Annotated in this window: 47 protein-coding genes, 1 tRNA gene and 2 pseudogenes (1 of these 50 running past the window's edge); 33 read left to right on the top strand and 17 right to left on the bottom strand. The window is 55.5% G+C overall.

All coding sequences use genetic code 11. The features are described from left to right. Positions 1-475, bottom strand: a 475-nt coding sequence (locus CWM57_RS13455) for a carbohydrate porin (protein WP_165784202.1), incomplete at its 3' end; no start/stop codon positions are given. Positions 476-744: 269 nt separating this feature from the next. Continuing rightward, a complete protein-coding gene (xylA, locus tag CWM57_RS13460) occupies positions 745-2,064 on the bottom strand; it encodes a xylose isomerase (RefSeq protein WP_061155930.1) in 1,320 nt (439 codons plus the stop codon). 426 nt (positions 2,065-2,490) lie between these two features. Between xylA and CWM57_RS13465 the strand changes: the two genes are divergently transcribed. The 3 genes and pseudogenes from CWM57_RS13465 to CWM57_RS13475 all read left to right on the top strand — a co-directional run. Then, on the top strand, positions 2,491-3,930 hold the full coding sequence (locus tag CWM57_RS13465; RefSeq protein ID WP_165784210.1) for an MFS transporter: 1,440 nt from the start codon (positions 2,491-2,493) through the stop codon (positions 3,928-3,930). A 58-nt stretch (positions 3,931-3,988) separates the two neighbouring features. Next, positions 3,989-5,668 (top strand): glycoside hydrolase family 43 protein, encoded by a 1,680-nt coding sequence (locus tag CWM57_RS13470; RefSeq protein ID WP_100676165.1) that lies wholly within the window; start codon positions 3,989-3,991, stop codon positions 5,666-5,668. Between the two features lie 243 nt (positions 5,669-5,911). Next, positions 5,912-6,763: pseudogene (locus CWM57_RS13475) on the top strand (phosphorothioated DNA-binding restriction endonuclease); the annotation flags it as partial. Between the two features lie 94 nt (positions 6,764-6,857). Here the strand turns inward: CWM57_RS13475 and CWM57_RS13480 are convergent. Beyond that, positions 6,858-7,841 carry a toll/interleukin-1 receptor domain-containing protein gene (locus CWM57_RS13480; RefSeq protein WP_100676164.1) on the bottom strand — a complete coding sequence of 328 codons (984 nt, stop codon included), beginning with the start codon at positions 7,839-7,841 and terminating at the stop codon, positions 6,858-6,860. Positions 7,842-8,054: 213 nt separating this feature from the next. Between CWM57_RS13480 and CWM57_RS13485 the strand changes: the two genes are divergently transcribed. From CWM57_RS13485 to CWM57_RS13515, 7 genes are all read left to right on the top strand, one after another. Continuing rightward, entirely contained in the window at positions 8,055-9,761 is a 1,707-nt protein-coding gene (locus tag CWM57_RS13485; RefSeq protein ID WP_100676163.1) for a type I restriction-modification system subunit M, read from the top strand. Beyond that, positions 9,751-11,088 carry a restriction endonuclease subunit S gene (locus tag CWM57_RS13490; RefSeq protein WP_100676162.1) on the top strand — a complete coding sequence of 446 codons (1,338 nt, stop codon included), beginning with the start codon at positions 9,751-9,753 and terminating at the stop codon, positions 11,086-11,088. The genes CWM57_RS13485 and CWM57_RS13490 overlap by 11 nt, the downstream gene beginning before the upstream one ends. Continuing rightward, positions 11,081-12,277: a DUF4268 domain-containing protein gene (locus tag CWM57_RS13495; RefSeq protein WP_100676161.1), complete on the top strand. Its 1,197-nt coding sequence runs from the start codon at positions 11,081-11,083 to the stop codon at positions 12,275-12,277. The genes CWM57_RS13490 and CWM57_RS13495 overlap by 8 nt, the downstream gene beginning before the upstream one ends. A gap of 15 nt (positions 12,278-12,292) precedes the next feature. Then, on the top strand, positions 12,293-15,436 hold the full coding sequence (locus CWM57_RS13500) for a type I restriction endonuclease subunit R (protein ID WP_100676160.1): 3,144 nt from the start codon (positions 12,293-12,295) through the stop codon (positions 15,434-15,436). Positions 15,437-15,497: 61 nt separating this feature from the next. Further along, positions 15,498-16,358, top strand: coding sequence for a hypothetical protein (locus tag CWM57_RS13505; RefSeq protein WP_133122279.1), 861 nt, complete (start codon positions 15,498-15,500; stop codon positions 16,356-16,358). Between the two features lie 2 nt (positions 16,359-16,360). After that, on the top strand, positions 16,361-16,720 hold the full coding sequence (locus CWM57_RS13510) for a hypothetical protein (protein ID WP_100676158.1): 360 nt from the start codon (positions 16,361-16,363) through the stop codon (positions 16,718-16,720). A 203-nt stretch (positions 16,721-16,923) separates the two neighbouring features. Next, a complete protein-coding gene (locus CWM57_RS13515; RefSeq protein WP_100676157.1) occupies positions 16,924-17,952 on the top strand; it encodes a reverse transcriptase domain-containing protein in 1,029 nt (342 codons plus the stop codon). Positions 17,953-18,056: 104 nt separating this feature from the next. Here the strand turns inward: CWM57_RS13515 and CWM57_RS28210 are convergent. Together CWM57_RS28210 and CWM57_RS13530 are read right to left on the bottom strand one after the other, a co-directional pair. Then, positions 18,057-19,309 (bottom strand): annotated as a pseudogene (locus tag CWM57_RS28210) (tyrosine-type recombinase/integrase). A 200-nt stretch (positions 19,310-19,509) separates the two neighbouring features. Further along, positions 19,510-19,594: transfer RNA gene (locus CWM57_RS13530), tRNA-Leu, on the bottom strand. Positions 19,595-20,187: 593 nt separating this feature from the next. Here CWM57_RS13530 and CWM57_RS13540 point away from each other — a divergent pair. The 8 genes from CWM57_RS13540 (at position 20,188) to CWM57_RS13575 (ending at position 28,568) form a co-directional block, all read left to right on the top strand. Then, positions 20,188-20,862, top strand: a complete 675-nt coding sequence (locus CWM57_RS13540; protein WP_100676155.1) for a carbonic anhydrase — start codon at positions 20,188-20,190, stop codon at positions 20,860-20,862. Next, positions 20,859-22,328 carry a SulP family inorganic anion transporter gene (locus tag CWM57_RS13545; protein WP_100676154.1) on the top strand — a complete coding sequence of 490 codons (1,470 nt, stop codon included), beginning with the start codon at positions 20,859-20,861 and terminating at the stop codon, positions 22,326-22,328. The genes CWM57_RS13540 and CWM57_RS13545 overlap by 4 nt, the downstream gene beginning before the upstream one ends. A 111-nt stretch (positions 22,329-22,439) precedes the next feature. Beyond that, on the top strand, positions 22,440-23,459 hold the full coding sequence (gene ahr / locus CWM57_RS13550) for an NADPH-dependent aldehyde reductase Ahr (protein ID WP_004178400.1): 1,020 nt from the start codon (positions 22,440-22,442) through the stop codon (positions 23,457-23,459). Between the two features lie 130 nt (positions 23,460-23,589). Next, positions 23,590-24,474: a carbohydrate ABC transporter permease gene (locus CWM57_RS13555; protein ID WP_004146807.1), complete on the top strand. Its 885-nt coding sequence runs from the start codon at positions 23,590-23,592 to the stop codon at positions 24,472-24,474. Continuing rightward, positions 24,464-25,351, top strand: a complete 888-nt coding sequence (locus tag CWM57_RS13560; RefSeq protein ID WP_008807110.1) for a carbohydrate ABC transporter permease — start codon at positions 24,464-24,466, stop codon at positions 25,349-25,351. Before CWM57_RS13555 ends, CWM57_RS13560 begins: the two co-directional genes overlap by 11 nt. A 10-nt stretch (positions 25,352-25,361) precedes the next feature. After that, on the top strand, positions 25,362-26,186 hold the full coding sequence (locus CWM57_RS13565) for a phosphodiesterase (RefSeq protein WP_074387227.1): 825 nt from the start codon (positions 25,362-25,364) through the stop codon (positions 26,184-26,186). Between the two features lie 5 nt (positions 26,187-26,191). Continuing rightward, positions 26,192-27,265, top strand: coding sequence for an ABC transporter ATP-binding protein (locus CWM57_RS13570; RefSeq protein WP_074387228.1), 1,074 nt, complete (start codon positions 26,192-26,194; stop codon positions 27,263-27,265). Beyond that, on the top strand, positions 27,258-28,568 hold the full coding sequence (locus CWM57_RS13575; protein ID WP_100676153.1) for an ABC transporter substrate-binding protein: 1,311 nt from the start codon (positions 27,258-27,260) through the stop codon (positions 28,566-28,568). Before CWM57_RS13570 ends, CWM57_RS13575 begins: the two co-directional genes overlap by 8 nt. Before the next feature lie 144 nt (positions 28,569-28,712). Here CWM57_RS13575 and iolE read toward each other — a convergent pair whose 3' ends face one another. Genes iolE through iolD form a run of 4 tightly spaced genes read right to left on the bottom strand, consistent with a single transcriptional unit; the run spans position 28,713 to position 33,562 of the window. Then, the gene (gene iolE, locus CWM57_RS13580; RefSeq protein WP_002886970.1) at positions 28,713-29,612 is read right to left on the bottom strand and encodes a myo-inosose-2 dehydratase; all 900 of its coding nucleotides are present in this window, start codon (positions 29,610-29,612) and stop codon (positions 28,713-28,715) included. A gap of 23 nt (positions 29,613-29,635) precedes the next feature. Further along, positions 29,636-30,520 (bottom strand): sugar phosphate isomerase/epimerase family protein, encoded by an 885-nt coding sequence (locus CWM57_RS13585; RefSeq protein WP_004152193.1) that lies wholly within the window; start codon positions 30,518-30,520, stop codon positions 29,636-29,638. A 41-nt stretch (positions 30,521-30,561) separates the two neighbouring features. Further along, positions 30,562-31,575 carry a Gfo/Idh/MocA family protein gene (locus CWM57_RS13590; protein WP_004152192.1) on the bottom strand — a complete coding sequence of 338 codons (1,014 nt, stop codon included), beginning with the start codon at positions 31,573-31,575 and terminating at the stop codon, positions 30,562-30,564. A gap of 46 nt (positions 31,576-31,621) precedes the next feature. Beyond that, complete coding sequence (gene iolD, locus CWM57_RS13595; protein WP_074387229.1) at positions 31,622-33,562, bottom strand: 3D-(3,5/4)-trihydroxycyclohexane-1,2-dione acylhydrolase (decyclizing); 1,941 nt, start codon at positions 33,560-33,562, stop codon at positions 31,622-31,624. 505 nt (positions 33,563-34,067) lie between these two features. Between iolD and CWM57_RS13600 the strand changes: the two genes are divergently transcribed. Together CWM57_RS13600 and CWM57_RS13605 are read left to right on the top strand one after the other, a co-directional pair. Next, positions 34,068-35,981 carry a bifunctional 5-dehydro-2-deoxygluconokinase/5-dehydro-2-deoxyphosphogluconate aldolase gene (locus CWM57_RS13600; RefSeq protein WP_074387230.1) on the top strand — a complete coding sequence of 638 codons (1,914 nt, stop codon included), beginning with the start codon at positions 34,068-34,070 and terminating at the stop codon, positions 35,979-35,981. 151 nt (positions 35,982-36,132) lie between these two features. Then, complete coding sequence (locus CWM57_RS13605; protein WP_004152190.1) at positions 36,133-36,990, top strand: MurR/RpiR family transcriptional regulator; 858 nt, start codon at positions 36,133-36,135, stop codon at positions 36,988-36,990. Between the two features lie 614 nt (positions 36,991-37,604). Here the strand turns inward: CWM57_RS13605 and iolB are convergent. Continuing rightward, positions 37,605-38,414, bottom strand: coding sequence for a 5-deoxy-glucuronate isomerase (gene iolB / locus CWM57_RS13610; RefSeq protein WP_074387234.1), 810 nt, complete (start codon positions 38,412-38,414; stop codon positions 37,605-37,607). Positions 38,415-38,432: 18 nt separating this feature from the next. After that, complete coding sequence (locus tag CWM57_RS13615; protein WP_061155952.1) at positions 38,433-39,938, bottom strand: CoA-acylating methylmalonate-semialdehyde dehydrogenase; 1,506 nt, start codon at positions 39,936-39,938, stop codon at positions 38,433-38,435. 351 nt (positions 39,939-40,289) lie between these two features. Between CWM57_RS13615 and CWM57_RS13620 the strand changes: the two genes are divergently transcribed. Beyond that, complete coding sequence (locus CWM57_RS13620) at positions 40,290-41,111, top strand: TIM barrel protein (protein WP_032731813.1); 822 nt, start codon at positions 40,290-40,292, stop codon at positions 41,109-41,111. 98 nt (positions 41,112-41,209) lie between these two features. Continuing rightward, a complete protein-coding gene (locus CWM57_RS13625; RefSeq protein ID WP_061155954.1) occupies positions 41,210-42,712 on the top strand; it encodes a helicase HerA-like C-terminal domain-containing protein in 1,503 nt (500 codons plus the stop codon). 51 nt (positions 42,713-42,763) lie between these two features. On the opposite strand, the gene lptG is transcribed toward CWM57_RS13625, so the two are convergent. Both lptG and lptF read right to left on the bottom strand, forming a co-directional pair. Continuing rightward, positions 42,764-43,846: an LPS export ABC transporter permease LptG gene (lptG, locus tag CWM57_RS13630; protein WP_008807120.1), complete on the bottom strand. Its 1,083-nt coding sequence runs from the start codon at positions 43,844-43,846 to the stop codon at positions 42,764-42,766. Further along, a complete protein-coding gene (gene lptF, locus CWM57_RS13635; protein ID WP_061155955.1) occupies positions 43,846-44,943 on the bottom strand; it encodes an LPS export ABC transporter permease LptF in 1,098 nt (365 codons plus the stop codon). Before lptF ends, lptG begins: the two co-directional genes overlap by 1 nt. A gap of 389 nt (positions 44,944-45,332) precedes the next feature. Between lptF and pepA the strand changes: the two genes are divergently transcribed. The 3 genes from pepA to CWM57_RS13655 all read left to right on the top strand — a co-directional run bounded on the left by pepA (position 45,333) and on the right by CWM57_RS13655 (position 50,264). Then, positions 45,333-46,844, top strand: coding sequence for a leucyl aminopeptidase (pepA, locus tag CWM57_RS13645; RefSeq protein WP_008807121.1), 1,512 nt, complete (start codon positions 45,333-45,335; stop codon positions 46,842-46,844). A 121-nt stretch (positions 46,845-46,965) separates the two neighbouring features. Next, the gene (gene holC / locus CWM57_RS13650) at positions 46,966-47,409 is read left to right on the top strand and encodes a DNA polymerase III subunit chi (RefSeq protein WP_008807122.1); all 444 of its coding nucleotides are present in this window, start codon (positions 46,966-46,968) and stop codon (positions 47,407-47,409) included. Then, a complete protein-coding gene (locus CWM57_RS13655; RefSeq protein ID WP_074387236.1) occupies positions 47,409-50,264 on the top strand; it encodes a valine--tRNA ligase in 2,856 nt (951 codons plus the stop codon). Before holC ends, CWM57_RS13655 begins: the two co-directional genes overlap by 1 nt. 62 nt (positions 50,265-50,326) lie before the next feature. Here CWM57_RS13655 and CWM57_RS13660 read toward each other — a convergent pair whose 3' ends face one another. Continuing rightward, positions 50,327-51,520, bottom strand: coding sequence for a YjgN family protein (locus tag CWM57_RS13660; protein ID WP_100676152.1), 1,194 nt, complete (start codon positions 51,518-51,520; stop codon positions 50,327-50,329). Between the two features lie 185 nt (positions 51,521-51,705). Here CWM57_RS13660 and CWM57_RS13665 point away from each other — a divergent pair, with 185 nt between their 5' ends. Further along, on the top strand, positions 51,706-52,209 hold the full coding sequence (locus tag CWM57_RS13665) for a GNAT family N-acetyltransferase (protein ID WP_061155958.1): 504 nt from the start codon (positions 51,706-51,708) through the stop codon (positions 52,207-52,209). A 258-nt stretch (positions 52,210-52,467) separates the two neighbouring features. On the opposite strand, the gene miaE is transcribed toward CWM57_RS13665, so the two are convergent. Then, a complete protein-coding gene (gene miaE, locus CWM57_RS13670; protein WP_100676151.1) occupies positions 52,468-53,232 on the bottom strand; it encodes a tRNA isopentenyl-2-thiomethyl-A-37 hydroxylase MiaE in 765 nt (254 codons plus the stop codon). A 49-nt stretch (positions 53,233-53,281) separates the two neighbouring features. Next, positions 53,282-53,704: a ribonuclease E inhibitor RraB gene (gene rraB, locus CWM57_RS13675; protein WP_008807126.1), complete on the bottom strand. Its 423-nt coding sequence runs from the start codon at positions 53,702-53,704 to the stop codon at positions 53,282-53,284. A 98-nt stretch (positions 53,705-53,802) separates the two neighbouring features. On the opposite strand from rraB, the gene argL reads away from it, so the two are divergent. Next, on the top strand, positions 53,803-53,898 hold the full coding sequence (gene argL, locus CWM57_RS28430; RefSeq protein ID WP_370736902.1) for a putative translational regulatory protein ArgL: 96 nt from the start codon (positions 53,803-53,805) through the stop codon (positions 53,896-53,898). Beyond that, entirely contained in the window at positions 53,868-54,872 is a 1,005-nt protein-coding gene (gene argF / locus CWM57_RS13680; protein WP_100676150.1) for an ornithine carbamoyltransferase, read from the top strand. The genes argL and argF overlap by 31 nt, the downstream gene beginning before the upstream one ends. A gap of 61 nt (positions 54,873-54,933) precedes the next feature. Here argF and CWM57_RS13685 read toward each other — a convergent pair whose 3' ends face one another. Continuing rightward, a complete protein-coding gene (locus tag CWM57_RS13685) occupies positions 54,934-55,386 on the bottom strand; it encodes a YhcH/YjgK/YiaL family protein (protein WP_061155962.1) in 453 nt (150 codons plus the stop codon). A 194-nt stretch (positions 55,387-55,580) separates the two neighbouring features. Here CWM57_RS13685 and CWM57_RS13690 point away from each other — a divergent pair, with 194 nt between their 5' ends. The 5 genes from CWM57_RS13690 to ridA all read left to right on the top strand — a co-directional run. Further along, entirely contained in the window at positions 55,581-55,685 is a 105-nt protein-coding gene (locus CWM57_RS13690; RefSeq protein WP_012969080.1) for a pyrBI operon leader peptide, read from the top strand. After that, positions 55,660-55,719: a pyrBI operon leader peptide gene (locus CWM57_RS28325; protein WP_227650304.1), complete on the top strand. Its 60-nt coding sequence runs from the start codon at positions 55,660-55,662 to the stop codon at positions 55,717-55,719. The genes CWM57_RS13690 and CWM57_RS28325 overlap by 26 nt, the downstream gene beginning before the upstream one ends. Before the next feature lie 2 nt (positions 55,720-55,721). Next, positions 55,722-56,657, top strand: a complete 936-nt coding sequence (gene pyrB / locus CWM57_RS13695; protein ID WP_100631254.1) for an aspartate carbamoyltransferase — start codon at positions 55,722-55,724, stop codon at positions 56,655-56,657. A gap of 14 nt (positions 56,658-56,671) precedes the next feature. Beyond that, on the top strand, positions 56,672-57,133 hold the full coding sequence (pyrI, locus tag CWM57_RS13700) for an aspartate carbamoyltransferase regulatory subunit (RefSeq protein ID WP_100676149.1): 462 nt from the start codon (positions 56,672-56,674) through the stop codon (positions 57,131-57,133). Positions 57,134-57,285: 152 nt separating this feature from the next. After that, a protein-coding gene (gene ridA / locus CWM57_RS13705) for a 2-iminobutanoate/2-iminopropanoate deaminase (protein ID WP_061155965.1) crosses the window boundary here: on the top strand, positions 57,286-57,671 show its 5' portion. The gene runs 1 nt beyond the window's last position; only the first 386 of its 387 coding nucleotides appear in the window; the start codon lies at positions 57,286-57,288; only part of the stop codon is in view: it crosses the right edge, with 2 bases visible at positions 57,670-57,671.

Genomic DNA, 57,671 nt, shown 5'->3' on the forward strand with positions numbered 1-57,671 from the left:
CGTAGGCCTTCTTCAGGTTAACCTCGTCGCTCCAGTGGTCGAACATCACGTTGAGATCCCAGATAGCCCCCTGCGCGCTTTTGAAGGCCTTGCTGATCTGGAATTCGCCGCCGTTGCTTTCGTTGCCCAGACGGCCGATCGCCGAGGCGCCGTTATAGGAGCCGTCGACGCCGACATATTTCTGGTCGCCGGTCTGGAAGTGGGCGCCATAGCGGGCATAGCCGCTGAACTTGAGGCCGAACGGAATGGCCATATCCGGCGAGGCGGCGGTGGTCTGCGGGTTAGTGATCACGTCGACCTTTTTGTTGGCCGCGGCGTCGATTTTCGCCTGGCGGTCGGCCAGCGCTTTATCAACGGCTTTGGCAACGATAGCGTCGATCTGTTCCTGAGTAAATTCTTGCGCCATTACAGAGGTAAGCGGAAAAAACGCGGCGATAACCGCCATGGTTAATGGAAGCTTTTTTATCATTGTCATGAGTTTCTCAATATAGGTTAATTTTATTCAGACAATAACCAGCCTATTCTGAGCTGACAGAATATGTCGCTATCATCAGAACAAGTTATTTTTTATTTTGTACGGTCACAGAGGTATTACACAATTATCGCTACTTTCCCTCCTTCGCTGGTATTAAACAGGTGGTCTTTCGCCACTGACAAAAAACACAGCACGAACAAATAAACACTATTTTTCGGCTGCAGGCAGACGGCGTAATACATGCCCCCGCAGGGGCATGTCAGAAAAAATTAACCAAAGATATAGGTATTGACGAGATTTTCGAGTAATTCCTGACGCCCGCTCTGAGGCTGCGGATTCAGATTATGCTGCTCAGCGTATCGGGCAATATTATCCAGCGACATCTGCCCGGTCATAATTTTCTGCCCCAGCTCGCCCTGCCAGCCGGCATAGCGTTTTGCCAGACCCTGATCGAGCTTACCATCCTCAATCATGCGCGCGGCCAGCTTAAGGGACAGCGCCATCACGTCCATGGCGCCAATATGGCCATAGAACATGTCGTATTTGTCGGTGCTCTGCCGACGAACTTTGGCGTCAAAGTTCAGGCCGCCGGTGGTGAATCCCCCGGCTTTGAGGATCTCGTACATCACCAGGGTATTTTCTTCCACGCTGTTCGGGAACTGGTCCGTATCCCAGCCGAGCTGCGCATCGCCGCGGTTGGCATCAACGGAGCCAAAGATCCCCAGCGCGATGGCGCTGGCGATTTCATGGTGGAAAGAGTGCCCCGCCAGGGTGGCGTGGTTGGCTTCAATGTTCACCTTGATCTCATTTTCCAGACCAAACTGCTTCAGGAAGCCATACACCGTCGCGACATCGTAATCGTACTGATGCTTGGTGGGTTCCTGCGGTTTCGGTTCAATAAGCAGCGTGCCGCCAAAGCCAATCTTATGCTTGTGCTCCACCACCATCTGCAGGAAGCGGCCAATCTGCTCGCGCTCCTGGCGCAGGTCGGTATTCAGCAGGGACTCGTAACCTTCGCGGCCGCCCCACAGCACATAGTTTTCGCCGCCGAGCTGGTGAGTGGCGTTCATGGCGGTCACCACCTGCGTGGCCGCCCAGGCAAACACCTCCGGATCGGGGTTGGTCGCCGCCCCAGCGCCGTAACGCGGGTGGGTAAAGCAGTTGGCGGTGCCCCACAGTAGTTTCACGCCGGTTTGCTGCTGTTTCTCCGCCAGCACTTCGGTCATCACGGCGAAATTGTGCAGATATTCTTTCAGCGACGCGCCTTCTGGCGAGACGTCGACATCGTGGAAGCAGTAATACGGCACGTTGAGCTTGTAGAAAAATTCAAACGCCACGTCCGCTTTGCGTTTGGCCATTTCCAGCGCATCGCCCGCGGCCTGCCAGGGACGCTCAAACGAGCCGGCGCCAAACATATCCGCGCCATTCCAGCAGAAGTTATGCCAATAACAGGCGGCAAAACGCAGATGCTCTGCCATACGTTTTCCCAGCACGATTTCATCCGGATTATAGTGGCGAAACGCCAGCGGATTATCGGTTTTGGGTCCGGCAAAGCGAACGCGATCAACCTGGTCGAAATAGGTTTGCATGATGAACTCCGAAATTGAGAAACAGGAAAATTAACAACTGTGACACATCGTGTATTCTCATCGTCGGTTGCTCAATTACGTTATTTCACTCAGCGATTGAGAAAATGCTCAAATGTGAGCCATCTCGCAAATAAAACTATTTTAAATATCTCGCTTCGCGCGCGTATAGAGTACACTTCCTGGGGAATTCAGGTGTCCATGCCAAATTAAAATGCCGGTTTTGTCACAATGCCTGCCTGCCAAAAAATTAGCGGCGGATAGCGGTTCAACGCAGGCGATACAGGCCTTTGCTTCGAGGATCACAGAAGTAAAAAAACATAATTACGTAATTTAAAAACGTAATAGATTCTTCCAGGTCAACTGTGTCAGAAAGTGTTTCACCTACACAAAACAAACCGGAGTCTGCTTAGAATGAGTAAAAACATAATGCACAGTCGGCATGAGGAATATCATAAATTAACCCGTGGAGAACGAATTGGTTATGGCATGGGCGACTTTGCACAAAACCTGGTTTTCGGCACAATTGGGGGTTTTCTGGCTTTGCATATGCTGACGGTAAATACCATCAGCACGGCAACGGCAGGCTTTATTTTTCTTTTTGTCCGTATCATTAATGTGTTTTGGGATCCGATGGTCGGAACCTATGTGGATAAACGAACCTCGAAAGCGGGGAAATATCGCCCCTGGCTGTTACGAGCCGGCGTTCCGCTGGTGATCCTGTCGGCATTATTGTTCGCGCCAATCCCTGGGGTTAAAGGTTCGGTGGCTTTCGCCTTTATTATTTATCTGGCGCTGGACCTGGTTTATTCCTTAGTCAATATTCCCTATGGCTCGCTGAATGCGTCGCTGACCCGCGACCCGGAATCGATCGATAAACTGACCAGTACCCGCATGATGTTGGCCAACAGCGCCAACCTGCTGGTCTATACCCTGTTCCCGATGTTTGTGCAGATGGCGGCGCCGAAAGATCGCAGCCTGAAAGACACCGGCTTTTTCGGCCTTGAGCTGAATCTGGGCAACTATACCGATCCGTCGGCGAACTACGCCTGGTTTGGCGTGTACGCTATCTATATGATCATTGGCGCGGTGGCCCTGTTTATTTGTTATAAATTCACCAAAGAACGCGTTGTCGCGACCGCCGAGCAGACCGCCAACGTCAAAACCACCGACCTTTTCCACGAGCTCAGACATAACCGCCCGCTGGTTATTCTCGGCATGTTCTTTATGCTGGCCTTTACCTTCATGTTCTTCATGAACACCGTTAACGGCTTCTTCAACCAGTTCGTCGTCGGCCATTCCGAATGGATGGGCGCCGTGGGTCTCGTTGCGTCTATTCCCGGCATCGCCTTCCCGGTGTTCTGGCCGAGACTGAAAAAAATCTTTGGTAAAAAAGGCTTCTTCCATCTGTTCCTCGCCATGTTCATCGTCGGCGAACTGCTGACCTACGTCTGGTCCCGCGAAGGGATGCACGACGCCCTGTGGCTGGCCTACATCGCCACCTTTATTAAACAGTGGGGCTTAACTTCCGCCACCGGCTTTATGTGGGCGCTGGTACCGGAAGTCATCGCGTACGGCGAATTAAAATCTGGCAAACGCAATGCCGCCATTATCAATGCCATTATGGGACTCTTCTTCAAGATCGGCTTCACCATTGGCGGCGCTATCCCGCTGTGGCTGCTGGCGGTGTATGGATTTAATGAAAGCGGCGCCATGCAGAGCGCCAGCGCCATCGACGGGATCATTATGACCGCCGTGTGGATCCCGATCGCGCTGGCCGCTATTTCGATGGTGATTATCCAGGCTTATCCGATCTCCGATAAACATGTTACCGACATTAACCGTCAGCTGGATGAGATCCGCGTGTAGTTAAAAAAATTATAAATCAGACCGATCCGTAACTTTCCATTTTAAAAGGTGTAATGAAATGTCACTTATTCAAAACCCGATATTACGCGGCTTTAATGCCGACCCCAGTATTATTCGCGTCGAGGATACGTACTATATTGCTAACTCGACGTTTGAGTGGTTCCCGGGCGTGCGTTTACATGAGTCGAAAGACCTGAAAAACTGGAACCTGCTGCCTTCACCGCTCTCCACCACCACCCTGCTGGACATGAAGGGCAACCCCTCCTCCGGCGGCATTTGGGCGCCGGCGCTCTCCTGGGCCGATGGGCAATTCTGGTTGGTGTATACCGATGTGAAGGTCACCGAAGGCGCCTTTAAAGACATGACCAACTACCTGACCACCGCGAAGGATATTCGGGGCCCGTGGAGCGACCCGATCAAGCTGAACGGCGTCGGGTTTGACGCCTCGCTGTTCCATGACGACGATGGCCGGAAATATATCGTCCAGCAAACCTGGGATCACCGGGAGTACCATCATCCCTTCGATGGCATTACCTTAACGGAGCTGGATACCAACACGCTGAAGTTAATGCCGGAAACCGCGCGTACCATCTACCGCGGCACCGCCGTGGCGCTGGTCGAGGGGCCGCACCTCTATAAACTGAACGGCCACTACTATCTGTTTGCCGCCCAGGGCGGCACCGTGTTTACCCACCAGGAGGTGGTGGCGCGGTCGAAAACCCTCGAGGCCGACAGCTTCGAAACCGAACCGGGCGACGTGTTCTTAACCAACGTCGATACCCCGGACAGCTACATCCAGAAACAGGGCCATGGCGCGCTGGTCTCCACTCCGGAAGGCGAATGGTATTACGCTTCGCTCTGCGCCCGGCCGTGGAATCGCCCGGGGGAATCCATCTACGACCCGCGCGGCTGGTCAACCCTCGGTCGGGAAACCGCGATCCAGAAAGTGTACTGGGACGACGAGGGCTGGCCGCGTATTGAAGGCGGTCACGGCGGGAAAACCTTCGTCGAAGGGCCGAAAGACGCCATCTTCACCGAAAGCGCCAGCGATAATAGCCAGCAGGATGACTTTACCTCGCCAGCGCTCGACCCGAACTGGAATACCCTGCGGGTGCCGTTTACGGCCAAAATGGGCACCACCGGCAACGGCAAATTAACCTTAATCGGCCAGGGTTCGTTAGCCAATACGCATGACCTGTCGCTGATTGCCCGCCGCTGGCAGGCCTTCTATTTTGACGCCGCGGTGAAGGTGAAATTCGAGCCCTTCAGCTACCAGCAGATGGCCGGGTTAACGAATTACTATAACGACCGCCACTGGAGCTTCGTCTTCCTGACCTGGAATGAAATTAACGGCAAGGTCATCGAAGTTGGCGAAAATAACCGCGGGAAATACACGTCGTACCTGAAAGATAACGCCATCAAGGTGCCGGACGGCGTGGAATACGTCTGGTTCCGGACTAAGGTCCGTAAGCAGACCTACAGCTATGAATACAGCTTCGATGGCGTGTCGTTCACCGAGATCCCGGTCCAGCTGGATGCCGCGGTACTGTCCGATGACTATGTGTTGCAGAGCTACGGCGGGTTCTTTACCGGGGCGTTCGTTGGTCTGGCGGCGGTAGACTACGCCGGGTACGGTACCCAGGCTGAGTTTTATCAGTTCGAGTATCAGGAACTGGGCGATGCGTTAGCGGCCGATGGCAGTTACAGCTGGGAGGCTGGCGAGACGCGGGATAAGTAAGAGAAAGCAGGCCCACGCTACCGGTGAGGTAGCGTAGGGTTTGTGGTGTGCGGGAACGCAACGGTTATGCGCTTCCGATTTTTTCAGGCTTGCGTAGCAGGAGGCGAACGCGGTCTCCACTCCCACAGCAAGATCCGTCGTAATACTTAAAAAGCGATCCACCTGGAATCGCCGCATCTGGTGGGTTGATCGGCAAGGATTTTGCGAGCATCATCGCATTTATTTAGCTGCCAATGTAACGCTATGCCCTCCAGCACGACCCTGCAACACGCGATCGAGAACATCACCATCTGGCGCAAAGGCGAACAGCGTGCGCCGCATAAGCCACTGTTGCTGCTGTATGTCCTCTCTCAGTACCAGCGCGGCCATGCGCGGATGTTCGATTACGCCTCGGAGATACGCGATGAGCTGCATAGCCTGCTGGAACGCTTTGGCCCGCAGCGCCGCCAGTACCGGCCGGACATGCCCTTCTGGCGCCTGAAAGGCGACGGCTTCTGGGAGCTGCACAACAGCGAACAGTGCTCAACCCAAGGCAGCCGACAGCCGCCCGGCAAAGAGCTGGAGCTCTGCCACGTCGCCGGCGGCTTTGATGAGCCGCATTTTGCGCTACTCAACAGAAATAAGAAGCTGATCAATACCCTCGCCCATCAGATCCTCGAGGCGCACTTCCCGGAGAGTATTCAGGAAGACCTGGCTGAAGAGATGGGGTTTGATCTGCTGCAGATCCGCAAAGAGCGCGACCCGCATTTTCGCCAGCAGGTGCTGCGCGCCTATAACTATGAGTGCGCGATCTGCGGCTTCAATATGCGCCATGATAATACCTCCGTCGCCCTGGAAGCGGCTCATATCAAATGGAAGCAGCACGGCGGCCCCTGCGAAATCCCTAACGGCCTGGCGCTCTGCGCGATTCACCATAAGGCCTTTGATAAAGGATCCATTGGTCTGGATGAAGATATGCGCATCCAGGTTTCGCCGGCGGTGAACGGCGGGGGCATCGTTGGCAGGCTGTTCTGGGATTTTGATGGTAAGCCGATTACCTTACCGCAGGTGAAAGAATGCTATCCGCAGGAGGGGTTTGTGGCGTCAGTCCGGAGACCTTCGAACAGGCCTCGTCGTGAGGACAGAAACTGTCTACCGGGGTGGGGTCAGTCCAGGGCGTTACGAACCATGGAATAACGCCCCGGCTATGTTAACGTGCCCGCTGTTTTATCGGCTCAAAAAACATATCCCATAGATGCTCCGCCATCCCTTCGTTAGTGAGCAAGGTATCCCTTGAGTAGCCAGCACTATAGACTCCCATTGATGGGCGGAAACCGAGGATCTGACCGTTGTTGTCAATAGTTAAGATTTCATTGTAGGCATTTCCAATTACGCCATCCTGGTTATAACCGATATCGCCCATACCCATATTGCGCCCGCTATTACGCCAGATTGCGCATTGACCGACTTTGCTCCCGCCCATGTAGACCGCACAAGTGAAGGCGTCTGCATCACGCTGGTGAAAATCGACCTCTAACCCAGCATGGCGTTTTTTGAGTTCAGTCAGCGATCCTTCAAAGTAACGGGCGACATATTCAAAACCATCACGGCAGGCACGATCCTTATCAAGGTCGGTAAAACGCTTTGGCAGCGAAAGATTGCTGGAGCGTGGTGTAAAAACGTTATCCGTTGCCTGAAGCATTGGGTTTACTGACGCAGTAGAAGAAACATAAGCACTCTGCTGTGGTTTCTTCGCTTCCATATTAGCAATGGCGCGGGAGACTGCATTGACGACCTGAACGTAGCCTTCATCATGGCTGGCAAACTTGGTTATGGGTTTACCATCAACGGTCGCCGCCATAATGCTGCCGAACGGTAGCTGATGCCAGGCACATTCTCTTAAGATCACCGGAATGACCACCGCCTCGCCCCGTTTATGCCGCTCCAGAGCGTTGGTCATTTCTACCTGATAGCAATAATCAGAAGCGATGAAATCACTGCTAATTAACAACAGGATGATATCTGCCTGCGAAAAGTAGTGGTCTATTTGGTTCTCGAACTCTTGCCCTGGAACGATGCGGCGATCGTGCCATGTGCTGATCTTTCCCATGCGCTTCAGGGGGGAAAGATGCTTCTCAAGCTCATTGCGTAGGGCTTCATCTGCATGGGAGTATGAAAAAACGAGAGTGGTCATAGCGCGTAAGATGCTCCAGAAGGAAATGAAAAATACCGTTATTTTGCGCCTATAAGTGTAAAAGAGTCATCCCCCCTTGCCACAAGGTATTGATGCGGAAATCAGTCCTTCATCTTGGTATCGCTCTGACGTCAGGGTATGATCATTGGCAATTTCCCCGATTTTACACAACCTGGACATCCAACCAGGCATAAATGATTTTTTGAGGTTTTGATGGACAACGCTGAACAGCAATTTCTGAACGATCTGGATACTAAATTCTGGAAAGCCGCAGACAAGCTACGCGCCAATATGGACGCGGCCAACTACAAGCATGTGGTTCTGGGGCTTATCTTTCTGAAGTATGTTTCAGATGCCTTTGACACTCGTCAGAAGGAACTGAGAGGGCTGTTTGAAGACAAGTCCAACCCGGACAACATTTACGCGCTTTCTCGTGATGATTACGACACGGAAGAGGCTTACCAGCAGGCGATCGAAGAAGAACTGGAAGTTCAGGACTATTACACCGAGAAAAACGTTTTCTGGGTGCCAAAGCTAGCTCGCTGGGAAACGCTCAAAACCAACGCTGCTCTGCCTGTAGGGACGGTTCTGGGGAAAGACGATAGCGGCAAAGATATCGTCATGACGTCAGTATCGAAGCTGATTGATATCGCTCTGGATACTATCGAAAACAGCAACCCGAAACTGAAAAACATCCTTAACCGTATCGGGCACTATCAGCTTGGCAATGACCTGTTAATCAGCCTGATTAACGTCTTCTCCGATACCAGTTTCAGCGAACCTAAATACAATGGCGTGAAGCTCAATTTGAAGAGCAAAGATATTCTCGGTCACGTTTACGAATACTTCCTTGGTCAGTTTGCGCTGGCGGAAGGCAAACAGGGCGGCCAGTATTACACGCCGAAAAGCATCGTTACGCTGATTGTTGAAATGCTCCAGCCCTACAATGGCCGTGTTTATGATCCAGCGATGGGTTCCGGTGGCTTCTTCGTTTCCAGCGATCGCTTTATCGAAGCACACGCAGATGAAAAGCATTACAACGCCGCCGAGCAAAAGCGCAATATCTCCGTTTACGGGCAGGAATCCAACCCGACTACCTGGCGTCTGGCTGCGATGAATATGGTGATTCGCGGTATCGATTTTAACTTCGGTAAACAGAACGCCGATACGTTCCTGAACGATCAGCATCCGGATTTACGTGCCGATTTTGTTATGGCGAATCCGCCATTCAACATGAAGGAGTGGTGGAGCAAAACACTGGAAGAGGATGTTCGCTGGAAATATGGCACCCCGCCGCAAGGTAACGCCAACTTTGCCTGGATGCAGCATATGCTCCACCATCTGGCCCCGAAAGGTTCAATGGCGCTGCTGCTGGCGAACGGTTCGATGAGTTCCAATACCAACAGTGAAGGTGAAATTCGTCGGGCGATTATTGAGGCGGATCTGGTGGAATGTATGGTAGCGCTGCCGGGTCAACTATTTACCAATACGCAAATCCCGGCCTGTATCTGGCTGCTGACTAAAGACAAATCTGGTGGTAACGGCAAAGCGCACCGTAAAGGTGAAGTGTTGTTTATCGACGCTCGCCAGATTGGTTTTATGAAAGACCGAGCACTGCGTGATTTTTCTACAGATGATACTAAAAAAATTGCAGATACTTTCCACGCATGGCAGATGGATAAAGATTATAAAGATGAAGCCGGTTTCTGCTTTGCCGCTACGTTGGAGGATATCAAGAAGCACGATTTTATCTTAACTCCAGGGCGCTATGTTGGATCGGTTGAAAAGGATGAAGGTGATGAACCATTTTCCGAGAAGATGACGCGATTGACGGCTCAGCTCAAAGTGCAACTGGCGGAAAGTGCAGAGCTAGAAAAGCAGATCAAGACGAATCTTGAGGGGTTGGGATATGAATTTTAGTACGGAACGTCTTGAGGAACTGTGTGAACTAATAGTTGATTGCCCCCACTCAACACCTACCTGGACTGACTCAGGTTTTGTTGTATTACGAAACCAAAATATTCGCGATGGCGTACTTGATTTGTCATCGCCAAGTTTTACTGATGAGGAAGGGTTCAAAAGCAGAATTAAACGTGCCACACCTAAAGAGAATGATATAGTATTTACTCGGGAAGCACCGATGGGGGAAGTTTGCTTAATACCTGAAGGATTAACATGCTGTTTAGGGCAGAGACAGGTATTATTAAGGGCCAGGGAAAATATAAATCCTCATTTTTTATTCTGGGCTTTACAGTCACCTTATGTTCAGCATCAAATATTTTGGAATGAGGGAACAGGTACAACTGTTAGTAATGTAAGAATTCCATTCATCAAGGATCTAAAAATACCTCGTCTTGTTGGCATGGAGGACACTATCGCGTTCACTCTTAATTCATTAGCACAAAAATTATCAAACAATAATAAAATTAATCGAACTCTCGAACAAATGGCGCAAGCCCTGTTCAAAAGCTGGTTTGTTGATTTTGAACCAGTTAAAGCCAAAATTGCGGTACTGGAAGCGGGCGGTTCACAGGAAGATGCAACACTTGCTGCCATGACAGCAATTTCTGGAAAGGATGCTGATTCTTTGACCGTATTTGAGCAAGAGCATCCTGAAAAATATGCTGAACTCAAGGCTACGGCAGAGTTGTTCCCGTCGACTATGCAGGAAAGTGAATTAGGGGACATTCCGGCTGGATGGAGTTCGCAACGAATGTCAAATATAGCAACTCTTCACTACGGAAAAGCATTAAAAAAAACAGAACGCATTGATGGGCCATATCCTGTCTATGGATCGGGTGGGATTACCGGCTCTCACAACGGCTACCTTGTTGAAGGGCCTAGTATTATAGTTGGCAGAAAAGGCTCAATTGGTACAATTTATTGGGAAGATGGGAAATTCCATCCAATTGATACTGTCTATTACGTAGCCACCAAAGAAGAAATTCCATTAAGTTATTTATATTATTTAATGAAAACATTGAATCTGCCCAGCATGAACACTGACGCTGCTGTTCCTGGGTTAAATAGAGATAATGTTTATCGTCTTGAAGTATTGAAACCAACTCAATCTATCTTGAATAAATTCGACAATCACATAGCAACCATCAGAAACGGGATTCAAAAAAATAATAATACAATAGTATCATTAGTAGGTTTACGCGGCACCCTACTCCCCAAACTTCTCTCCGGTGAAATCACCTTGCCGGAGGCTGAGGAAATAACAAAGGAAGCTGACTATGTTTAAGGTTGATCAGCCCAGCAATAGCTTGCAACCCCTTCAGGAAACCACCTTCACCAACGCGGGTTTCACCGAACGTTACCACTTACAGGAATGGCTGGCGAAGCATCCGCAAGCATTAACCCGCAACAGCGATGATGAACTACTTATCATCCAGAAAGAGTTTGCTGGGTTTGATGATACCAAAGAGCGGCTTGATCTACTGGCGATCGACAAGGACGGTAATCTGGTGATCATCGAGAATAAGCTCGATGATTCCGGGCGTGATGTCGTCTGGCAGGCGCTGAAATATGCGGGTTACTGTGCGAACCTGCGCAAAGAACATATTGTTGAGATCTTTCAGCGTTACCTTGATCAGAACGAACCAGAAGAAACGCGTCCTGCGGCTGACGTGCTGGCTGAATTTCTTGAGCACGATAGCCTGGAAGAGGTGCAAATTAACCAGAATCGTTCACAACGCATTATGATGGTCGCAGCAAATTTCCGCAAAGAAGCAACCAATACCGCACTCTGGTTAATGCAGTTCAATATTCGCGTACAGTGCTTTAAGGTCACACCTTACCGTTATGGTAACGATGTGTTTATTGATATCAAGCAGGTTATCCCAACGCCGGAAGCGGAATCTTACATGATCGGTATGGCGCAGAAAGAGGCTGAGGAGCAGTCCACGACTGGAGAATCCAAAGCTCGCCACCATTTACGTAAGGCGTTCTGGACCCAAGCTCTGGAGAAATTCCGCGTTAGCTCATGTTCACTGTACAATAATATCAGCCCGTCAACCGACCACTGGTTAAGCGCAGGTTCTGGCATCAGTGGCGTTTCGTACAATCTTATCTTCAGCAAAAAAGAAATTAGGGTTGAGCTTTGGATTGCCAAACCGTCAGCGCAAACCAATACATTCGCGTTTGACTGGCTTCATGAACGCAAATCCGCTATCGAAAATCGCTTTGGGCATGAAATTGTTTGGCAGGCCTTACCGGATAAGAAATCCTGTCGTATTACTTACAGAAAACCCATCAATGGCATCGCAGATCAGGAAAAGTGGCCGGAGATGGTTGACTGGTTGGTGGAACATATGACGGCATTTGAAAAAGCCTTTTCAACATGTCTACCGGAACTTAATCTATTGATTAAGCGAACCTTTAACGGGCATGATGAAGCTGAAATTATCACTGAAGAAGCCGAACACGTTTAACACAGGACGTTACCGATGCTGACCGAAGACGACTTAGAACAGCTTTGCCTGGGGTGGTTTGCCGAACAAGGTTGGGAAATTCATCACGGGCCGGATATTGCCCCCGATGGCAGTAACCCGCAACGCGCCAATTATCATGATGTTTTCCTGACGCCCGTGTTGACCTCCTGCCTGCAAAAAATCAACCCGCACCTGTCCACTGACGTCTTCGAACAGGTCATCTCCCGTATTACTCGCGCTGAAAGCCCGGATCTGATTGCCAGTAACAAAGCCTTTCATCACTGGTTGCTGGAAGGGGTTCCGGTACAGTACCGTCGCGACGAAGAACTTATCCACGACCACGCCCTGCTCGTAGATTTTAACCAGCCGCAAAACAACCGTTTTATGGTGGTCAATCAAATGACCATCAGCGGAACGAAACAACCCCGTCGCCCGGATATCATCTGCTTTATTAATGGACTGCCGCTGGCGGTTGTGGAACTGAAAAGCCCCATCGACGACAAAGTAGATATCTGGGATGCGTACCACCAGTTACAGACCTATAAAGATGAAATTCGCGATCTGTTTATCAGCAATGAAGCGCTGATTGTCAGCGATGGTTATCTGGCGCGAGTGGGTTCTCTGACGGCCACGGAAGAACGTTTTATGCCGTGGAAGACCATCAGCAATGAAAATGATAAGCCGTTGCTGGAATGGCAACTGGAAACTATGGTACGGGGGTTCTTTAACCGGGAACAACTGCTCGACTATATCCGTTACTTCGTTTTGTTCGAGAACAACGATGAAAGGCTGATAAAAAAAATAGCCGGTTATCACCAGTTCCACGCAGTGCGCGAGGCCGTGCAGGCGACAATTGTCGCTGCTACCGGTAAGCAACTGGCCCTGCACAGCAACATTCAGCCTGGCAGTAAGAAAGCAGGTGTGGTCTGGCATACACAGGGCTCCGGTAAAAGCATCTCCATGTGTTGTTATGTCGGCAAACTGCTACAACAGCCGGAGATGGGCAACCCAACGATTGTGGTCGTCACCGATCGTAACGCTCTGGACGGTCAGCTTTACGGCACATTCTGTCAGGCGCAGGATCTGCTCAAGCAAATGCCGGTACAGGCAGATGACCGCGAAGCACTGCGTGAACTGCTTGCGACGCGTGATGCTGGTGGCATTATCTTTACCACTGTGCAGAAGTTCTCCCCAGAGGAAGGAGAAAACGCCCATCCGGTTCTCAATGGGCGCAGCAATATCGTTGTTATTTCCGATGAAGCGCACCGCAGCCAGTACGGCATGAAAGCCAATCTGGACCGGGAAACGGGTATCTATAAATACGGTTACGCTAAACATATGCGCGACGCGCTGCCCAACGCCTCGTTTCTGGGATTCACCGGAACACCGGTTTCGGCAGAGGATCGCGATACCCGCGCTGTATTTGGTGATTACGTCTCAATTTACGATATTCAGGATGCGGTGGACGATGGAGCGACGGTGCCTATTCACTACGAATCCCGGCTGGCGAAACTCGATCTCAACCATGAAGAACTGGCGGCGCTCTCCGATCAAGTTGATGAGCTGATTGAAGATGATGAGCTGGACTTGCGTGAAAAAACCAAAGGTGAATGGAGCCGTCTGGAGAAACTGGTTGGTGCAAAACCACGGCTTCAACAGGTTGCCGCCGATCTGATTTCCCACTTTGAGAAGCGCAATACCGTAATGGACGGCAAGGCGATGATTGTCGCGATGAGCCGAGAAATCTGCGCCCATCTTTACGATGAAATTATCGCGCTACGCCCGGAGTGGCACAATGACGATCCTGAAAAAGGGCAAATCAAAATCGTGATGACCGGTACAGCGTCCGATAAGGCAATGCTGCAACCGCATATCTACAACAAGCGAACTAAAAAACGGCTGGAGTCCCGCTTCAAGAATGTGAACGATTCGCTGAAGCTGGTGATTGTGCGCGATATGTGGCTGACCGGCTTCGACGCTCCCTGCTGTCACACTATGTATATCGACAAGCCAATGCGCGGCCATAACCTGATGCAGGCCATTGCCCGCGTCAACCGGGTATTCAAAGATAAACCCGGCGGGCTGGTGGTTGATTACATCGGAATCGCCAATGAACTGAAACTGGCACTGAAAACCTATACCGATGCAAACGGTAAAGGCGATGCAACCATTAATGCCGAAGAAGCGCTGGCAATCATGCTGGAAAAGCTGGACATCATCCACGGTATGTTTGCCAAAACAGCAACGTCAGTGGGTTTGGACTACACCGGCTTTGAAGCTCACGCACAAAAGCTGCTGGTGCCCGTTGCAAACTACGTGCTCGGCCTTGAAGACGGTAAGAAGCGTTTTCTTGATAACGTATTGGCAATTACTAAAGCCTGGTCGCTTTGCTGTACGCTGGATGCGGCACAGCCTTATAAACTAGAGATTGCTTTCTTGTCTGCGGTGAAGGCCGCTATCAGCAAATTTACCAGTGTGGACAAAAAAATAAGCCAGGCCGAGAAGAACTCCGCGCTGAAACAGATTCTGGATAATGCCGTAATTGCTAATGGCGTGGATGATATTTTTACGCTGGCCGGGCTGGATAAGCCCAATATTGGCTTACTTTCTGATGAGTTTTTGCAGGAAGTCCACGATATGCCATATCGCAACCTGGCGGTAGAGTTGCTGGAAAAGCTGATTAATGATGGTATCCAGTCCCGCACTAAAAATAACGTAGTGCAGGAGAAGAAGTATTCTGAACGTCTTCAGGCGGTGTTGATTAAATACAACAACCGGGCTATTGAGACGGCGCAGGTGATTGAAGAGCTGATCCAGATGGCGAAGGATTTTCAGTCCGCAATGGCGCGTGATGATGCGCTTGGCCTGAATCCTGACGAGATCGCCTTCTACGACGCACTTGCAGAAAATGAAAGCGCCGTCCGGGAGTTAGGAGATGAAGTACTTAAGAAACTGGCGATAGAAGTGACGCTGAAGCTGCGCCAATCCACAACCGTGGATTGGCAGGTGCGTGAAAGTGTACGTGCAAGGTTGCGTATCCTGGTTCGCCAAACTCTGCGTCGGTATAAGTATCCGCCCGATAAAACACCGGGAACAGTAGAGCTGATTCTCAAGCAAGCTGAAGTGATGTCAAACTACTGGACAATCCGGCATTCATGATTTAGATTAATTAATAATTATTTATCAGCTCTCACAATTTAACAAAAAATTAGGATTGAGGATGTCTATAGCAGCAGCTAAAATTCCACCAGAAGCATTTAGTGATTTGATGGAATTGCTCGAAGGCTCTTCTTGGTTAAAGTATTATTATAATCCACTTGTTGAATTATGGAATTTTTGTGATCTGCGTGACCAACAGCAATTATTAAAAGAATTGTTTCTTCGTTTTTCTTTCATCGATAGCTTTCAACTTGATGAAATAGGAAAAAAAATCGCCAACCACATCTGTCAAGATTTAGACCTTAAGCCCATTAATACAAAAATTGCTGCAATTGCAGACAATAATAAGCCAGATGGTTCAGTTGCAGGTATACAATTTTTGAAAAATAAATTTTCAGTTCATAAGAATTGGAAAGAAAAAAATTTTATATCTTCAATTACGTCTGCTGCTTACGATGCAAAAAATAATGATAACATAATCTTATTTGATGATTTCATTGGTTCAGGCAAGACAATAAATGATAAATTAGTATACTTTCGGAAAACTTTAAAAGAAAGAGAAATAACAATTAACTCTTTAAGTGTAGTCAGTTTTGCCGCTATGAACTTTGGTTTAATAAAGATTAAAGAAGATTCAGGCCTAGATGTTTTCACTGCTATAGAGCTGAAAAAAGGCATAACAGAATTCAACACACTAGAAGAATCTGAAAAAAAAATAAAATTAATGACGGACCTTGAGCACAAGCTTAAGCCAACTATGAAAGGATTAAGAATCCGAGATCATCATCTAGGCTATGGACGTTCTGAAGCTCTATTCCAAATTAGTGGGTATAATTGTCCAAATAATTTATTCCCGATTTTTTGGTGGCCATTAGATAAAGATTCAATCCAAAGAAACACATTATTCAATCGGGCGAGATAACGATGCTTAGAGAAGATGATGATTTTAAATTTACGATCCTTTCAGAAATCATAAGATTTTTAGCAGATAGAAAATACCACGAGCTTTTTGAATTAAATGGAACATTTCGACTTTCTCCTTTAGATATAATCGTTCATGTAAATTATTTAACACAAGAGAATATTATTTTAAGGAATGAATCAAAAATAATATTAAATAGCAACTTATCAACCTTGCAAATTAAAAAAATTAGAAGATGGTTTTTGTTTAGAAGCTTCGACATTAATAACATAGACAACTACTTTCATTCAAAAATATCGAATAAAGATGAGTTATATATACCTAAATTAAATTTGCTAGATAAAAAATTGCTTGCAAAATAATTAATCTTCTCTAATATAAGGAGTTGGCTGCATACGCTAGATTATGAAGGTGAATTCGCCTTTTATGCTTAGGCTACCTTTAACCTGTTAATGGTTAAAGGCCACTACAACGTTCTTCGAACGTTGTAGTGAACATTAATCATTAACATGATTAATGTTGAGCAGAAACAAAACCGTTAGTAGCGTATGCAGTCTTTCAAACGATGACTGAAATAATTAAGAGCTCATGGGATCACCTTGTCGGTACAAAATCTCCCGATGGAAGGCAAAAAGAAATATTCAAAAAATACATACAGGACTTAGAAAAAAATGGTCTTCCTGTTATATTTGAATTTGAACATTTTGCTTATTTATTAGGTATGACGACTTCAACTCTTGCACAAACAATAATCAACCCTGAAAAATCATATCGCAGTTTTCATATTAAGAAAAAACGTGGAGGAAGCAGATTAATTAACGCTCCCTATCCTTTGATTTCTTATATTCAAAAATGGATAAACACTAATATTTTAAGTAAAATAAAAAATCATGAGTCTTCTTTTGCATACAAAAAAAACAGTAATGCTTATCTACACGCACTGCAGCATATTGACACTAATGAAACATTAAAAGTTGACATTGTGGATTTTTTTGGTTCAATTAAAAAGATAGATATTGTGAGATTGTTCCGGGAGCTGGGATATGCCGACAATGTAAGTTTATATCTTGCATCGGCTTGCACCTATGCAAACTCATTACCACAAGGTGCGGTTACAAGCCCTAATCTGAGCAATATTATTTTTTATAGTTTAGATAACAGATTTTACCACCTAGCTATAAAACTAAATCTTACCTATAGCCGCTATGCTGATGATCTCTTTTTTTCTGGAGAGAAAATACCATCTAATCTATACAAAAGCATCAAATCAATATTACAATCATCCGGTTTTTCAATAAACAAGGAAAAAACAAGACATATTACAAACGGAAAGCAAAAAATAATAACTGGTTTAGCCGTGAAAGAAAACTCGGTAAGAATCCCCAAAAGCTACCGCAGAAAATTCTGTCAAGAAGCGTACATCTTCATTAAAAATGAAAAATCCAATAGTTCAATGGCAAATATAAACTTCGATCCTATATTGATAGACAGACTAATTGGAAAGGCCAACTATATATTAAAAGTAGAGAAAAACAACGAGCGAATAATGAAGTTACTAAAGCAATTAAATGAAATAAAATCAAACACATTTTAAAATAAAAAGCCCAAAGAAATCTCACTGGGCTCTTTTTAGAGCTATTTAACATTCACCCAAAATTACAATCAATTATTAAACTTATAATTTTTATGGTGAAATGGTTATTTACCATAATCATAAGGGCTAACACCTTTCACTCGATTCGCATCCAGAAAATTAGCCCACCACTGCAACATCAGCTTGCGTTCATCCAGATGTTCCGCTTTATGGATATATGCTGCGCGTACCGAGTTACGTTCCATATGGCTCATCTGGCGCTCCACCGCATCCTTCGACCATAGCCCTGACTCAATTAACGAACTACAAGCCATTGTGCGGAAGCCGTGGCCGCAAACCTCAACTTTAGTGTCATAGCCCATCACCCGTAGCGCACTGTTTACCGTGTTCTCACTCATGGGCTTACGCGGATCGTGATCTCCAATAAAAATGAGTTCATGTTCACCGCAGAACTGTTTTATCTGCTTCAGAATCGCCAGCGCCTGCTTTGAAAGCGGCACCAGATGAGGTGTACGCATCTTTGATCCTCGCTTAGAATGTTTCACGCCGGGAATAGGCTCTCGCTCAGGCGGGATACTCCACATTGACGTTTCAAAATCGATCTCGGACCAGCGAGCAAAACGCAGCTCACTGGAGCGAATAAAGATAAGCAGAGTGAGCTCAGTTGCCCAGCGGGTTAGCGTGTAAGCATCCCGGTATAGCCGTCTATTTTCTCAAGTAACTCAGGGATACGCTTTAATTCCAGCGCCGGGCGATGTTGTCGATTGCCAGAGGCGACGGCTCCAGCCATCTCCTGCGCTGGGTTGTAATCAATCAGCCCGCTTTGCACTGCATAACGCATGATGGCCGTGGTACGCTGCTGGAGACGAGAAGCCACCTCAAGACGTCCAGACAGTTCCACCACTTTAATGGGTGCCAGTAAGTCACGAGTGCCCAATTCAGCAATATTGCGAGTACCAATTGCCGGGAAGATATTGTCCTCCAGGCTCTTTTTTACGCGATTAGCATGATCTTCCGACCATTTTTGGTTAGTCGCAAGCCACTCTCTGGCAACCTTCTCGAAAGTAATAATCTCTTTCGCCTGCTCTTCTTTCACAGCACGTTTATGCTCACGAGGATCGATACCACCAGCTACCAACCTTCTGGCCTCTTCCCTTTTCTTCCTGGCATCCGCCAGTGAAATTTCAGGATAGACACCGAACGCCATCAAATGCTGTTTACCGCCAAAACGGAAACGAAATCGCCAATACTTTGAGCCGTTAGGTTTTACAAGTAAGGACATGCCGTCGCCGTCAACAAGTGAATACTCTTTCTCCTCAGGTTTCGCAGAACGAACTTTAGTATCCGTTAGGGCCATAATGGTCCTCCTTCCATTGGTATATCGTGAGTATACAAGCAATATCGAATCGACAAATATACTCATTAGTATACTCACAAGCTTGTTGATGTGGGTTGAGTTAGGTTGACTTCAGTTGAGGGAAAAAGCGGGTAAAGCCTTGTGTGGCGCGGATTTCTGACATAAAAAAAGACGTCCGTTGACGTCTATTGATGTTCCGATGGTGCCGAAGGCCGGACTCGAACCGGCACGTATTTCTACGGTTGATTTTGAATCAACTGCGTCTACCGATTTCGCCACTTCGGCACTGAAGGGGATGCGGAAACGTTCTGGATTATACCTGTCGGCGGCGGTCATGCAAGCGACAGCGTGTCGTCATCGCGCTAAGTGTTGAAAAAAACAGCGCTATCCTGCGCGGCGTCACCTTTTACCGCCGTTCCATAGCGCGACGGCCACCAGCGCCCCTCCTCTCACAACCCCCACAACCCCAGCTCCACCTGCCAGCCACTCCCCTTTCCCCCTTTATCCCCCAAACCCCACTCAAAATCATCTCAAATTGTTCTCACATCACTCTCACCCGCATACCTCAACACAACCCAACGCTCCCCACTCATCCCCAATATCCACTCCTCAAATATTCCCCCCAACCCCACCCACCATCATTCCCATATATTCCAGAAAGTTTTAGCCAATGCTTTTTTGTTATTCACCCACTCCGCAGCCAAATATTAATTTCATCAATATTTTTATAACTTTACATTAATGAAAAGTTTTCTTTTTGCCGTTTATTCCAGGATTTTCCTCAGGCGTGAAGGGTTCCGGTAAACACTATTTTTACTAGCCGCTGTACGAGTCTTGATGGACATATTCACTCGATGAATTAACTCAGGAGAATACTTGTGACGACGTTAAAACCTTTGCTGGCCCGCAACCGCAGCTGGGCGCTGCAGAAATGTCAGCATGATCCGGACTATTTCGAAAAATGGATCGACGGGCAGCGGCCCCACTCGCTGTGGATCGGCTGCTCCGACAGCCGCGTGCCCGCCGAGGTGCTCACCGGCAGCCAGCCCGGCGAGCTCTTTGTCCACCGCAATATCGCCAACATGCTCGACCCCGCCGACGATAACGTCATGAGCGTCCTGCAGTATGCCCTCCACTACCTTGAGGTGGAGCGGGTGGTGCTCTGCGGCCACTACGGCTGCGGCGGCGTGCAGGCGGCGCTCTCCCTGCCCACCCTGCCGCTGGCGCAGGAATCCTCGGCGCTGGCTCGCCGCATCGGCCAGCTGCGCCGCACCCTGCATCACGAAATTGCGCAGATCGCCGATGACTGTTGTGTTGCGGCCTCCCCCGGCGCCAGCGCCAGCACCGACGCGGAGCGCTCTCGCCGTGCCCTTGATGCCCTGGTGGAAGCCAACGTTCGCGCCCAGTTCGCCCGTCTGCTGGAGAGTGAACCGGTGCAGACGGTGCTCGCCAGCGGGCGACCGCTCAGCCTGCACGGCTGCGTCTACGATCTGGCTTCCGGCCATTTAACCACCCTCGTCGAACACCTCTCACCGCAGGAGCACGCCCCATGAACACGCTTCGTCAGGACTCTCTCGCCGGCATCGTCGTCTTCCTTGTCGCCCTGCCGCTGTGCCTCGGCATCGCCCAGGCCAGCGGCTTACCGCCCTTCGTCGGCCTGCTGACCGGCATCATCGGCGGCCTGGTCGTCACCGCCCTCAGCCCCTCCCGCTTCGCCGTCAGCGGCCCCGCCGCCGGACTGGTCACCATCGTCGTCGCCGCTATTGAATCCCTGGGTTCCTTCTCCGTCTTCCTGATGGCGCTGGTGCTGGCCGGCGTGCTGCAGCTGCTGTTCGGCATCCTGCGCGCCGGGCGCTTTATCTCGCTGGTTCCCGCCAGCGTCATCAAAGGCATGTTGGCGGCGATCGGCATCCTGCTGATTATGCAGCAGATCCCCGTCGCGCTCGGCACGGCGGAAGAGACCGGGCTTGCCGATGTGCTGCAGGGCAATGCCGCTTTCTCCGTCACTGCGATTGCCGTCGCCGCGGGCGGCCTGCTGGTGCTCTGGCTGTGGGGCTCGCCGCTTATCCGCCGGGTGAAGAGCCTGCGCTGGATCCCCGGGCCGCTGATCGCCGTCCTGTTCGGCTGCGTGACCACTCTGCTGCTGACCCATTTTGCGCCGCAGCAGCTGGCCGCTCTGCCGCGTATTACCCTGCCGGCGTTCGGCAGCCTCGGCGATCTGCTGGGCGAGCTGGAGTCTCCCGCATGGAGCGCGTGGCGCAATCCGTCGGTGTGGGTGGTGGCGGTGACCCTGGCGCTGGTCGCCAGCCTCGAAACCCTGCTCAGCCAGGAGGCGCTGAAAAAGCTGCGCCCGCAAAATCCGCCGCCTTCGCCGAACCGCGAAATGGTCGCCCAGGGCGTCGGCAACCTGCTCTCCGGTGTGCTGGGGGCGATGCCGATCACCGCGGTGATCGTCCGCAGCTCGGTGAACGTCAGCAATGGCGCGCAGAGCAAACTGTCGATCTTTATCCACGGCGTGCTGCTGCTGATCTGCGGACTGTGGTTTAGCGGCCTGCTGACCTTAATCCCACTCGCCAGCCTCGCCGCCGTGCTGCTGTATACCGGCTATAAGCTGGCGACGCCGCGGCTGTTCATCGAGCAGTTCCGCCAGGGGGCGGCGCAGTACGTCCCGTTCCTCGCCACCATCGGCGGGATTATCGCCTTCGGCATGCTGGCGGGGATCGGGATTGGTCTTGCCACCCAGATGGCGTTCAGCCTCTGGCGAAGCCATCGCCACTCGCTGCAGCTGGCGCGCTACGATGACCACTACGTGCTGCGCATCCAGCAAAATCTGACCTTTATGCACAATCCGCATCTGCTGGCCCTGCTGGCGAAAATTCCGGAAAAGAGCGTGGTAATTGTTGAGCACGACAGCGTCGGCTATCTCGACCCGGACGTGCAGGCGGTGCTGGATGATTTTGCCGAGAACGCCCCGCAGCGCGGCATCCGCCTTAATCAGTGGCCGCTGGCCAGCCGCTGACCTTAACGGGTGGCTGGTCCGCCCGCTTATCCACCCCTCCGATTGCCAAGCGCCGTGGAATGCCATGCTCTACACTTTCTGGGTTATTACGCCAACCCCAAGGAAATGAACATGAGCATCATTAAAAGCTACGCCGCCAAAGAAGCGGGCGCCGATCTGTCGCTGTGGGAATACGATGCCGGCGAGCTGCAGCCGGAAGATGTCGAAGTTGAGGTGGAATACTGCGGGATCTGCCATTCGGACCTGTCGATGATCGACAACGAATGGGGGATGTCGAGCTACCCGCTGGTGGCCGGTCACGAGGTGATTGGCCGGGTGGCGGCGCTGGGCAGCGCGGCGCAGGATAAAGGGCTGAAGATTGGCCAGAAGGTCGGCATCGGCTGGACGGCGCGCAGCTGCGGCCATTGCGACGCCTGCATCAGCGGCAATCAGATCAACTGTCTGGAAGGCTCGGTACCGACCATTCTTAACCGCGGCGGCTTCGCCAATAAGCTGCGCGCTGACTGGCAGTGGGTGATCCCCCTGCCGGAGAGCATCGATCTGGCGTCCGCCGGCCCGATGCTGTGCGGCGGCATCACCGTCTTTAAACCACTGCTGACCCACCACGTCACCGCCACCAGCCGCGTCGGGGTGATCGGCATCGGCGGCCTCGGCCATATCGCCATTAAGCTGCTGCGGGCGATGGGCGCGGAAGTAACCGCCTTCAGCTCCAACCCGGCCAAAGAGCAGGAAGTGCTGGCGATGGGTGCCGATCGCGTGGTCAACAGCCGCGATCCGGAAGCCTTAAAAGCGCTGGCCGGTCAGTTTGACCTGATCATCAACACCGTGGCGGTGGATCTCGACTGGCAGCCGTACTTCGAAGCCCTGGCTTACGGCGGCAACTTCCATACCGTCGGCGCGGTGATGAAGCCGTTCCCGGTGCCGGCCTTTACCCTTATCGGCGGCGACCGCAGCATCTCCGGCTCGGCGACCGGTAACCCGTCCGAACTGCGCACGCTGATGAAGTTTGCCGGGCGCAGCAAAGTGGCCCCGACCACCGAGCTGTTCCCGATGTCGCAGATTAACGAAGCGCTGAAGCACGTTCGCGAAGGAAAAGCCCGCTATCGTGCGGTGCTGAAAGCCGACTTCTGATCGTTCTCTCCCGCCGGGCGGCCCGCTCGCCCGGCGTTTTCCCCGTCGCTTCATCAAACCGTCATCTCCCCGCCATGCCTCTGTAGTCATTGCTTCCCACAATCCGGGCTTCGATAAATGGCTGAACGAGATGCGCGTCACCATGAGAAAGACCTGGCTTCCCTGGCTGATCCTGTCGCCTTCCCTGCTGTTTTTACTGCTGTTTACCTGGTTCCCGCTGGGGCGTTCGGTGTATGACAGCCTGTTTGATACCCGCATGGCCAGCGACGGCGCGCAGTACGTCGGACTGGATAACTTCGCCCGCCTGTTTGCCGATAACGTCTTCTGGCAGTCGCTGGGCAATAACCTGCTCTATATCCTGCTGACGGTAGTGCCCGGGGTGACCCTCGCCCTGCTGTTGGCGGTCGCCCTGAGCGAGAACCATCGCGTCAACCGCTGGCTGCGCACCGCCTTCTTCTTCCCGATGATTATCCCGATGGTCAGCGCCGCCGCGCTGTGGCTGTTTATCTTTATGCCCGGCCTCGGCCTGCTCGACCACTATCTGGCGAAGCTGTTCGGCCCGATGAACAACAACTGGCTGGGGCGCAGCAACAGCGCGCTGCTGGCCCTGGCGCTGATCGGCGTGTGGAAGTTCGCCGGCTATTACATGCTGTTTTTCCTCGCCGGGCTGCAGAGCATTCCGGCCTCGACGCGGGAAGCGGCGCTGATGGAGGGGGCTACTCGCACGCAGGTCTTTTTTAAGGTCACGCTACCGCTGCTGCGCCCGACGCTGAGCTTTGTGATCACCACCGCGCTGATCTACTCCATCACCCAGATTGACCATGTGGCGGTGATGACCCGCGGCGGGCCGGACAACGCCACCACCGTGCTGCTCTATTACATCCAGAATCTCGCCTGGGATACCCACGACCTTGGCAAAGCCTCCGCCGCCACCTTCCTGACCCTGGCCGGGCTGTTCGCCTTCTCGCTGATTAACCTGAAACTGCTGGAGAAAGGAGCCCACTATGAGCGCTGAAATCTCGCCGCTGCTGGTCCGCACGCCCGCCGCTGCCCGTCCGCTGTGGCTGCGCCTGCGCCGCTCGTCGCCCTTTACGCTCACAGTATTAATGTGCTGCCTGGCGCTGCTGTGGGTCAGCCCGTTTATCTGGATGCTGGCGACCTCGTTCAGCGCCACCACCTTCGGCGACGATATGGCGTCGCTGCTGCCCCGCCTGCCGCTGACCCTCGATAACTTCCGCGACGCCTGGAACAGCGCCGACTGGCTGAGCCTGTATGCCAACACCATTATCTTCACCTTCGGCACCTTCTTCGTGCAGCTGTTGACCATCACCACCGCCGGGTACGTCTTCGCCTGCCACGAGTTTCGCGGCAAGCAGACGCTGTTTCTCCTGTTCCTGGTGCAGCTGATGATCATGCCGGTAGTGATGATGGTGCCGAACATGCTGACTCTGAAAACCTTCGGCCTGCTCAACACCCTCACCGGGGTGATGATGCCCTACTTCACCTCGGCGTTCGGCGTGTTCCTGATGCGTCAGGCGTTCCTCGCCATCCCGAAAGAGCTGGAGGAGGCGGCGCTGATGGAGGGCTGCCGCTGGTGGCAGGTGCTGTTCCGCGTGCTGCTGCCGATGTCCTGGCCGTCGGTGCTGGCCTTCGCCACCGTCAGCATTACCTACCACTGGAACGAGTACCTGTGGCCGCTGATGATGCTCAACGATCCCGATAAGCAGGTGCTGACCGTCGGGCTGGTCTCTTTCGCCATGGGCGCCGAATCCGGCGGCCAGTGGGGCACCATCGGCGCCGGGACGCTGATGGTCTGCCTACCGCTGATGCTGGCGTTCATCCTTTTTCAGAAACAGTTCCTGCGGAGCTTCGGCTTCTCCGGGATCAAATAAGGAGTGATTCATGCTGTTAGCGCACATTTCCGATACCCATTTCCGCAGCCGCGGCGAGAAGCTGTACGGCTTTATCGACGTCAATGCCGCCAACGCCGACGTGGTCTCCCAGCTTAACGCGCTGCGCGAGCGCCCGGACGCGGTGGTGGTGAGCGGGGATATCGTCAACTGCGGCCGCCCGGAGGAGTATCAGGTCGCCCGCCAGATCCTCGGCAGCCTGAACTATCCGCTGTATCTGATCCCCGGCAACCACGACGACAAAGCCCATTTTCTCGAGCATCTTCACCCGCTGTGCCCGCAGCTGGGCAACGATCCGCAAAATATGCGCTATGCCGTGGATGACTTCGCCACCCGCCTGCTGTTTATCGATTCCAGCCGCGCCGGCACCTCAAAGGGCTGGCTGACCGACGAGACCATCAGCTGGCTGGAGGCGCAGCTGTTCGAGGGCGGCGACAAACCGGCAACGGTGTTTATGCACCACCCGCCGCTGCCGCTGGGCAATGCGCAGATGGACCCGATTGCCTGCGAAAACGGCCACCGTTTGCTGGCGCTGGTGGAGCGTTTCCCGTCGCTGACGCGCATCTTCTGCGGCCACAACCACAGCCTGACCATGACCCAGTATCGCCAGGCGCTGATCTCCACCCTTCCCGGCACCGTCCATCAGGTGCCGTACTGCCACGAAGACACCCGGCCCTATTACGACCTCTCCCCGGCTTCGTGCCTGATGCACCGTCAGGTCGGCGAGCAGTGGGTGAGCTATCAGCACTCGCTGGCCCACTACGCCGGACCGTGGCTGTACGACGAAAACATCAGTTGCCCAACGGAAGAGCGCTAACCGCCATGCTCAGTCTGCAAAACATCAGTAAACGTTTCGACGGCAAACCGGCGCTCAGCGCCCTGTCGCTGGATATTCACGAAGGCGAATTCGTGGTGCTGGTCGGCCCGTCGGGCTGCGGGAAAAGCACCCTGCTGCGCCTGCTCGCCGGGCTGGAGCCGGTCAGCGAAGGCCAGATCTGGCTGCATGATGAGAACATCACCGCCACCACGCCGCGCGAGCGCAACTTCGCGATGATCTTCCAGAACTATGCCCTGTTTCCGCATCTGTCGGTGCGCGACAACATCACCTTCGGCATGAAGGTGCGCAAGGAAGAGAAAAGCAGCTGGCAGCCGCGGGTGGATAAGGTGGCGCAGATGCTGCAGCTGGAGGCGCTGCTTGACCGCAAACCGGCGAAGCTCTCCGGCGGCCAGCGCCAGCGGGTGGCGATGGCCCGGGCGATCGTGCGCAATCCGCGGCTGTTCCTGATGGACGAGCCGCTCTCCAACCTCGACGCCCGCCTGCGCAGCGAAGTGCGCGACAGCATTATGGCCCTCCACCAGCAGCTGAAAACCAGCACCATCTATGTGACCCACGATCAGACCGAGGCGATGTCGATGGCCGACCGCATCGTGGTGATGAACGGCGGCCACGTACAGCAGGTCGGGCGCCCGGAGTATCTGTATGCCAACCCGGCCAACCTGTTCGTCGCCGGATTTATCGGTTCGCCGGCGATGAACCTCCTGTCGCTGCCCTGCGCCAACGGTGAAGTAGTGTTGGGCGAACAGCGCTATCCGCTGCCGCCGCGCCACCGGGATCAGACCCGCGTCTGGCTGGGCGTTCGCCCGGAACATATTACCGACCGCGTGGAGGAGGGCCATCTGCGCCTGCCGGCCACCGTTCTGCAACGAGAACTGATGGGGGCCGATTACCTGCTCCACGTCAGCACCCCGATCGGCACCCTGCGCTTTAGCCGCCGCCACCGCGGCACGGTGCCGGAGAAAGGCGAGTCGCTACTGGTCGGCTTCTCGCCCGCCGATGTGCATCTTTTTCATGCTGAGACCCAGCATAATTTACTGATGGAGACAGATCATGTTTAAACCCCTTACCGCCCTGACGGTTGGGCTCAGTCTTGCCCTGAGCGGCGCGGCGCTGGCAAAAGAGAAAATAGACTTCATGTTCCCGGCGCCGGTGGACGGCAAGCTGACCATGGAGATGACCCGCGTCATTAAGCAATTCAACGACTCGCAGCAGGATGTCGAAGTGCGCGGGATCTTCACCGGCAACTACGACACCACCAAGATCAAAGCCGAATCGGCGCAGAAGGCCGGCCAGCCGCCGGCGCTGGTGATCATGTCCGCCAACTTCACCACCGATCTGGCGCTGAAGGATGAGATCCTGCCGATGGATGAGCTGTTTAAATATGGCGATCAAAAGGCCGGCGATTTTCTGCAAAAGGAATTCTGGCCCGCGATGCATAAGAACGCCCAGGTGATGGGCACCACTTATGCGATCCCGTTCCATAATTCGACGCCGATCCTCTACTACAACAAGACGATGTTCGATCAGGCCGGGATCAAACAGCCGCCGCAGACCTGGGCCGAGCTGCTGGCCGATGCCAAAAAGCTGACCGACGAGAGCAAAGGCCAGTGGGGGATCATGCTGCCGTCGACCAATGACGACTACGGCGGCTGGATCTTCTCGGCGCTGGTGCGCGCCAACGGCGGGAAATACTTTAACGAAGACTATCCGGGCGAGGTCTATTACAACTCGCCGACCGCCATCGGTGCTCTGCGCTTCTGGCAGGATCTGATTTACAAGGACAAGGTGATGCCGTCCGGGGTGCTGAACTCGAAGCAGATCAGCGCCGCATTCTTCTCCGGCAAGCTCGGGATGGCGATGCTCAGCACCGGCGCGCTGGGCTTTATGCGCGAGAACAGCAAAGACTTTGAGCTTGGGGTGGCGATGCTGCCGGCCAAAGAGCAGCGCGCGGTGCCGATCGGCGGCGCCAGCCTGGTGAGCTTTAAAGGCATCAACGAGGCGCAGAAGAAAGCGGCGTATCAGTTCCTGACCTATCTGGTGAGCCCCGACGTGAACGGCGTATGGAGCCGCTTCACCGGCTACTTCTCGCCGCGCAAGGCGTCATATGATACGCCGGAGATGAAGGCCTATCTGCAGCAGGATCCGCGGGCGGCGATCGCGCTCGAGCAGCTGAAGTACGCCCATCCGTGGTACTCCACCTGGGAGACCGTGGCGGTACGTAAGGCGATGGAGAACCAACTGGCGGCGGTGGTCAATGATGCCAAAGTGACGCCGGAAGCGGCGGTGCAGGCGGCACAGAAGGAAGCCGACGCGCTGATGAAACCTTATGTGGATAAGACCGCGCTGGCGGAAGTGAAGTGACGCTTTGCCCGTCATCGTCACCCTCACCCTGGCCCTCTCCCTGAGGGAGAGGGGACGGTACGGCGCCGTGGTTAAGCCCTGAGTCCGGTTGAGGAAGGAAAAAAAGCAGGCCATACCCGGTATGGCCTGAAAATGTCACAACGATTAGATCCCTGCCGTTTCGCGGATATATTTGCGCGCTTTGACGGCGTATTCGAAAGGATTGGCCAGGGCAGGATCCTGCTCGGCTTCCACCACCATCCAGCCTTTATAGCCAAAATCGTCCAGCAGCTTGAACACCGGACGGAAATCGATCACCCCGTCGCCCGGGACGGTGAAGGTGCCTTTTTTCACGCCGTCGAGGAATGACAGGCCGTCGCGGCGCACCTGGTCGATCACCGGCGGACGCACGTCTTTCAGGTGAACGTGGTTGATGCGCGGCAGATACTTTTTGAGGATCGCCAGCATCGGCGCTTCGCCGCCTTCGGAATACCAGGCGTGACCGGTGTCGAACAGCAGGAAGACGCGCTCGTCCACCAGCGACATAAACTTGTCGATTTCCGCGGTGGTCTGAATGCCGGTGCCCATGTGGTGATGCAGACAGACCTGCATCCCCTTCTCCGCCGCCAGGCGACCGAGGGTGTTGTAGCCTTCCGCCACCCGCTGCCACTCTTCGTCGCTGAAGCACGGCTTCGCATCGCCGAGGATCGGTTTATCCAGCCCCTGGATGCTGCCGCTCTGCTCGGAGCAGCCAATCACTTTCGCGCCCATCGCATGAAGGAAGTTCATGTGATTGACGAATTCATCAATGGTTTTTTCCCGCTGGCCGTTGGCGAAAAAGGTGCTGAACCAGGCGTTGCAGATCTGAATGCCGCGGATGTCCAGCATCGGCTTGAGGACCGCCGGGTCGCGCGGATATTTGCTGCCGACTTCGCTGCCGGTAAAGCCGGCCAGCGCCATTTCGCTGACGATCTGCTGGAAGGTGTTTTCGCTGCCAAGCTCCGGCATATCATCGTTAGTCCAGCCGATCGGGGCGATAGCCAGTTTGACGTTATCTTTGTTCATAGTAGGGCTCCTGCCGCTGCGCCTTACCGGCGCAGCAATTCACGTTCAATGAGTTCACGGGTTTCCACTGCCTGGTATTTCATTTTTTCCGGGTAGCCAAACAGCGAGGTGGCGACAATCGGCTCCCCGCCGACCTTGAAGGTCTGCTCGGCGAATTTCATTTCGCGCAGGGTGCGGAACAGCGCGTCGAAATCCACATCCCCTTCCCCGACGCCTACGTGCTGGTGCACCACGGCATCCACGCCCGGCGGGTTAACGATATAGCGGCAATGTTTCGTATGATTGCGGGTGTCCGCAATCAGGACATGGGAGAGATCGCTCCCGGCGTAGCGCAGCATGCTCGCCACGTCGCCGACGCCTTTGTCGTAGAAAAAGGTGTGCGGCACGCTGTAGACGTACTTCACGTTATCGCTGCGGAACGACTTCACGATATCGACGGTTTCATTGTTCTCTTCGCAGAAATCCCAGGGATGCGCCTGGATCTCCACGCGGATGCCTTCCCGCTCAAAAATCGGCAACAGCTCTTCCATGGAGCGATAGAACATTTCATCGCAGATTTCGGGCTGATTCGGATCGCCGGAGAACTCGGTGTTGATCACCTGAACGCCCATCTCCACCGCAATTTCCACCAGCCGTTTCCAGTTTTTCACCGCCGCCTGACGGCGCAGTTCGTCCGGGCCGGACCAGCGGTAGACGCAGATAAACGACGACAGCTCAAGGCCAGTATCGCGCAGCGCCTGCTTGTACTCCGCCATGATCTCCCGGCTGGCGCGCGGGTGCTTGTAGAACGGGTTAATCTGCGGGTGCGGCGACTGTTCAATGTACTTGTAGCCCCACTCCGCTACCTGATGGACCATGCGGGTGATCCCGAGGTCCTTAATGACATCCACATCAAAGGCAATTTTCATCGTCGTTACCTGTGCAAAGAAGTTCCGTCAGCAAAACGCGCTTAACGTTTGTAGAATGCCGGGCACTCAGGCAGCGTCACCTCAACCGGCTCGCTGGTTCCCTGCGCTTTAATGCAGGCGTCCGCCGCCACCGACGCCGCGTAGCCGTCCCAGGCCGACGGGCCGTGCAGCTGGCCGGCTTTGACGTCGTTGATAAAGGCCTGCAGCTCGACGTCGTAGGCTTTAATAAAGCGGTCTTTCCAGTCGGTCAGAATGGCGGTCGACAGGCTGGCGGACTTGCGCATCTGGACGGCAGACGGCTCCGGCAGACGGGCAATCCCGGTTTCGCCGACCACTTCGCACTGGATGTCATACCCGTACTGGCAGTTCACGAACACTTCGACGTCGATCAGGGTGCCTTTTTTGGTTTCAAAGGAGACGATCTGCGGATCTTTCAGGCGCGCATGGGTGTGCGAGGTGGAGCGCGGGAAGCGCACCTGTACGGAACGGTAGTCATCGTTCAGCAGCCAGCGCAGTACGTCCAGCTCGTGGATCAGGGTGTTGGTGATCGCCATATCGGTGGTGTAGTTCTCGCCGACCGACTGGTTGCGGTGGGCGCAGCGCAGCATCAGCGGCGCGCCGATATCACCATCGTCGATCACTTTTTTCAGCGCCAGATAGCCTTCGTCGTACGGGCGCATAAAGCCAACCTGCACCAGACGACGGCCGGCCTTCATTTCAGCATCAACGATGCGGCGGCAGCCTTCCGCAGACATCGCCAGCGGTTTTTCGCAGAACACCGGCTTACCAGCGGCGATGGCGGCCAGGGTGTACTCTTCGTGGGTCGGGTCCCAAGAGGTGACAAGGATGGCATCGACATCGCTGGCGTTAATCACGTCGTGGCCGTCGGCGTAGACTTCCGCCTGCACGCCCGGCAGCGCGACCGCCGCACGGGCGTTGTCGGCATTGATATCAGACACCGCCACAACGGTGGCGCCCTGCAGAACCTGGGTGCAGCGACGGATGTGTTCTTTACCGATAGCGCCAGCGCCGATGACACCTAATTTGAGCGACATAATGGTTTTCTCCGTAAGTCTGTAGGATTCAGGGTAGAGGTTCGTTTTAGTAATCACGCGCCTGGGCGCGCTTTTCATTAATCATTTGCGCCACCTTGCGGATCCGCTCAGAGAGCGCCGTCTGGGCGACCCCAACGTTCCACCAGCTGCCGTATTTGTGCACCATGGTCTTCGGCAGCACTTTAATATCAATCAGGGTGCTGACCGTTTCGCGACGGGCGGCGTCCAGCGCGTGGCGCAGTTCGTCCAGGGTGGTGACGCGCCAGGTTTTGCAGCCGTAGCCGGCGGCGATGGTGGCGAAGTCCACCGGCACCAGGCCGCCCTGCAGCTGGCCGGTTTCCGGCTGGCGGTAGCGGAACTCGGTGCCGAAGCTGTCCATCCCGTGTTCCATCTGCAGGTTGTTGATGCAGCCGTTGGCCATGTTGTCGAACAGCACGACGTTGATCTTCGCCCGCTCCTGCAGGGAGGTGACCAGCTCAGAGTGCAGCATCATGAAGGAGCCATCGCCGACCAGGGAGTAGACTTCGCTCTGCGGCTGCGCCAGCTTCACGCCCAGCGCCGCGTTGACTTCGTATCCCATGCAGGAGTAGCCGTACTCCACGTGGTAGGTGTTTTCCGCGCGGTTGCGCCAGACGCGCTGCAGATCGCCGGGCAGGCTGCCCGCCGCCGCGACGATCACCGCCTCGGCCGGCAGCGTTTCATTCAGTACCCCAAGGACGCTGCTCTGGGTCAGGGTGGAGTCGGTGATCTGGCGGAACTCGCGATACACCGATTCACGATCGAGGTGATCGTCGATCTCCGGCACAAAGGATTTTTCCTGCCACACCGCCTGGTAGACGCGCTGGGTCTCTTTTAACTGACGGCTCTGCACGCTCTCGATCTGCGCGCCCCAGCCGGCCTGCCAGCCGCTGTCCGCCAGCCCCGCGTCGAGGGCGGTCATCGCTTCCCGGGCATCTGCCAGCATGGCAATGCCGTCCAGCTTCCAGGCGTCGAAGTTGCTGACGTTAATATTCAGGAAACGCACCTCCGGGTGCTGGAAAATCCATTTCGAGGCGGTGGTAAAATCGCTGAAGCGGGTGCCGACGCCGATCACCAGGTCGGCCTCTTTCGCCAGCAGGTTCGCCGCCAGGCAGCCCGTCTCGCCGACGCCGCCGACGTTCAGGGGGTGAGACGAGACCACCGTCCCCTTCCCGGCCTGGGTTTCGGCGAAGGGCACCCCGTAGCGCTCGGCGAAACGGGACAGCGCTTCGCCCGCGCCGGAGTATTTCACCCCACCGCCGCAGACGATCAGCGGTTTACGGCTGGCTTTGATGGCCGCCACGGCGTCCGCCAGCTGCGCGGCGCTGGCCGGGCGGCGGTCGAGACGGTGCACGCGGCGCGTAAAGAAGGATTCCGGGTAGTCCCAGGCTTCGCCCTGCACATCCTGCGGCAGGCACAGCGTCACCGCGCCGGTTTCCGCCGGGTCGGTCAGGACGCGCATGGCGTTGATGCAGGCGCTCATCAGCTGTTCCGGGCGGGTAATGCGGTCCCAGTATTTGCTGACTGCGCGGAAAGCGTCATTGGTGCTGATGCTGAGATCGTAGCTCTGTTCAATCTGCTGGAGCACCGGGTCCGGCTGGCGGGTGGCGAAGACATCGCCCGGCAGCAGCAGCAGCGGAATGCGGTTGGCGCTGGCGGTGCCGGCGGCGGTGATCATGTTGGCCGCCCCCGGGCCGATGGAGGAGGTGCAGGCGATAATCTGCCGGCGCAGGGCCTGGCGGGCAAAACCGGTGGCCGCGTGGGCCATCCCCTGCTCGTTACGCCCCTGATAGACGCGCATATCGCCGCTGTCCTGCTCCAGCGCCTGCCCCAGCCCCAGGACGTTGCCATGGCCGAAAATCGCGAAAATGCCTTTCACGAATTTCAGCTCTACGCCATCCACTTCCAGGTACTGGTTATCGAGGAACTTCACCAGCGCCTGCGCCGTTGTCAGTCTCAGTTTGCCCATGATGCACAATCCTTATTGTTCAGTATTTGTGTGTGGCGTCGCGCCGATGCCGCCGGGGCCGTCGTTCACGTCACTGGAATACCTGTGGATTATAGGCAAACATTTTTTTCATTAAATACAAATACAGAAGAAATATTTCATTTTGCGAGAGGGATCAAACTCTCTACCCATTTCATACGTTTCATTGACATTCCTGACAGGTTTTCGGGCGCTGTTTTGCCGCGCCAGACGGCCATATCCCCTTAAAAATCATAGGTAAAGAAACCACATCCGGCGTTTCATTTTCCGCCAGGTCGACAGAGGGGCCGATCCACGCTCACGCGAGGCTCAGTGCGGCAGAGTGGTAGATCCCTCACACTTTTGGTTTTTTAATTTCGAACGAGTTTGCAAATGAAATATTTATTTCTCAAACTAAGGGTAACCAATAACCCTCAGGCTGTTCACGGAGTCGACGTCGGGATCCCGACCCTTCCAGGCAGCAGACACCAAAAAGGAAATCCTAGCTATGAATGCAGCAGTAAAGCGGCTCGACGTCATCTGTATAGGTCGGGTGGCCGTCGACCTCTATGCCCAGCAGATCGGTTCGCGGCTAGAAGACGTTGCCAGTTTCGCGAAATATCTGGGCGGCTCCTCCGGCAACGTGGCCTATGGCACCGCCATTCAGGGGCTGAAATCGGCCATGCTGGCGCGCGTTGGCGATGAACACAACGGCCGTTTCCTGCGTGAAACGCTCAACCGCGCCGGGGTGGATACCGAGTATCTGATCACCGACCAATCCCGCCTGACCGCGCTGGTGATGCTGGGGATTAAGGATCAGGAGACCTTCCCTCTGATTTTCTACCGCGATAACTGCGCCGATATGGCCTTAACGCCTGACGACATTAGCGAGGAGTATATTGCCTCCTCCCGGGCGCTGGCGGTGACCGGCACCCACCTGTCGCACGCCAATACCCGCGCCGCGGTGCTGAAGGCGCTGGAGTATGCCCGCCGTCACGGCCTGCGTACCGCGCTGGATATCGATTACCGTCCGGTGCTGTGGGGGCTCACCTCGCTCGGCGATGGCGAAACCCGTTTCATTGAGTCCGGGCCGGTCACCAGCCAGCTGCAGGAAGTGCTGCATCTGTTCGATTTGGTGGTGGGAACCGAAGAAGAGTTTCATATTGCCGGGGGCAGCACCGATACCCTGACCGCGCTGAAAAACGTGCGCAATGCCACCAAAGCCACCCTCGTCTGCAAGCGCGGGCCGATGGGCTGCGTGGTGCTGGAAGGCGACATCCCGGACAGCTGGGACCAGGTGCCGCTGCAGCAGGGCGTGCGTGTGGAAGTCCTCAATGTGCTGGGCGCCGGGGATGCCTTTATGTCGGGTCTGCTGCGCGGCTGGCTTAACGACGAAGGCTGGGAGCAGGCTTGCCGTTACGCCAACGCCTGCGGCGCGCTGGTGGTTTCCCGCCACGGCTGCGCGCCAGCGATGCCCACCAAAGTCGAACTCGATGACTACCTGCTGCGTGCCGAATCGGTGCCGCGCCCGGACGTCGACGAGCGCCTCAACCACCTGCACCGGGTCACCAGCCGCCGTCAGCAGTGGCCGGAGCTGTGCATTTTCGCCTTCGACCATCGCAAACAGCTGGCCGACCTGGCACGGGAGACCGGGCGCGATGAAGCCTGCATTCCGCAGCTCAAGCTGTTGTTGTTAGCCGCGGCCGAAGCCGCGGCGCAGGAGGCGGGTCTCGATCAGCGCAGCGGCATTCTGGCCGACGGCACCTACGGCCAGCGTGCGCTCAACGCCATTACCGGCAAGGGCTGGTGGATCGGGCGCCCCATCGAGCTGCCCAGCTCGCGACCGCTACGTCTGGAGCATGGCAACATCGGCTCGCAGCTGATTGACTGGCCGCTGGAGCATGTCGTCAAATGCCTGGTCTTCTATCATCCTGCCGACCCGGCGGCGCTGCGTGAAGAGCAGGACGCTCTGCTGCTCGAGGTGTGGCAGGCCTGTAACAAGTCAGGCCATGAGCTGCTGCTGGAGGTGATCCTGCCGGAAAATGGCCCGGACAAAGACGAGCGCCATTACCACACCATGCTGGAACACTTCTATCAGTTGGGGATCAAGCCAGACTGGTGGAAGCTGCCGCCGCTCTCCAGCGCCTGCTGGCAGCAGATCACCGCCCTTATCGAGCGCGAAGATCCGTGGAGCCGCGGGATCCTGATCCTCGGCCTCGACGCGCCTTCCGACAAACTGCGCGCCGGTTTCGCCGAGGCGGCCGCACACCCGATGATCAAAGGTTTCGCCGTCGGGCGCACCATCTTTGGCCTGCCGTCGCGGCGCTGGATGCAGGGTGAGCTCAGCGATGAGGCCCTGATAGAGGAAGTGAAACGCAACTACCTGACGCTCATTGGCTACTGGCGCGAAGCCCGCCGCTGATCCCCCGACGCCCGTCTCCGTCACCTTGCGGAGCGGGCGTTTTTCTGTTTCTTCGTGAAATGAATCGCGTATTTCGTCGCAATAAATGAAAAATTCGCTTCATTTGGTACACTGGAAGCCATATTCCTTCCATTTTCTCAGAGCGCACTCTATGGCCAATAACCCAACACAGCTGACCATCCTGCAGGATGAAATCAGGCGTCGCTACGATACGTTAAGCAAACGCCTGAAACAGGTCGCCCGCTATATCCTTGATAACAGCAATAGCGTGGCTTTCGATACCGTGGCCTCCATTGCGCAACAGGCGGATGTTCCCCCTTCCACGTTGATTCGTTTTGCCAACGCCTTCGGCTTTAGCGGCTTTAACGAAATGAAACAGATGTTCAAGCAACATTTGATGGAAGAGACCGCCAACTATACCGAGCGCGCCCGTCTGTTCCGCCAGACCACCAGCGATGAGTCCAGCCCGCCGGAAACGCCAACGGAAATCCTCAATATGTTCACGATGGTGAACAACCAGGCGCTGCAGCAGCTGGCGATGCAGACCTCCAGCGATGATCTGGAGCGCGCGGTGGCCCTGCTGGGCGAAGCGGAAAATATTTACGTCATTGGCCTGCGCCGGTCGTTCAGCGTCGCCTCCTATCTGACCTATGCGCTGCGCCACCTCGATCGCAAAGCCTTTCTGATCGACGGCCTCGGCGGCATGTTCACCGAGCAGCTGAGTCTGGTCGGCCCGAAAGACGTGGTGGTGGCGGTGAGCTTCTCGCCGTACGCGCGGGAAGTGGTCGAGCTGGTGGAGCTGGGCGCGCAGCGCAAAGCGCGGCAGATCGCCATTACCGACAGCCAGGTCAGCCCGCTGGCAGCCTTCAGCGATGTCTGCTTTGTGGTGCGTGAAGCGCAGGTGGATGGCTTCCGCTCGCAGGTTGCTTCCCTGTGTCTGGCCCAGACGCTGGCGGTTTCGCTGGCGCTGAACAGCAGTCAGGAGTCCGAGGCCAAGCAGAAGGCGTGAGATAAGCCGCAGGCGTCAGTTGCCCGGCGGAGTTGTATAAGCCTGCGGGAGGATCCCGTAGGCCGGATAAGCGTAGCGCCATCCGGCACAAAGGCGGGTATGGCGCCGGAGGTGTCCTGCCCGGCGGCACTGCGCTTGCCGGGCCTGGGGTATATGCGCCTGCCGGGTGCCGGAGATAATGTTATTGGTATGCAACTTTATTAATCCGGGAAAAGCGTTTGTCGCATGTGATTTCAGCGCACATTGCGCTCCCGGTTAATCGTCTACGTTATGCCTGGCATGGCGCAGGGAGCGCACAGGGGGCGGCCAGTCGCCGCCGCCCGGCATAAAAGCGGCTCCGTGCCTGCGGTCATCGCCCGGCGGCGCTGCGCTTGCCGGGCCTACGGTATAGGGGCTTACGGGAGGATCTCGTAGGCCGGATAAGGCATTTATGCCGCCATCCGGCACAAAGGCGGGTATGGCGCCGGAGGTGTCATGCCCGGCAGCGCTGTTGCTTGCCAGGCCTGGGAGTGGGATTCGACGGAGCGTTTCGCTAACAAACACCCGCCGCCCTCAAACAAGAAGGCCGGTTAGCATCGCTAACCGGCCTTTTTTATCCGCTTCTGCAAAGTGCGTCAGTCGTGGCGCGGGTACTCCGGCGTGTTGATCCAGGCGTGGTCATCTTCCCAGGTGAACAACCATTTCCGATCCGGCCCGGCCATCACGTTCAGATAGTAGCTGTCATAACCGGCAATCGCCGCCACCGGGTGGTAACCGCGCGGCACCATCACCACATCGTGGTTGTAGGGCGCCATGCAGGCGTCCAGGCTGCGGTCGTCGGTGTAGACCCGCTGGAAGGCAAAGCCCTGCGGCGGATCGAAGCGGTGGTAGTAGGTCTCTTCCAGCTGCGTCTCTTTGCCCGGCTGGGAGGTATCATGCTTATGCGACGGCCACGAACTGGTGGCCCCCTCGTCGGTGTACACCTCCACCACCAGCAGGCAGTCCGCCTCGGCGCTGTCCGGCAGAATATTATGCACCCGGCGCTGGTTGCGCCCTTTCCCGCGATGCTCTACGCCGACGTCTTCCGGCCGAATGAGGCGTGCCGGGAAGCTGCCTTTGCCCGGCGCGCTGCATACCGCCAGCTCCAGATCGGAATCGGCAGTTACCTCGACTTTATCCTGCGGCGGCACGTAGACCGACCACGGCGGGGTGCGTTCAAACGGCGACATCCGTTTACCGAGATTCGGGAAATCGGCATGCTGCGTTTTCACCGACGCCAGCCCGGCGACCAGCACCAGGCACAGCTCGCGATCGCCGCTCTCCAGCGTCACGGTCTGCCCTTTTTTCAACATCCAGACATCAAAGCCGATATAGCGCCAACCGGCGCTTTGCGGCGTAATATGCTGGATCTGTCCCTCTTTTCGCGATTTAGCCAGTAACGACATGGCGCTCTCCTTCGCCGATTAACCTAACGTCGGCATGCTGAATTCAGATACGGTCTGCTGCCCTGCCGGCCAGCGTACGGTGGCGGTCTTCATGCGCGTGTAGAAGCGCACGCCGTCCGGCCCGTGGACGTTCAACGCGCCAAACACCGAGCGCTTCCAGCCGCCGAAGCTGTGGAACGCCATCGGCACCGGGACCGGCACGTTCACCCCAACCATCCCCGCCTGCACGTCGTGGACGAATTCACGCGCGGTGTGGCCGTTGCTGGTGAAGACGGCGCTGCCGTTGCCAAACTCATGGCTGTTGACCAGCTCAAGGGCGCTGTCATAGTCCGCCGCGCGCACAATTCCCAGCACCGGGCCAAAGATCTCTTCGCGCCAGATGGTCATCTCCGGGGTGACGTGATCGAACAGGGTGCCGCCGACATAATAGCCTGCGTCATAACCCGGCACGCGCAGTTTGCGGCCATCGACCACCAGTTTTGCCCCTTCGCTTTCGCCTTTATCAATATAGCCGAGCACTTTTTTCTGGTGGGTATCAGACACCACCGGTCCCATCTCGTTCTCTTCCTGGCCGCGCATACAGCCCGGCCCCACTTTCAGCGCTTCCACGAGCGGCTTCAGGCGGGCGATCAGTTTGTCGGCGGTTTCATCTCCCACCGCCACCACCACCGGCAGCGCCATGCAGCGCTCGCCTGCGGAGCCAAAAGCACCGCCCATAATGGCGTTAACGGTGGCGTCGAGATCGGCATCCGGCATCACAATCGCGTGGTTTTTGGCAGCGCCGAACGCCTGCACGCGCTTGCCGTGGGCGCTGGCGGTCTTATAGATATACTCCGCCACACCGGAGGAGCCAACGAAGCTCACCGCGGCAATGCGCGGATCGGTATACAGCTGCTCGGCATCTTCATTGCTGCAGTGCACGACGTTAAACACGCCGTCCGGCAGACCGGCTTCTTTCAGCAGTTCTGCCAGACGCACGGCGGCCGTCGGCGCCAGCGCGGGCGGCTTGAGGATGAAGCTGTTGCCGCAGGCCAGCGCCAGCGGGAACATCCACATCGGCACCATCGCCGGGAAGTTGAACGGGGTGATCCCGGCCACCACGCCCAGCGGCTGCATCAGCGAGTAGCTGTCGACGCCGGTGCCGACGTCAGAGGAGTATTCGCCTTTAATCAGGTGCGGGATCCCGCAGGCGAATTCGACCACTTCCATGCCGCGGGTCAGCTCGCCCAGCGCATCCGACCACACCTTGCCGTGCTCACTGACGATGATCCCGGCCAGCTCTTCCACATGCTGCTCCAGCAACATTTTGAAGTTGAACAGCACCCGGGCGCGGCGCAGCGGCGTAGTACGGGACCAGCTGTCAAACGCATCGCGAGCAACCTGAATCGCCTCAGAGACTTCCTGCGCGGTCGACACCGTGACTTCGCGCACCGCTTTGCCCGTCGCCGGATCGTACACCGGCATCGTTTCGTTGCTGCTGCTGATAACGGTTTTCCCGCCAATAAAGTTTCCTGTGATCGTCATGTTCTCGCCTCATAGTGAAGAGGGCCAGCGCACACCGGCCCGTCGCTGATTCTGCTGTGCTATAACCGTAGTAAAATGAAATTTATATTTCAACACTGTTGTGAAATGAAATTTCATTTTGGTGATAGCAGTCGCATTTTGCGCTGACGGATTGCCTGTGCGCTTCCCGCATCGCGCCTCGTTGTCTCTCGATGCCAGGCTTCCCGCCGCTGTCGCCCCGTAGTCTGGGCCAGTGATATTTTGCGAGACAGCTCAAACATTCATCATTTCCATTCTTGCTAATTTTGGAATAAACGTTTTGACTGTTAGCCAATTGAACGAACCTCCCCCCTCTTCCGTCAGGAGTGTCCTATGGCCATCGCAATGCAACGTTTTTGTATTAACCGCAAAATCGCGCCAGCGCTCAGCATTGAAGCGTTTTTCCGTCTGGTGAACCGTCTGGGCCTGAATAAGGTTGAGCTGCGCAACGATTTACCCAGCGGAAAAGTGACCGACGATCTGAGCCATCAGCAGGTGCGCGAGCTGGCGGCGCGCTACCACATCGAGATCCTGACGATTAACGCGGTCTACCCCTTTAACCGTCGTAGCGAAGAGGTGCGGCAGCTGACCGAATCGCTGCTGAAAGAGGCCCAGGCCATCGGCGCCAAATCGCTGGTGCTCTGTCCGCTTAACGACGGCAGCGAAGTGCCGGCCAGCGAAACCCTGAGCGCCCTGCGCGATCTGTCGCCGCTGTTTGCGTTCTATGGCATCCACGGCCTGGTGGAGCCGCTGGGCTTCCCACAAAGCTCGCTGCGCTCTGCGCACCAGGCGCAGACGCTGATCCATGACGCCCGCGTGCCGTTTAAGCTGCTGATCGACACCTTCCATCACCATCTCTACCCGCAGGCGGCGGACGAGTTCAGCCAGGTGGAGGTGGCGGACATCGGTCTGGTGCACCTTTCCGGGGTGGACGATACCCGTCCGCGCGAGCAGCTCACCGATGCCGAGCGCATCATGCTAACCCCGCAGGATCGTCTCGGCACCTGCGAGCAGGTTAAAGCGCTGGAAGCCCGCGGCTATCAAGGGGTATACGCTTTTGAGCCCTTCGCGCCCGAACTGGCGCAGTGGAGCGAAACGGATATCGAGCGCGAAATTGAGCAGAGCATCGCGCTTATCCAGCGCCACTGCGCCTGAAGACTGCTATGCACAGCGTGCGCGGCACGTGACAATTTCCCCAACGCCGGACGACGAGGTTGCCTATAATCGTCGCAGGATAAATGGAGGAATCGATCATGAGCTCACCCTTGTTGATTGCGCGCACGCTGGATAACGCGCTGTATTTGCTGCCCGCGATGGCCAACCGCCATGGGCTTATCACCGGTGCGACCGGCACCGGTAAAACCGTCACCCTGCAAAAGCTGGCTGAGTCGTTCTCGGAGATTGGCGTGCCGGTATTTATGGCGGACGTCAAGGGCGACCTGACCGGCATTGCCGCCGCAGGACAGAGCTCAGAGAAACTGCAGGCGCGGCTGGAGAAGATCGGCGTCAGCGACTGGGAGCCGCACGCCAACCCGGTGGTGCTCTGGGATATCTTTGGCGAGAAGGGTCACCCGGTTCGGGCGACGGTCTCCGATCTTGGCCCCCTGCTGCTGGCGCGCCTGCTCAATCTCAACGAGGTGCAGAGCGGCGTGCTGAACATTATTTTCCGCATCGCGGACGACCGCGGCCTGCTGCTGCTCGACTTCAAAGACCTCCGCGCCATCACCCAGTTTATTGGCGACAACGCCAAATCGTTCCAGAACCAGTACGGCAATATCAGCAGCGCCTCGGTCGGCGCCATCCAGCGCGGGCTATTGACGCTGGAGCAGCAGGGTGCCGAACACTTCTTCGGCGAACCGATGCTGGATATTGCCGACTGGATGCGCGTCGATGCCAGCGGTAAAGGGGTGATCAATATCCTCAGCGCCGAAAAGCTCTACCAGATGCCGAAGCTGTACGCCGCCAGCCTGCTGTGGATGCTTTCCGAGCTCTACGAGCGTCTGCCGGAGGCGGGCGATCTCGAAAAACCCAAACTGGTGTTCTTCTTCGATGAAGCGCATCTGCTGTTCAACGACGCGCCGCAGGTACTGCTGGATAAAATCGAACAGGTGATCCGCCTTATCCGCTCCAAGGGCGTCGGCGTCTATTTCGTCTCGCAGAACCCGGCGGATATTCCCGACGCCGTGCTCGGCCAGCTGGGCAACCGCGTGCAGCATGCCCTGCGCGCCTTTACGCCGAAGGACCAGAAGGCGGTGAAAACCGCCGCCCAGACCATGCGCGCCAACCCGGCGTTTAGTACCGAACAGGCGATCCAGGAGCTGGGCACCGGCGAGGCGCTGATCTCCTTCCTCGATGAAAAAGGCAGTCCGTCGGTGGTCGAGCGGGCGATGGTTATCGCCCCCTGCTCGCGAATGGGTCCGGTCAGCGATGACGAGCGCAATGGCCTGCTGAATCACTCGCCGCTGTACGGCAAGTATGAGGAGGAGGTGGACCGCGAGTCGGCCTTTGAGATGCTGCAGCAAGGGGTGCAGGTCGCCACCGGGCAGCAGTCGGCCCCGCCGGCGAAGGGTCAGCAAAGCGGTGATGACGATGGACTGCTCGGCGGCCTGAAAGATATTCTGTTTGGCAGCACCGGCCCGCGCGGCGGTAAACGCGACGGTATCGTGCAGACGGCAGCGAAAAGCGCGGTTCGCCAGGTTACCAATCAGATCGTCCGCGGCATGCTGGGCAGCCTGCTGGGCGGACGCAAGCGCTAAAAAAAAGCCCCCTCATCGTTGAGGGGGCTTATACGTTCCGGGCTTAACCCGCTAGGCCTTGCGCATCATCAGCCAGAGGCTTATCAGGAAGAAGCTGGCGCTCGGCAACAGCGCGCCGATGATCGGCGGTATGCCATATACCAGGGTCAGCGGGCCGAAAATCTGATCCAGTACGTAGAAGATAAAGCCGAAGCTAATCCCCGTCACCACCCGCACGCCCATCGGCACGCTACGCAGCGGACCAAAGATAAACGACAGCGCCATCAGCATCATCACCGCCACCGACAGCGGCTGGAAGATTTTGCTCCACATATTGAGCTGGTAGCGTCCCGGATCCTGGCCGCTGGACTTCAGGTATTTCACATAGTTGTGCAGACCGCTGATCGACAGCGCATCCGGATCCAGGGCAACCACGCCGAGCTTATCCGGCGTCAGGTTGGTTTTCCAGGTGCCGCTCACCATCTGCGACCCGGTCACCTGCTTTGGATCGGTCAGGTTGGATTCATCCACCTGCGACAGGCGCCACACTTTATTTTCACTATCGAACTTTGCCGAGGCGGCATAGCGCACCGACTCTAAACGACGCTCCGGATTGAAGGCATAGATGCTGACGCCCCCCAGCTCATCGTTGCCTTTCACGCGTTCGATATAGACAAAGTTGTGGCCATCTTTCGCCCACAGCCCTTGCTGAGTCGACAGCAGCGAACCGCCGTACATCTGCTGGGCGCGGTAGTTGCGCGCCATTTGCTCGCCCTGGGGCGCCACCCATTCGCCGATCGCCATGGTCAACAGCACCAGCGGGATCGCGGTTTTCATTACCGCCAGCGCCACCTGCAGCCGGGTGAAACCGGATGCCTGCATCACCACCAGCTCGCTGCGTTGGGCCAGCATCCCCAGCCCCAGCAACGCGCCAAGCAGCGCCGCCATCGGGAAGAAGATCTGGATGTCCTTCGGCACGCTGAGGATGGTGTAGAGACCAGCGCCCAGCGCATCGTAACTACCCTGCCCGGACTTTTTCAGCTGATCGACAAACTTGATAATGCCGGAGAGCGACACCAGCATGAACAGGGTCATCATGATGGTGTTGAAAATCGTCTTACCGATATAACGGTCAAGTACGCCAAACGCCTGCATCAGGCCGCTCCTTTATTAAAACGGGCACGGAAGCGGCGCATCGGCACCGTATCCCACAGGTTTAACAGCACCGCCAGCGCAAAATAGAGCAGGTTAATCGCCCACATCCAGATAGCCGGGTCCATTTTGCCTTTGCCGCCATTCGACTTAATCGACGTTTGCAGCAGGAAAAACACCAGATAGAGCAGCATCGCCGGCAGCATCGACAGCACGCGGCCCTGACGCGGGTTCACCACGCTGAGCGGCACGACCATCAGCGCCATAATGAAGACGGTCGCCACCAGCGTGAAGCGCCAGTGCAGCTCGGCGCGCGCGCGGTCGGTGTGGGTTTGCCACAGGGTGCGCATATCCATCTGTTCGGTATTGTCCGGATCGGAGGTCACCGCCTGGTGGCCGATGATAGCCTGATAGTTATTGAAGTCGGTGATGCGGAAATCGCGCAGCATCGCCGTGCCTTCAAAGCGGGTGCCCTTGTTGAGGGTCACCACCTGCGAACCGTCTTTCTGCTGCGACAGTTCGCCAGAATCCGCGACCACCACGGAGGGGCGCGCATTGCCTTTCGGACGCAGCTGGGCAAGGAAGACGTCATGGAAGCGACTGCCGTTGACGCTCTCGATAAACATCACCGCGTTACCATCGCTGGCCTGCTGGAACTGGCCCTGGGCCAGCGCCGCCATGCCGGGGTTGGCTTTGGCTTCCGCCAGCACTTCGTCCTGATGCCGCGACGACCACGGCCCCGCCCACATGACGTTGACCGCCGCCACCGCGCCGGTGAACAGCGCGAGGATCATCGCCGCCTTGATCAGCACGGCTTTGCTCAGGCCGCAGGCGTGCATCACCGTAATTTCACTTTCGGTGTAGAGTTTGCCCAGGGTCATTAGCAGGCCAAGGAACAAACTTAACGGCAGGATAAGCTGCGCCATCTCCGGGATGCCGAGCCCCAACAGCGAGAGCACCAGATTGGTTGGGATATCGCCATCCACCGCAGCGCCGAGGATCCTGACTAATTTCTGGCAAAAGAAAATCAGTAACAGGATGAATAGGATCGCCAACTGGCTTTTCAGCGTCTCACGAACCAGATATCTTATGATTATCACTATAAATACGCCCGTAAAAACCCGTTTTATTGCAGGAAAATTGCTTGTTTCATGGCTTAAACGTCATTTATTCTCTTTGGTCGTCGAAAACATCGCTAAGATTAAATGACTCATCGGTTCTGCATGTCAGGATCTTTTCTGACGAACCCAGGCCTTAATAACGTTAAGATTAACACGAAGTCACCGCAACAGCGGACATGAGTTACGAAAGCTTGCAATTATATACTCAATGGATTTCGAGTTGTAAGAAGGCAGCAGGGCTGTGACCCCCGGCGCGCGCGTTATGCCCGCGTCAGGTAAGCAGGCGCAGCCGGCGCATCTGCAACTTGAAAGGCGACGAGTATAGCCGTAGCCACCACTGTTGTCTTTAAGATTCAGGAGCATAGTGCATGGAGTTCAGTGTAAAAAGCGGTAGCCCGGAGAAGCAACGGAGCGCCTGTATCGTGGTCGGCGTCTTTGAACCACGTCGCCTCTCCCCCATCGCCGAACAGCTCGATAAAATCAGCGACGGCTACATCAGCGCCCTGCTACGTCGCGGCGAGCTGGAAGGCAAACCTGGCCAGACGTTATTGCTGCACCATGTGCCAAACATTCTGTCTGAGCGCATTCTGCTGATTGGCTGCGGTAAAGAGCGTGAGCTGGATGAGCGTCAGTATAAGCAGGTCATCCAGAAAACCATCAACACCCTGAATGATACCGGCTCAATGGAAGCGGTCTGCTTCCTGACCGAGCTGCACGTCAAGGGCCGCAACAACTACTGGAAAGTTCGCCAGGCCGTTGAAACCGCCAAAGAGACGCTGTACAGCTTCGACCAGCTGAAGACCAACAAAAGCGAGCCGCGTCGCCCGCTGCGTAAAATGGTCTTTAACGTGCCGACCCGCCGCGAGCTCACCAGCGGCGAGCGCGCCATTCAGCATGGCCTGGCGATCGCCGCCGGCATCAAAGCGGCGAAAGATCTTGGCAACATGCCGCCGAACATCTGTAACGCCGCCTATCTGGCTTCCCAGGCGCGTCAGCTGGCTGACACCTACAGCAAGAACGTCATCACCCGCGTGATCGGCGAACAGCAGATGCGCGAGCTGGGGATGAACTCCTATCTCGCCGTCGGCAATGGTTCGCAGAACGAGTCGCTGATGTCGGTCATCGAGTATAAAGGCAACCCGTCTGAGGACGCGCGCCCTATCGTGCTGGTCGGTAAAGGCCTGACCTTCGACTCCGGCGGTATCTCCATCAAGCCTGCCGAAGGCATGGACGAGATGAAATACGACATGTGCGGCGCCGCGGCGGTGTACGGCGTGATGCGGATGGTTGCCGAGCTGCAGCTGCCGCTGAACGTCATCGGCGTGCTGGCGGGCTGTGAAAACATGCCTGGCGGTCGCGCCTATCGTCCGGGCGACGTCCTGACCACCATGTCCGGCCAGACGGTGGAAGTGCTGAACACCGACGCCGAAGGCCGCCTGGTGCTGTGCGACGTGCTGACCTACGTCGAGCGCTTCGAGCCGGAAGCGGTTATCGACGTCGCAACGCTGACTGGCGCCTGCGTGATTGCCCTCGGCCATCATATCACCGGCCTGATGTCGAACCATAACCCGCTGGCCCATGAGCTGATCGGCGCCTCCGAACTGGCGGGCGACCGCGCGTGGCGTTTGCCGCTGGCCGACGAGTTCCAGGATCAGCTGGAGTCCAACTTTGCCGATATGGCGAACATTGGCGGCCGTCCTGGCGGCGCGATCACCGCTGGCTGCTTCCTGTCGCGCTTCACCCGTAAGTACAACTGGGCGCACCTCGACATCGCCGGTACCGCCTGGCGTTCCGGCAAGGCCAAAGGTGCAACCGGTCGTCCGGTAGCGCTGCTGTCGCAGTTCCTGCTCAATCGTGCGGGTTTTAACGGCGAAGAGTGATTGCCGTCTGATGCCCGGTGGCGCTACGCTTACCGGGCCTACGGAAAGATGCCGTTTGTAGGCCGGGTAAGCGTAGCGCCACCCGGCTTTGCATTTAAATCCACGACAAGAAGCCCCATATATGAAGAATGCAACGTTCTACCTTCTGGACAACGAAAACACCGTCGAAGGCCTGAGCGCCGTCGAGCAGCTGGTGTGTGACATTGCCGCAGAACGTTGGCGCAACGGCAAGCGCGTCCTGATCGCCTGTGAAGATGAGCAGCAGGCTATTCGCCTCGACGAGGCGCTGTGGTCGCGGCCGCCGGAAAGCTTTGTGCCGCATAATCTGGCGGGAGAAGGCCCGAGAGGCGGTGCGCCGGTGGAGATTGCCTGGCCGCAGAAACGCAACAGCAGCCCGCGGGACATTCTGATCAGTCTGCGGCTTAACTTTGCAGATTTTGCCACCGCTTTCACAGAAGTGATAGACTTTGTCCCTTACGAAGAAAATCTGAAACAACTGGCGCGCGAACGCTATAAAGCGTACCGCATGGCTGGTTTCAACCTGAACACGGCAACCTGGAAATAATGGAAAAGACATACAACCCACAAGATATCGAACAGCCGCTTTACGAGCACTGGGAAAAGCAGGGCTATTTCAAACCGAATGGTGATGAAAGCCAGGAGAGCTTCTGCATCATGATCCCGCCGCCGAACGTCACCGGCAGTTTGCATATGGGTCATGCCTTCCAGCAAACCATCATGGATACCATGATTCGCTACCAGCGCATGCAGGGCAAAAACACCCTGTGGCAGGCCGGTACCGATCACGCGGGTATCGCCACCCAGATGGTGGTTGAGCGTAAGATTGCCGCGGAAGAAGGGAAAACCCGTCACGACTACGGCCGCGATGCCTTCATCGACAAAATCTGGCAGTGGAAAGCGGAATCCGGCGGCACCATTACCCGCCAGATGCGCCGCCTCGGCAACTCCGTGGACTGGGAGCGCGAGCGCTTCACCATGGACGAGGGGCTTTCCAATGCCGTGAAAGAAGTCTTTGTTCGCCTGTACAAAGAAGATCTGATTTACCGCGGTAAACGCCTGGTTAACTGGGACCCGAAACTGCGCACCGCCATCTCCGACCTCGAAGTGGAAAACCGCGAATCGAAAGGTTCCATGTGGCACATCCGCTACCCGCTGGCCGATGGCGCGAAAACCGCTGACGGTAAAGACTACCTGGTGGTCGCCACCACCCGTCCGGAAACCCTGCTGGGCGATACCGGTGTGGCCGTTAACCCGGAAGATCCGCGTTACAAAGATCTGATTGGCAAATTCGTGGTGCTGCCGCTGGTTAACCGCCGCATTCCCATTGTTGGCGACGAACACGCCGACATGGAAAAAGGCACCGGCTGCGTGAAAATCACCCCGGCGCACGACTTTAACGACTACGAAGTGGGTCGTCGTCATCAGCTGCCGATGATCAACATCCTCACCTTTGACGGCGACATCCGTGAAAGCGCGGAAGTCTACGACACCAAAGGCAATGAATCCGACGTCTACTCCAGCGAGATCCCGGCGGAGTTCCAGAAACTGGAACGCTTCGCGGCGCGTAAAGCCGTCGTCGCGGCGGTTGACGCCCTCGGCTTGCTGGAAGAGATCAAACCGCACGACCTGACCGTCCCTTACGGCGACCGCGGCGGCGTGGTTATCGAACCGATGCTGACCGACCAGTGGTACGTGCGCGCGGACGTGCTGGCCAAGCCGGCAGTAGAAGCCGTTGAGAATGGCGACATTCAGTTCGTGCCGAAGCAGTACGAAAACATGTACTTCTCCTGGATGCGCGATATTCAGGACTGGTGTATCTCCCGTCAGCTGTGGTGGGGTCACCGCATCCCGGCATGGTATGACAACGACGGCAACGTCTACGTGGGCCGTACTGAAGACGAAGTGCGTCAGGAAAACAACCTGAGCGCCGACGTTGCGCTGCGTCAGGATGAAGACGTTCTCGATACCTGGTTCTCCTCCGCGCTGTGGACCTTCTCCACCCTCGGCTGGCCGGAAAACACCGACGCCCTGCGTCAGTTCCATCCGACCAGCGTGATGGTGTCCGGCTTCGACATCATCTTCTTCTGGATCGCCCGCATGATCATGATGACCATGCACTTCATCAAAGATGAAAACGGCAAGCCGCAGGTACCGTTTAAGACCGTCTACATGACCGGTCTGATCCGCGACGACGAAGGCCAGAAGATGTCCAAATCCAAGGGTAACGTTATCGACCCGCTGGATATGGTTGACGGCATCACCCTGCCGGAGCTGCTGGAGAAACGTACCGGCAACATGATGCAGCCGCAGCTGGCGGAAAAAATCCGCAAGCGTACCGAGAAGCAGTTCCCGAACGGCATTGAGCCGCACGGCACCGACGCCCTGCGCTTCACCCTGGCGGCGCTGGCCTCTACCGGCCGCGACATCAACTGGGATATGAAGCGTCTGGAAGGTTACCGTAACTTCTGCAACAAGCTGTGGAACGCCAGCCGCTTCGTGCTGATGAACACCGAAGATCAGGATTGCGGCTTCAACGGCGGCGAGATGGTGCTCTCCCTGGCCGACCGCTGGATCCTCGCGGAATTCAACCACACCGTGAAAGCGTATCGCGAAGCGCTGGATAACTTCCGCTTCGATATCGCCGCCGGCATCCTGTACGAGTTCACCTGGAACCAGTTCTGCGACTGGTACCTGGAACTGACCAAGCCGGTGATGAACGGTGGCAGCGAAGCAGAGCTGCGCGGGACGCGTCATACGCTGGTGACCGTGCTGGAAGGTCTGCTGCGCCTGGCGCATCCGATCATTCCATTCATCACCGAGACCATCTGGCAGCGCGTGAAAGCGATCTGCGGTATCACCGCCGACACCATCATGCTGCAGCCGTTCCCGCAGTACGATGCTTCTCAGGTCGATGAAGCAGCGCTGACCGACACCGAATGGCTGAAACAGGCGATCGTCGCCGTGCGTAACATCCGTGCGGAAATGAACATCGCCCCGGGCAAACCGCTGGAACTGCTGCTGCGCGGCTGCAGCAAAGATGCCGAGCGTCGTGTGAACGACAACCGCAGCTTCCTGCTGAACCTGGCGCGTCTGGAAAGCATTACCGTGCTGCCTGCCGATGATAAAGGTCCGGTCTCCGTGACCAAGATTATCGACGGCGCCGAGCTGCTGATCCCGATGGCGGGCCTCATCAATAAAGAAGATGAGCTGGCGCGTCTGGCGAAAGAAGTGGCCAAAATCGAAGGTGAAATTGGCCGCATCGAGAGCAAGCTGTCCAACGAAGGCTTTGTCGCCCGCGCGCCGGAAGCGGTGATCGCTAAAGAGCGCGAGAAGCTGGAAGGCTACGCGGAAGCGAAAGCGAAGCTGATTGAGCAGCAGGCGGTGATCGCCGCGCTGTAATTGCTCGCGGCTGTCATTGCTCGCGATAAAAAAAGGCCGGAGCTTGCTCCGGCCTTTTTACATTACAGGAACGGCAGCATCGGAAAAAAACCGCCGCACAGTTTGTCAGATACCGTCGGCTGCGGTGGCGCCGCGGGCTGCAGATCGAGCGAATCGAGCTCACCGACCATCGTCGTGTTTTCAGCAATATAGCGCAGCAAATCAATCTTAAACCAGGGATAGGCCAGCCCCAGCGTCATCGGCGTGAGAAACGTCAACGCCAGTAAACGCGGAGTAAGACCGAAAAACGTCAGGGTGGAACGAAAATGAACGCTGTCCCCCAGCACCAGGTTATTCATCGCGTGATTACGTAAAGCCACACGAAGGTATGCCATGGATAATACGATACCGATAGTGAGGAATACATATCCCCCTAATACCGCCCCAAGATGCCGCAATGCCATAAACAGTGCCGAACCTTCACTGCACAGACCAAACATACAGCCCGTCAGCAGTTGAGCGAATGCGGAAAATAAAAAGCCAATAAAAATGACGATAAACGGCAACAAAATCGCCGTTGCCCATAAAAAAATCACCACACAACGCTTAGTACTCACATAAATATTAAATTTATTTTTGCCTAAGGTTGCGCCTTTGCCGATGAGATCAAGCCAGTGGCTGTAAACCACACCGCTGGTTATAGCCATAATAACCAGCGCCAGCAAAAACAGCACAACGATCCCCAGCAGCATGCTATTTAGGCCATTGTAAAAGGGACGACTCCCCAGCATGGCGAACACCACCGCCGTTAGCACGTATATCAGCAAGGGTAAGCCGAGCATAATCCACCACCCGCGCAGCAGATGACACTGAACCCCAAAGCGAATATTCGCGAAAGAGGTCATGGTGGCATGGTAGCTTAACCCCTTAATTATCATTACCGGCAGCAGGATAAGAAATGCCAGTGTCTCCAGCCCTTCGCTACCGGGAGAGAAAATGGCAAGCGCTAAGCTGAGTAAAAGCAGCACGACAAATATCAACAGCCAGCTGAGTAAAATCGTGATACCGCGCCCGTGATAGGCAAAGCGGGCGCCATTAACCTCCATATTCTCACAAAGATAACGGCGACTCCGTACCCATGCCCATGGAATAAATAACCCACAAGTTATTACAGAAAAAATAATATTAACCAGACAAATAATAAAATAGCGCCCGGCCTGACCATGAAAAACAAAAGAATGGCCAGAACGCTGCAATTGTCCTGAAATCATACTCATAAAAAAGTCGTCCTTGTACTTTAAAACATATATAAAAATAATAAATAATGCGCATCGGCATTAAGCGAGCAGAATATATTATTTTGAATTTTCCCGGCAATACATTTCACGCGCACCTTGCGCCTGTAAACGAATAATGGTATTAAAGAAATGTATGGTTATTTAAGCTAAAATTGAGTGATTCTATGAATCTTGCCGCGCCACAGACCTTTACTTTACGCCGTATCGCGGTACAGGATAACGCTGCGATAGCGGCCGTCATCCGCCAGGTATCGGCAGAATATGGCCTGACCGCCGATAAAGGCTATACGGTCGCCGACCCGAATCTCGATGAACTGTATGAGCTGTACAGCCAGCCGGGCTCTGCCTATTGGGTGGTGGAGAAAGAGGGTGAAGTGGTTGGCGGCGGTGGCGTCGCGCCGCTCGCCTGCAGCGAGCCGGATATCTGCGAGCTGCAGAAAATGTATTTTATGACCAGCGTCCGCGGCCAGGGGCTGGCGAAGAAGCTGGCGCTGTTGGCGCTGGACTACGCCCGCGAGCAGGGGTTTAAACGCTGCTATCTGGAAACCACCGCCTTCCTGACGGAAGCGATCGGCTTATATGAACATCTCGGCTTCGAGCACATTGACGGGCCGCTGGGTTGCACCGGCCACGTTGACTGTGAAGTACGGATGCTGAAAACGCTTTAACGCCTCGATATCGCAGGTGTCCCCGGTAGCGTTACGCTTACCGGGGCTACAGTTCGGTAGCCCGGCTAAGCGTAGCGCGAGCCGGGGGATGTCCCGTGCTCGCGGTGCCGTTTTTTTGTCGGGTGGCGGCTAACGCCTTGCCCGACCTACGGCCCGTACCATTGCGAGCTGAAGCTCTCAACGCTATCTCTCTCCCCATGGCTACTGAAACTGCCGGTGTTAGTGGCTACCGGGGCTACAGGGCCCGAATACCGAGGGTTACGCCGCTACCGGCACACCGCTGTGAAAGCGGAACTCGGCCTCCGGCCTGAGGATCAGCGCCGCTTCCGCCTCGCCAAGCTGGCGCACCCGCTCGCTAATATCGTCTCCGGCAATCTTCTGCGCCAGATCCAGATAGTCCTGATAGTGACGCGCCTCGGAGCGCAGCAGCGACAGATAAAACTTCTGCAGCTCGTCATCCAGCCACGGCGCCAGCGCCGCAAAGCGTTCGCAGGAGCGGGCCTCGATATAAGCGCCGCAGATCAACTTATCGATCAGCATCACCGGCTCGTGCGAACGCACCTCCCGCCGCATGCCGCGGGCATAGTTGCTGGCGGTGATTTTGACGTAGGGGATATCGCGCGCCAGCATCATCTCCCGCACCTGCCAGAAGTGATGTAGCTCCTCTTTAATCAGCAAAATCATGCTGTCCAGCAACTGGCGGCCCCACGGGTCGTCGGTCTGCGGCATGGCGCTTTTGTTGATCCGCTTATGCAGGGCGACGAAATCCGGCTCCGGCCCCCAGCGGTAGGTGAAGTCTTCATACGGCTTCAGGCAGGCCAGCAGCTCGTCGGCGTCGGCTTTATCAGCCACGTAGCGACGCACCAGCAGCATGGCGTTCTGCGCCGCTTTCAGTTCGCACACCATATGGTCGGTCAGCAGCAGCGGCAGGTTTTCCGGCTTGCGAGCTTCGTCAATCCACGCCTGCGGCGTCGGGCAGTGCAGGAAGTTGATAATCGGGGAGAGTATCTGCGGGTAATCCATGGAGGTTCCTTGCTATACGGCGGCAGGCGCCGCCGTATCCATCTGCGACTTAGTGACGAACACCATCGTCGTCTTCATCGACAAAATCTTCGTCATCGTCGCCGTCTTCTTCACCGTTCGGGTCCTCATAGTAGGTGCCCCAACCGTCATACTCGACGTCATATTTTTCTGCCAGCGTCATCAGCTGTTCTACCTGGGCATCGATCAGGTCTGCGTTCAGTGCGCATTCGCTCAGAATATCGCAGCAGATGACCATGTCACCCTCTTCCACTTCCAGCTCTTCGGGCTCGGTCACTTCATAGCCCAGCTTGAACGCTTCCACCGCCACTTTCTCCAGGGTTTCGAAATCGTCTGCAGAGAGGTGATGCTCAATCGTGTACAGTGCGTCCGGATCGCTGCCATCCTCCAGCAGCTCTTCGATAATCAGACGCGTCTCTTCACGCTGTTCTTCCAGGTGTTCCGGGTTTGCCATGGCTCGTTCCTCATAATGTGCGGCAGTTGTCCCTATTGTCACATACCGCCGTCATTGCCTCCACTTCTCAGTGAAAGATTTCGATCACAGACTTGCAAATGAATATTCATACATATAAATTGAATTTTAATTCAATTAGTGGCCTATGCCAGGTGAGGGAACCATGTCTGCGTTTTACCAGAAGCATTTTTTAAAGTTACTCGATTTTACGCCTGCAGAAATCACCGCCCTGCTCGAGCTGGCGGCAAAGCTCAAAGCCGATAAGAAAAACGGTATCGAAGTCCAGAAACTGGCAGGGAAAAACATCGCGCTCATCTTCGAAAAAGACTCAACCCGTACACGATGCTCTTTCGAAGTTGCCGCATACGACCAGGGCGCCCGCGTGACCTATCTGGGGCCAAGCGGTAGCCAGATTGGCCATAAAGAGTCGATCAAAGATACCGCCCGCGTGCTCGGGCGGATGTACGATGGCATTCAATATCGCGGCCACGGCCAGGAGGTGGTGGAGACGCTGGCGCAATACGCCGGCGTGCCGGTGTGGAACGGCCTCACCAACGAGTTCCACCCCACCCAGCTGCTGGCGGACCTGCTGACGATGAAAGAGCACCTGCCGGGCAAGGCCTTTAACCAGATGACGCTGGTCTACGCCGGCGATGCGCGCAACAACATGGGCAATTCGATGCTCGAAGCCGCAGCGCTGACCGGTCTGGATCTGCGCCTGGTAGCGCCATATGCCTGCTGGCCGGAGTCTCAGCTGGTGGAGACCTGTACGGCACTGGCCAAACAGCAGGGTGGCAACATCACCCTGACGGAAGATATCGCCGCGGGGGTGAAAGGCGCCGATTTTATCTATACCGACGTCTGGGTCTCGATGGGCGAGGCGAAGGAAAAATGGGCCGAACGTATCGCCCTGCTGCGCGATTATCAGGTTAACAGTGCGATGCTGGCGCTGACCGGCAATCCGCAGGTCAAGTTCCTCCACTGCCTGCCGGCATTCCACGACGACCAGACCACGCTGGGCAAACAGATGGCCGCCGATTACGGCCTGCACGGCGGCATGGAAGTGACTGACGAGGTGTTTGAGTCGGCGGCGAGCGTGGTGTTTGACCAGGCGGAAAACCGGATGCATACCATCAAAGCGGTGATGGTGGCGACGCTGGGTAAGTAGCCCTTCGCTTGTGGCCACATCCCGGATAGCACGGCGCTTATCCGGGATTCGGCTCACCATTTTACGCCATCAACATCTTCACTACCGCTTTGCGCACCTTCGCCGGGGCGCCTACGGCGCACAGCGGTTTATGCACTTCACCGGGATAAAACACCACAAAATCCCCTTCGTTGAGGATCACCGTTTTCTCCTGCTGGCCTTCGGCAAGAAAAGCGATGTCTTTCTCCGCCAGCCAGTCGGTCTGTGGCTCTCCTGCCGGTAAGGCACTGAAAGTCATCCCCTCGATGCCGCGGAGCACAATCTGGATATCGAGATAGCGGGCATGATATTCCGCCCGGCGCGCGGCCTGCGGCTCAGTGGTATCTTCGGAAATCAGATAAAACAGGTTATTGCCGTCGATATCGTGTTTACCCAGCGGCGTCGCCTCGTTGACATGGGCGATGACGTGCTCAATGGCCTCGCGCAGCGCGGCAGGCAGCCATGGCTGCAGATGGTGGATATTGCCAATAATCATCACTTACCTCGAATATAAAACAGCATTTCATTTTACTGCTTTATACCCCCATTGCCACTGCCATACCAGTACAGTTTCACGGTTCTTTGCGCTGGCGCACTTTTCTGCAGGCAAACGATTACCTGTTTGTGAATGAATCGCTTGATCGTCATAACGGTCTGCGTATAATGCCAGTCGTTTTGCCGGGAGGAAGCATGGCCAATTGCGTACGACATTCTGTCTTAGCGCGTCTGAACGCAGACGCTGGCCTGGCGTTTTTCTTTCCGTTGCTCATTGGATTCCCGAAGCCCCTTATTTAAGGGGCTTTTTTTTTGCCCAGGCGTCAGGAGATAAGCATGGCTAACCCGCTATATCAAAAACATATCATTTCCATAAACGATCTCAGCCGCGAAGACCTCGAACTGGTGCTGGCGACTGCGGCAAAGCTGAAAGCCAATCCGCAACCCGAGCTGCTGAAGCATAAGGTTATCGCCAGCTGTTTCTTTGAAGCCTCGACTCGTACCCGTCTCTCTTTTGAAACCTCGATGCACCGTCTGGGTGCCAGCGTGGTCGGCTTTTCTGACAGCGCCAACACCTCGCTGGGCAAAAAAGGGGAAACCCTGGCGGATACCATCTCCGTCATCAGCACCTACGTTGATGCCATCGTGATGCGTCATCCGCAGGAGGGCGCCGCGCGCCTGGCGACCGAATTTTCCGGCGGCGTGCCGGTGCTGAACGCCGGCGACGGCGCCAACCAGCATCCGACCCAGACCCTGCTCGATCTGTTCACCATTCAGGAGACCCAGGGCCGCCTCGAGAACCTCAACGTGGCGATGGTCGGCGACCTGAAGTATGGCCGTACCGTCCACTCCCTGACCCAGGCGCTGGCGAAATTCAGCGGCAACCGCTTCTACTTCATCGCCCCGGACGCGCTGGCCATGCCGCAGTACATCCTCGATATGCTGGATGAAAAAGGTATCGCCTGGAGCGTGCATAGCGCCATCGACGATGTGATGGCGGAAGTGGATATTCTGTACATGACCCGCGTGCAGAAAGAGCGTCTGGATCCGTCGGAATACGCCAACGTGAAAGCGCAGTTCGTCCTGCGCGCCGCCGACCTCGAAGGGGCGCGCGCCAACATGAAGGTGCTGCACCCACTGCCGCGCATTGACGAAATCACCACCGATGTCGATAAAACGCCGCACGCCTGGTACTTCCAGCAGGCCGGCAATGGCATCTTCGCCCGCCAGGCGTTACTGGCACTGGTACTGAATAGCGAGCTGGCACTGTAAGGGGGAAATGAGAGATGACACACGACAATAAACTGCAAGTAGAAGCCATTAAACGCGGCACCGTGATTGACCATATCCCGGCGCAGGTCGGCTTTAAGCTGCTCACCCTGTTCAAACTGACCGAAACCGACCAGCGTATCACCATCGGCCTGAACCTGCCCTCCGGTGAGATGGGCCGTAAAGATTTAATTAAAATCGAAAATACCTTCCTCACCGACGAGCAGGTCAACCAGCTGGCGCTGTACGCCCCGCAGGCGACAGTAAACCGCATTGATGAGTACGAAGTGGTGGGCAAATCCCGCCCGAGCCTGCCGGATCGCATTGACAGCGTGCTGGTCTGCCCGAACAGCAACTGTATCAGCCACGCCGAACCGGTTTCTTCCAGTTTTGCAGTGAAAAAACGCGCTGATGACATCGCACTCAAATGCAAATACTGTGAAAAAGAGTTTTCTCATTATGTGGTGCTGGCCAACTAAATGCGGTTGGTATTGGTGGTAGGCCTCCCTATAATGGCTACCACCCTACGCTTCGTCCTTCAGGCGGCGTCTGCGCCGGCGGCACAGCGCTTACCCTCTGGCGGCAACCTGAATGATTTTGCGTAACATTACTCAGTTCATCTGGAGATAACATGAGCAAAACTATTGCGACGGAAAATGCACCAGCAGCAATTGGCCCATACGTTCAGGGCGTTGACCTGGGCAGCATGATCATCACCTCTGGCCAGATCCCGGTCGACCCGAAAACCGGCAGCGTCCCGGAAGACGTGTCCGCGCAGGCGCGCCAGTCGCTGAACAACGTGAAAGCGATCGTTGAAGCTGCAGGCCTGACCGTTGGCGACATCGTCAAGACCACCGTTTTCGTGAAAGATCTCAACGATTTCGCTACCGTTAACGCCACCTACGAAGCGTTCTTCACCGAGCACAATGCCACCTTCCCGGCGCGCTCCTGCGTGGAAGTCGCACGTCTGCCGAAAGACGTGAAGATCGAGATCGAAGCCATCGCGATCCGTCGCTA

It is taken from the genome of Klebsiella sp. G-Nf4 (genome assembly GCF_002810615.1).
GTDB lineage: Bacteria > Pseudomonadota > Gammaproteobacteria > Enterobacterales > Enterobacteriaceae > Klebsiella > Klebsiella variicola.

Excerpts from the sequence above, each read along its gene's own strand:
- CWM57_RS13565 (WP_074387227.1), top strand. The coding sequence starts at position 25,362 with ATGCTGTTAGCGCACATTTCCGATACCCATTTCCGCAGCCGCGGCGAG.
- pepA (WP_008807121.1), top strand. The coding sequence starts at position 45,333 with ATGGAGTTCAGTGTAAAAAGCGGTAGCCCGGAGAAGCAACGGAGCGCC.
- CWM57_RS13575 (WP_100676153.1), top strand. The coding sequence starts at position 27,258 with ATGTTTAAACCCCTTACCGCCCTGACGGTTGGGCTCAGTCTTGCCCTG.
- CWM57_RS13685 (WP_061155962.1), bottom strand. The coding sequence starts at position 55,386 with ATGATTATTGGCAATATCCACCATCTGCAGCCATGGCTGCCTGCCGCG.
- CWM57_RS13665 (WP_061155958.1), top strand. The coding sequence starts at position 51,706 with ATGAATCTTGCCGCGCCACAGACCTTTACTTTACGCCGTATCGCGGTA.
- CWM57_RS13470 (WP_100676165.1), top strand. The coding sequence starts at position 3,989 with ATGTCACTTATTCAAAACCCGATATTACGCGGCTTTAATGCCGACCCC.
- CWM57_RS13585 (WP_004152193.1), bottom strand. The coding sequence starts at position 30,520 with ATGAAAATTGCCTTTGATGTGGATGTCATTAAGGACCTCGGGATCACC.
- holC (WP_008807122.1), top strand. The coding sequence starts at position 46,966 with ATGAAGAATGCAACGTTCTACCTTCTGGACAACGAAAACACCGTCGAA.
- pyrB (WP_100631254.1), top strand. The coding sequence starts at position 55,722 with ATGGCTAACCCGCTATATCAAAAACATATCATTTCCATAAACGATCTC.
- CWM57_RS13485 (WP_100676163.1), top strand. The coding sequence starts at position 8,055 with ATGGACAACGCTGAACAGCAATTTCTGAACGATCTGGATACTAAATTC.
- argL (WP_370736902.1), top strand. The coding sequence starts at position 53,803 with ATGAATATTCATACATATAAATTGAATTTTAATTCAATTAGTGGCCTA.
- ahr (WP_004178400.1), top strand. The coding sequence starts at position 22,440 with ATGAGCATCATTAAAAGCTACGCCGCCAAAGAAGCGGGCGCCGATCTG.
- CWM57_RS13655 (WP_074387236.1), top strand. The coding sequence starts at position 47,409 with ATGGAAAAGACATACAACCCACAAGATATCGAACAGCCGCTTTACGAG.
- rraB (WP_008807126.1), bottom strand. The coding sequence starts at position 53,704 with ATGGCAAACCCGGAACACCTGGAAGAACAGCGTGAAGAGACGCGTCTG.
- CWM57_RS13490 (WP_100676162.1), top strand. The coding sequence starts at position 9,751 with ATGAATTTTAGTACGGAACGTCTTGAGGAACTGTGTGAACTAATAGTT.
- CWM57_RS13600 (WP_074387230.1), top strand. The coding sequence starts at position 34,068 with ATGAATGCAGCAGTAAAGCGGCTCGACGTCATCTGTATAGGTCGGGTG.
- CWM57_RS13615 (WP_061155952.1), bottom strand. The coding sequence starts at position 39,938 with ATGACGATCACAGGAAACTTTATTGGCGGGAAAACCGTTATCAGCAGC.
- CWM57_RS13545 (WP_100676154.1), top strand. The coding sequence starts at position 20,859 with ATGAACACGCTTCGTCAGGACTCTCTCGCCGGCATCGTCGTCTTCCTT.
- lptG (WP_008807120.1), bottom strand. The coding sequence starts at position 43,846 with ATGCAGGCGTTTGGCGTACTTGACCGTTATATCGGTAAGACGATTTTC.
- xylA (WP_061155930.1), bottom strand. The coding sequence starts at position 2,064 with ATGCAAACCTATTTCGACCAGGTTGATCGCGTTCGCTTTGCCGGACCC.
- CWM57_RS13620 (WP_032731813.1), top strand. The coding sequence starts at position 40,290 with ATGGCCATCGCAATGCAACGTTTTTGTATTAACCGCAAAATCGCGCCA.
- CWM57_RS13505 (WP_133122279.1), top strand. The coding sequence starts at position 15,498 with ATGTCTATAGCAGCAGCTAAAATTCCACCAGAAGCATTTAGTGATTTG.
- CWM57_RS13690 (WP_012969080.1), top strand. The coding sequence starts at position 55,581 with ATGGCCAATTGCGTACGACATTCTGTCTTAGCGCGTCTGAACGCAGAC.
- argF (WP_100676150.1), top strand. The coding sequence starts at position 53,868 with ATGTCTGCGTTTTACCAGAAGCATTTTTTAAAGTTACTCGATTTTACG.
- CWM57_RS13590 (WP_004152192.1), bottom strand. The coding sequence starts at position 31,575 with ATGTCGCTCAAATTAGGTGTCATCGGCGCTGGCGCTATCGGTAAAGAA.
- pyrI (WP_100676149.1), top strand. The coding sequence starts at position 56,672 with ATGACACACGACAATAAACTGCAAGTAGAAGCCATTAAACGCGGCACC.
- CWM57_RS13560 (WP_008807110.1), top strand. The coding sequence starts at position 24,464 with ATGAGCGCTGAAATCTCGCCGCTGCTGGTCCGCACGCCCGCCGCTGCC.
- CWM57_RS13570 (WP_074387228.1), top strand. The coding sequence starts at position 26,192 with ATGCTCAGTCTGCAAAACATCAGTAAACGTTTCGACGGCAAACCGGCG.
- CWM57_RS13510 (WP_100676158.1), top strand. The coding sequence starts at position 16,361 with ATGCTTAGAGAAGATGATGATTTTAAATTTACGATCCTTTCAGAAATC.
- iolE (WP_002886970.1), bottom strand. The coding sequence starts at position 29,612 with ATGAACAAAGATAACGTCAAACTGGCTATCGCCCCGATCGGCTGGACT.
- CWM57_RS13495 (WP_100676161.1), top strand. The coding sequence starts at position 11,081 with ATGTTTAAGGTTGATCAGCCCAGCAATAGCTTGCAACCCCTTCAGGAA.
- CWM57_RS13500 (WP_100676160.1), top strand. The coding sequence starts at position 12,293 with ATGCTGACCGAAGACGACTTAGAACAGCTTTGCCTGGGGTGGTTTGCC.
- CWM57_RS13660 (WP_100676152.1), bottom strand. The coding sequence starts at position 51,520 with ATGAGTATGATTTCAGGACAATTGCAGCGTTCTGGCCATTCTTTTGTT.
- iolB (WP_074387234.1), bottom strand. The coding sequence starts at position 38,414 with ATGTCGTTACTGGCTAAATCGCGAAAAGAGGGACAGATCCAGCATATT.
- CWM57_RS13480 (WP_100676164.1), bottom strand. The coding sequence starts at position 7,841 with ATGACCACTCTCGTTTTTTCATACTCCCATGCAGATGAAGCCCTACGC.
- miaE (WP_100676151.1), bottom strand. The coding sequence starts at position 53,232 with ATGGATTACCCGCAGATACTCTCCCCGATTATCAACTTCCTGCACTGC.
- CWM57_RS13625 (WP_061155954.1), top strand. The coding sequence starts at position 41,210 with ATGAGCTCACCCTTGTTGATTGCGCGCACGCTGGATAACGCGCTGTAT.
- CWM57_RS13515 (WP_100676157.1), top strand. The coding sequence starts at position 16,924 with ATGACTGAAATAATTAAGAGCTCATGGGATCACCTTGTCGGTACAAAA.
- CWM57_RS13465 (WP_165784210.1), top strand. The coding sequence starts at position 2,491 with ATGCACAGTCGGCATGAGGAATATCATAAATTAACCCGTGGAGAACGA.
- CWM57_RS13605 (WP_004152190.1), top strand. The coding sequence starts at position 36,133 with ATGGCCAATAACCCAACACAGCTGACCATCCTGCAGGATGAAATCAGG.
- CWM57_RS13555 (WP_004146807.1), top strand. The coding sequence starts at position 23,590 with ATGCGCGTCACCATGAGAAAGACCTGGCTTCCCTGGCTGATCCTGTCG.
- iolD (WP_074387229.1), bottom strand. The coding sequence starts at position 33,562 with ATGGGCAAACTGAGACTGACAACGGCGCAGGCGCTGGTGAAGTTCCTC.